Genomic DNA, 57,671 nt, shown 5'->3' with positions numbered 1-57,671 from the left:
GGCCGGATTTTCATTGGCAGGGTGATCTGCTGGCACTGGGCATCGGCAACGGGCGGCAGGCGGGTGGCGGCCATGTGCTGTGCCCCGAGGCGCGGGTCGACGATGGTCTGCTCGACATCAGTATTTTGCCGGCACCGCAGGAGCTGGTCGGGACGCTGAAGAATCTGCTGAGCGAGGGCTTCGGCCTCGACAACATGTTCGTGCGGGCGCGGTTGCCGTGGGTCGAGATCAAGGTCGCCGAAGGGCTGAGTATCAATCTCGATGGCGAGCCACTGGAGGGCGACAGTCTGCGTTTCGTGGCGAAACCTGCAGCGTTGCAGGTGCATCTGCCGAAAGACTCGCCGTTATTGGGCACCCAAGCGTCAATCAGTCATCCAGGCTGATGATCTGTTCACGCACGGCGAACAGCACCAGACCCGCCACGTCGTAAATCTGCAGGCGCTTCATGATCTGCGCGCGGTGGGTTTCAACGGTCTTCACGCTCAAGCCCAGGCCGTTGGCGATTTCCCGCGTTGATTTGCCGCGCACGATGAGCCGCAGGATTTCCAGCTGGCGCGCCGTCAGGTTGTGCGAATCGGCGATGTCCGGCTGGCTTTTCTGGTTACGGGTCAAGGCCTGATTGATCACCGTATGAGCAATGGCCGGGCTGAGGTAGCGCTCGTTGTTGCGCAGGGCCTCCAGCGCATGCTCGAGCTCGGTTGCGGTGGTGTCCTTGAGCAGGTAGCCATGGGCACCGGATTCCAGCGCCTGCATGATCAGCGCCGGATCGGTGTGCATCGACAGGATCAGAACCTTGCTCTGCGGGCGCACGCGCTTGAGGCGTTGCAGCGCTTCGAGACCGCCGGTTTCTCTCATCGAGATATCCAGCAATACGATGTCCGGGCTCAGCTGCTCGACCATCTCGAGCAATTGCGAGCCATCACTGGCCTCGCCGATTACTGCGTAACCGGGAATATCCAGTACCAGAGCGCGCACGCCGGCTCTGATCAGCGAGTGGTCATCCACCAGAAGTAAGTTACAAGTCAACGCATAACCTTATTCGTACTGGCCCTTTCGAGCGCACGCGGCGCCCAGGGGAAAAGTGCTTCGATTCTTGTGCCTTTGCCCGGCTCGCTGGTAACGCTCAATGTACCGCCCAACTGTTCGATGCGCTCGGCCATTCCGGCCATGCCGCGCTGGCCTTCCCTGGCCGGGTCGGCCGCCGGGGCGAAACCCAGACCGTCATCGCTGATCAGCAGAGTCAGACCTTGCGGCAGACGCTGCACTCGAATCAACAGGTTTTTTGCCTGTGCGTGGCGCAGGATGTTGGTCACCGCTTCCTGAGCGATGCGAAACGCCGCGACGGCCATTTCTTCGGGGATGCCGTTGAGCCGTTGTTGGCAGTCGAGACTCCAGTTGACTGGCGTGTTGGCCAGCGTCTTGAGCAAATGCGCACGCAGGCTGGCTTCAAGGCCCAGGCTGGTCAACTGACGCGGATTGAGAATGGCCGAGACGTCACGCACCTTGGTCAGTGTTTCATCCAGTGTGTCGCAGAGTACCTTGCATTGTTCCTGCAGATCTTCCGGCAGACGGCGCTTGAGCCAGTCACTTTGCAGCTTGGCGGCGGTCAGCAACTGGCCGATATCGTCGTGCAATTCACGGCTGAGTCTATGACGCTCGTTTTCCTGGACTTGCAGCAGACGGTCAGCCAGCTCCTGCGGCTGGAACTTGATCGACTTGCGCGACAAGCGATATTGCACCCAGACGCAGGCGGTGGCGGCGAGGTCCAGTGCCAGCAATCCCAAGGGAATGCGCGCGGAGACAACATAGGCCAGCAGACTGCCGAGAGTCGCCAGAACACACAGCACAAGTGTGAAGCGCCGAGCGTTTTCCCGGGAGGGTGGCCATGTAATGAGTGACTTGAGACTGGCGTACATAACGGATGGAGCCAATGGATGTTCGCTGCGGGTAGACCGACCGGTGACTGGCGGATCTCTGTGTGGAAATACTGTCAATTATGTTAGTGATTCCAACTGCATTCATTAAGCAATCATTTGACTCGCAATAACATTGCTGATGAAACGCTGGAGTCAGTGTGCCGCTAAACGGCAGGCAATTAACCGGCGGCATAATACCACTTAACATACCGTTGGTCGCGGTTGCTATATATGCCTGTTCGGTCAGGAAATAGCGGATGGTGGACGCAAGTTCCATATTGGAAAAAGTTGGAATTGTTGTATTTTGGACGACTTCGATTTGCCTGGAAGTGTCGCTGGGAGCACACAGGGAAAACCCTGATGGCGGTACCTGAAAATCAACCGTCGGTCGGGCTGATTATTTGTCCCGGATTGTCGCTCGCAGGTACGGACTATTCAATTACGACAGTATCGCGGCTTGCGTCATCAAGCCTGGCGCGCCACCAGGGTCGAAGAGAGCAAACGTTTGCTCGGCATCTTTGCCTCGAATGTGTCCTGACCCATTTGCGCCGCGAAAGCTTCGAGCAGGGCTGCCTGCTCACTGCCATCGAGGCTCAGTTGCCCGGTTTTATGATCGACCAGCTCAAGCTGCCAGGCCATCAGGGTGAAACAGTCTCGCAGGGCATCAAGAGCCTGTTCGTGCAGATCGACCCGATCCTGAGTCAGATTCAGCAGGCTGTAGATGTGCAGGGAAAATTCCGAGATTGCTTCCAGAGCCAGCGCTTCGGCGCGGCCAGCCAACTTCAGCAGACTGCCGAGCATGCAGTCGATGGCATCCTTGTCATTGCTGATCAGTTGCAGGTGGCTCAGGCATTCTTCGGATTTGGCGAGAAGCGTTTCCGCCTCGACCAGAAATTCGGGGAAGCGTTGCGCCCAGTCTTTACGGTCGATTGGCATGTTCATCTCCACCACGTCGTGTTGGTTGACGGATGGCCGTGTGTGGCGACGATGGTGAATCGTCGGCAGATCGCGCCCGGCGGTGCAGGTGCACGGACCGAGGGGTTCCAGAGGGTGGGTTGCCACTGAATTGCGATCGCACACAATAGCCTGACTCCGTTCATGCAATGAGAATGGCGTCACAGTAATGGCTATTGGAAAGGGCGAATATCAGGTTGGGCCTGATTGATCCTAGGGGAATCCCTTAGGCGCGGGAACCTAACGTGCAAACCGAGGTCGCTCCGCAATGAATCTAGCAGATGAAATCACGAATGCCAGTAAAGCATGATGTCAGTCTGACATCAATGGCCGTTTGTGGCATTTTTTGCGGCGCGGTTTACAGCAATCAAGATTAGCTGAATGCAGCCGATAAACCCCCATAGTGAATTCATCAGAACAAGCCCAGGAGTCATTGATGGCCGGCATTCTCGACACGGTAGACCAACGCACGCAACTGGTGGGTGAGAATCGCCTGGAAATCCTCATGTTTCGCCTGGCCGGACGCCAATTGTTCGCGATCAACGTGTTCAAGGTTCAGGAAGTGCTGCAACTGCCGAAGCTGACCCTGATGCCGCAGCGTCATCCCTTTGTCTGCGGCGTGGTCAATCTGCGCGGCCAGACATTGCCGGTGATCGACCTGTCCCAGGCGATCGGCATGCGTCCACTGGTGCCGGGCCCGAACAGCACGATCATCGTCACCGAATACAACCGTTCGGTGCAGGCCTTCCTCGTCGGCGGTGTCGACCGCATCGTCAACATGAACTGGGAAGCCATTCTGCCGCCGCCGACCAGTGCTGGCCGTCAGCATTATCTGACCGCGATCAGCAAGGTCGACGATCAACTGGTCGAGATCATCGACGTCGAAAAAGTCCTCGCTGAAATCGTCCCGTACAACGCCAAGGTCTCGCGCGAGAAACTCGACGATCCGGTACTGGAGCGCGCCCGTGGTCGCGAAGTGTTGCTGGTGGACGATTCCAACGTGGCGCTTTCGCAATTGCGCGATACCCTCGGCCAGCTCGGGGTGAAAATGCACATCGCCAGCGACGGTCTGAAAGCCTTGAACATGCTCAAGGCCTGGGCTGATACCGGCGTGCACATTACCGACAAACTGCTGATGATCTTCACCGACGCCGAAATGCCGGAAATGGACGGCTATCGCCTGACCACCGAAATCCGTAATGACCCGCGTCTGCGTGGCTTGTACGTCGTGCTGCACACCTCGCTGTCTGGCAGTTTCAACGACTCGATGGTGAAAAAGGTCGGCTGCGACAACTTCCTCTCCAAATTCCAGCCGGACAAACTGGTCGACGTGGTGCGCCAGCGTCTGATGCTCGACGCTGTGCCAGCCTGATCACACACCCATCTTGCTTCCTGTGGGAGCGAGCCTGCTCGCGAAAGCGCAGGGTCGGACACATTGATGGTGAATGTGCCGGCCTCTTCGCGAGCAGGCTCGCTCCCACAGAAGTGTATTCACATTAATGACGGCTTTGATTCGGCATTGAAGCTCGTATAGGGTGGCGTTTTTCCATCAGGGAGCTGGCCATGCTGCGTCTGAGCGCGCTTTATCGTTACCCGTTGAAATCCGGCAAGGGCGAAATCCTGCAAAGCATCGAGCTGGACAAGCTGGGCCTGGCGGGCGATCGACGCTGGATGCTGGTGGACGAGGCCAGCGGACGCTTTCTGACCCAGCGTGCCGAAGCGAAAATGAGTCAGTTGTCGGCATTGTGGAATGCCAGCGGCGGTCTGACCCTGAGCGCTCCAGACCAGGGCTCCATCGAAGTCCCATTGCCTGCGCCCGACGCCGAGCTGCGCGGGGTGACGATCTGGCGTGACACCCTGCGTGTGCCGGACGCCGGTGACCAAGCCGCGCGATTTGTCAGCGACTTCCTCGGCAAACCGACGCGTCTGGTGCACATGCCACCGGAGCGGGCGCGCACCACGCAGTCGGGATTCGGCAAGGACGACGATCAAGTGGCGTTCGCCGACGGTTATCCGCTGCTGCTGATCGGCGAAGCCTCGCGGCTGGCTCTTGCGGAAACAGTCGGACGACCGCTGGAGATGCTGCGTTTCCGCCCGAACCTGGTCATCGAAGGCAGCGCGCCTTACGCCGAGGACAACTGGAAGCGTATTCGCATCGGCGATATCGAATTGCGCGTGGTCAAGCCGTGCGCGCGCTGCATCATGACCACCGTCGACCCGCAAACCGGTGAGCGCAGCGCCGATCGCGAACCGTTCGCGACGCTGCAGAAACACCGCAGCACTGCCGACGGCGCGATGTTCGGGCAGAATCTGGTCAATGACGGCAACGGCCGCCTGGAAGTCGGCATGCCGGTGGAAATTCTCGAATAGGTTGTCGCTGCAACGAAAAATGCCCGGGTCTTTTGGACGCGGGCATTTTTTTGCGCTGTGAAACCGGCGGGATCAGCCGCGGTATTCGCACAGGTAAGCGGTATCGACGGCGACTTTCAGCTGGAACTTGCTGTTGGCCGGAACGTTGAACTGACTGCCGGCGGCGAAGGTTTCCCAGTCGCTGCTGTCTGGCAGTTTTACGCTCAGCGCGCCGGAAACCACGTGCATGATTTCCCGCTGGCTGGTGCCGAATTCGTATTCGCCCGGGGCCATGACGCCAATGGTCGCCGGACCTTCAGCGGTGCCAAAGGCGATCGACTTGACGGTGCCGTCGAAGTACTCGTTGACTTTAAACATGGGCGGATTCCTCGAAAAGGGCTTAAAAGGGGGCGGCCAGTATGCACAAGGCTTTTCGCGGCGTCACGCGCCTAAAGCGGCAGAACCAATGGCAACAACCGAGCGGTGTTGCGTGCATCTTCGAGCGCTCGATGTTGCTGTCCGGAAAACTGCATGCCCGCCAGTTGCAGCGCGCCGTTGAGCCCCAGCGGTCGCTCCAGGCGCCGAGCCTTGGCGAAGCGTTGTTTGAGGTTCATGTGCGGCACTTTGCTCAGGCCACTGTCGATGTTCAGGCGCTGCCATTCCTGCAGCAATTGCTGGCGGTCGTAACCGCCCCAACTGGCCCAGCCTTCTAGGCGAGCCTGATGTTGCGCCAGCCAGCGCTCGAAGGCCGGCCAGACTTCGCTCAGCGGTTGCGCCGAATCGATATTGGCCTGGGTGATGTGCGTCAGCTCTCGACAGAACGGCGTCAGCAATGGACGGCGGGTCGGTTTGACGAAGCGCTGGAAGTGATCCTGCTCGCGCCCGGCACGGTCGACCAGCGTCGCACCGATCTCGATAATTTCCATTTCCGTGACCGGCCAGCCACCCTCGTCTGTGGTGGCTTCCAGATCTATGACCAGCCAATGGGGCATCGCAGGGTTCCTGATTTCCGCGTTCTGATTTATCAGAGCGTAGTCAAACCCCGCGCTTGTGCCCGGGCGACTGCTCGACCTGCAACAGAACCTGACGATTTTTTACCTGATCGCCGACCTTCACTTGCACCCGCTTGAGCACGCCATCGATGCCCGCTTTCAGCGGATGCTCCATTTTCATTGCCTCCAGCACAACCAGCAACTGACCTTTGCTGACCGTACTGCCTTCACTGACCAGCACGTCGACTATGGCGCCGTCCATCGGTGCTTTCAGGGTGCCGGAGGCGACGCTGGTCTGACTGCCGATCAGCGCATGAGTTCGATCCTCCAGGCGCAGACTGCCTGGGTGGGTGAACAACCACAGCTGCCCATCGTGCAGGCGATAGGCATGGCTCTGGCGCAGTCCGTCGATTTCCAGGCTCACCAATTGCGCAGTGTGCTCAATGATTTTAACGGTCAATGTGCGTTCACCTGTCTGCACCACAACGTTGCCCGATTTATGCGCGAGCACCGACAGCGTCCAGTCCCGCTCCTCACTGCCGAGGCGATAGTGCAGAGGCACACTGGCGTTGTTGCGCCAACCGTTCAGCGGCGGGCGATGGGGCAGGGCGCTGGCCTGATAGAACAACACCACGGCAATCGCCAGTTGCTCCGTCGTCGGCACATGAATGTTGAGGCTGGCGTGGCTGGAAAAGTGCTGCTGGATGAAAGCGGTGCTGAAGTCGCCACTGATGAACTGCGGATGTTGCAGCAGGCCTTCGAGCAAACGTTGATTGCTCTGCACCCCGAGCAGCACGGTGTCCTGCACCGCACGCAACAGCTTGCGCCGCGCCTCTTCCCGAGTGGCGCCGTGGGCGATCAGTTTGCCCAGCATCGGATCGTAGAACGGGCTGACCGACTGACCTTCAAGCAGACCGTGATCGATGCGCGCGCCGTGCCCCAGCGCTGGCTGCCATGCGGCAATCCGGCCGGTTTGCGGGAGAAAGTCCGCGGCGGGATCTTCAGCGTAGAGGCGCACTTCCATGGCGTGACCGTCGAGATGGATCTGTTCCTGCGTCAGCGGTAGCGGCTGGCCTTCGGCAACCAGTAACTGCCAGGCGACCAGATCCAGCCCGGTGATCAATTCCGTCACCGGGTGTTCGACCTGCAGGCGCGTGTTCATCTCCAGAAAGTAGAACTGTCCGCGCGCGTCGAGCAGGAACTCCACGGTGCCGGCGCCGACGTAATCCACCGCACGCCCGGCCTTGAGCGCCGCCTCGCCCATGGCCTGGCGCAGCTCGGCGGTCATTACCGGGCACGGCGCTTCTTCGATGACTTTCTGATGGCGGCGCTGGATCGAGCAATCGCGTTCGCCGAGGTAGACCAGATTGCCATGCTGGTCGCCGAACAGTTGCACTTCCACATGGCGCGGTTCGATCAGCGCCTGTTCAAGGATCAACTCGTCACTGCCGAAACCGTTCAGCGCTTCGGAGCGGGCGGTGCGCAGTTGTGCCGGCAGGTCGCTGGCGTCGTGGACCAGGCGCATGCCGCGTCCACCACCACCGGCGCTGGCCTTGATCATCAGCGGATAACCGATGCGCTCAGCCTCGGCCAGCAGGGTCGCGTCGTCCTGCGCTGCACCCTGGTAGCCGGCGATGCATGGAACCCCGGCATCAAGCATGGCGATCTTCGACAGGCGTTTGCTGCCCATCAGTTCGATCGCGTCGGCGCTGGGGCCGATGAAGATCAGCCCGGCTTCGGCGCAGGCGCGGGCGAAATCCGCGTTTTCCGAGAGGAAGCCGTAGCCTGGGTGAATCGCATCGGCGCCGCTGCGTCGGGCGGCTTCGACGATCGCCGGAATGTTGAGGTAGGACTGCTGCACCGGCGCCGGGCCGATATGCACCGCCTGATCCGCCATTTGCACGTGCAGCGCATCGGCGTCGGCGTCGCTGAACACCGCGACGGTGCGATAGCCCAGCGCCTGGGCCGTGCGCTGGATGCGGCAGGCGATTTCACCGCGGTTGGCGATCAGGATTTTGTGAATGGCTGGCATGGTGGGGTTCCTGAAATGATGGCGGTGAATGTGATGGCCTCATCGCGAGCAGGCTCGCTCCCACATTTGCAATGCATTTCGACCCGGGATTTGTGGATGGCGGGCATGGTGGGGTTTCCTGAGGTTTTTGCGGTGGGTTGGATGGCCTCATCGCGAGCAGGCTCGCTCCCACGTTTGCAATGCAATTTCGACCTGTGGGAGCGAGCCTGCTCGCGAAGCTTTTAGTTGACCCACCGCGGTTTGCGCTTTTGCACAAAAGCCATAGTCCCCTCGATCCCTTCGTCTCCAGTCACCGCCGCGCTGAACCACTGCGCCGCGTCGTCCAGCAATTCATTCGACGGCTGCCCGGCACTCGCCAACAGCAATTTCTTGGTCATCGCATTCGCTTGCGGGGCGCAGCGCAGCACCTGTTGCAACACTTCATCCAGCCGTTCGGCCAGTGCTTGCGCATCCTGTTCAACGAAGTGCACCAGGCCCAACCGCTGCGCCTCGGCGCCATCGAAACGCGCCGCCGTCAGGGCGAGTCGGCGGGTTTCGGTCAGGCCGATCCGTTGCACCACAAACGGCGCGATTTGCGCCGGGATCAGGCCGAGGCTGGTTTCCGGCAACCCGAACTGCGCCTTGTGATCGGCCAAAGCGATATCGCTGACACAGGCCAGACCGAATCCACCGCCGAGCACCGCGCCTTGCAACACGCAAATCAGCACTTGCGGCGTGTGCTGGGATTCCTCCAGCAACGCACCGAACGCCCGGTTCAACTCACGGTAAGCCTCCGCGCCTTGAGCCCGGGCGTTGGCCATGTCCTTGATGTCGCCACCGGCGCAGAAATGCCCGCCGGCACCGCTGAGCACCAAGGCCCGCACCGCACGGTCATCGCCTATCGCCGCGAGCACCGCGCGCAGTTCGGCGACCATTTGCAGGCTCATCGCGTTGCGGCTGTCCGCGCGGTTAAGGGTGATGTGCAGCACGCCGCCATGCAGTTCCAGCAACAGTGTCTGGCAATCGGGCAGGCTGCTCATTTCTTCTTCCCCGGCAGGATGCCCATCAATTTGCAGATGATGCCCAGCATGATTTCGTCAGCGCCGCCGCCAATCGACACCAGGCGCACATCGCGATAGGCGCGGGCCACCGGGTTGTCCCACATGAAGCCCATACCGCCCCAGTATTGCAGGCAGCTGTCACTGACTTCACGGCCGAGACGGCCGGCCTTGAGCTTGGCCATCGACGCCAGTCGCGTGACATCCTGACCTTTGATGTACTGCTCGGTGGCCTGATAGACCAGCGCGCGCAGGCATTCGATTTCGGTCTGCAGTTCGGCGAGGCGGAAGTGGATGACCTGGTTGTCGATCAGCGCGTTGCCGAAGGTCTTGCGCTCCTTGCAGTACTCGATGGTGCTGTCGATGCAATATTCCAGGCCCTTGATCATGTTCGCCGCGCCGAACAGGCGTTCTTCCTGGAACTGCAGCATCTGCATCATGAACCCCGCGCCTTCATGGCCGATGCGGTTGCGCTGCGGCACGCGCACGTTATCGAAGAACACCTGGGCGGTTTCCGAGCTGCGCATGCCGAGTTTGTCCAGGTGCGAGCTGAGGCTGATGCCCGGCGTGTTCATCGGCACCATGATCAGCGACTTGTTGATGTGCGGCTTGTCGTCCGAGGTGTTGGCCAGCAGGCAGATGAAATCGGCGCTCGGCGAGTTGGTGATCCACATTTTGCTGCCGTTGATCACGTAGTCATCGCCGTCCTTGCGCGCCGTGGTCTTCAGCCCGGCGACATCGGAGCCGGCGCCGACTTCGGAAACGCCGATGCAACCCACTTGTTCGCCACTGATGGCCGGGCGGAGGAATTCTTCGCGCAGTTCATCGGAACCGAAGCGCGCCAGCGCCGGGGTGCACATGTCGGTCTGCACGCCGATCGACATCGGAATCCCGCCGCAATGAATGGTGCCGAACTCTTCGGCGGCGACAATCGAGTAGCTGTAATCGAGGCCCATGCCGCCGAATTTTTCCGGCTTGGAAATGCCCAACAAGCCCAGCTCGCCAGCCTTGCGGAAAATATCGTGGATGGGAAAGCGCCCGGCCTTCTCCCATTCTTCGACGTGCGGATTGATCTCGTGCGCGACGAACTGGCGGACGGTGCGGCGCAGGGCTTCGTGTTCCGGGGTGAAGATCATTGTTGTTGTTCTCCGTAGGATCCGTAGCGGTCAGAAGCGGCTGACGCCGAAGCTGTTGGGTTGCAGCGTACGCCTGTCGGCTTCGTGGCAGATATCCAGCAAGTAGCCGAGCAGGGTGCGGGTGTCGCGCGGGTCGATCAGGCCGTCGTCCCACAGGTTGGCGCTGCCGTACAGGGCGGTGGATTGGCTGTCGAGTTTCTGCGCGGTCATCTGTTCGAGCATGTCGAGCATTTTCGGATCGGGCTCGATGCCGTCCTTGAGCTGTTTGGCCTCGGTGACGATGCGTAAAACCTTGCCGGCCTGCGCACCGCCCATGACTGCGGTGCGACTGTTGGGCCAGGCGAAGATGAAGCGCGGATCGAGACCGCGCCCGCACATCGCGTAGTTGCCGGCACCGTAGGAACCGCCGACGACGATGGTCAGTTTCGCCACCCGCGCGTTGGCCACCGCTTGAACCAGTTTCGAGCCGTGTTTGATCACCCCTTGCTGTTCCGATTCGGTGCCGACCATGAAACCCGTGGTGTTGTGAAAAAACAGCAGCGGCGTCTGGCTCTGATCGCACAACTGGATGAACTGCGCCGCCTTGCTCGCGCCTTGCGGGGTGATCGGGCCGTTGTTGCCGATGAAGCCGCAGGCGCGGCCCTGGATTTTCAGTTGGCCGCAGATGGTTTGTTGATCGAACTCGCCCTTGAACTCGAGAAAGTCCGACTCATCGGCGATCCGCGCGATGATTTCGCGCACGTCGTAGGGCTTTTTCGCATCGTCCGGGATCAACCCGAGCAGCTCATCGATAGGGTAGAGCGGTTCCTTGTATTGCGGCTCCGGCAGCCACGGCAACTGCTCGTTCCATGGCAGCATGCGCATGATCTCGCGGACCTGGCGTATGCCGTCGGCGTCGTTTTCAGCCAGATATTCAGCGGTGCCGGCGACCTGCGCGTGCATTTCGGCGCCACCGAGTTCTTCATCGGTGGCGACTTCGCCGGTGGCGGCTTTGAGCAGCGGCGGGCCGGCGAGGAACAGCTTGGCCTTGCCGCGCACCACCACCACGTAATCCGACAACCCCGGTTGATAGGCACCGCCCGCCGTGGCCGAGCCGTGCACCACGGTGATCTGCGGCAAACCCATTGCCGACATGCGCGCCTGATTGGCGAAGCTGCGCGCGCCTTCGACAAAAATCTCCGCCGCGTAGTTGAGATTGGCACCGCCGCTTTCGGCGAGGGTGATCATCGGCAGTTTGTTTTCCCGGGCGATCTGTTGCAGGCGCAGGGATTTTTTCAGGCCGCTCGGCGAGATCGTGCCGCCCTTGATCGCGCTGTTGTTGGCGACCACCATCGCACGGATGCCGCAGACGTAACCGATGCCGGCAATCAGCCCGCCACCGGCCGAACTGCCGTCCTTGTCGTCGTGCAACTTGTAGCCGGCGAGGCTGGCCAGTTCGAGGAACGGCGCGCCGGGGTCGAGCAACAGGTTCAGGCGCTCGCGGGGCAACAGTTGCCCGCGTTTGCTGAATTTGTCCTGGGCTTCGGCGGCTTTGTTCAGCAGGTTCTGTTCCAGTTGCTGGACATGTTCGATGGCCGCGAGCATGGCCGCGCGGTTGCGCGCGAACGCTTCGCTGTGCGGATCGAGTTGCGACTGAATCTGCGCCATGGCTTATTCCTTGTCCTTGAGCACGTCAGGTAGATAGGCGCGGTGGAAACCATTGAACGATTCGCTGTGGCTGACCTTGTGCAGCGGCCAGGCGCGACTGCCGAGGCTGGCGGCGCCATCGATTTTCACCGTGGTGCCGCTGATGAATGCCGCCGCCGGGCTGAGCAGAAACACGATCGCCGCACTGACTTCCGACTCGGTGCCGATGCGCTTGAGCGGCACATGTTCGCGCAAGGTCGGGATCACTGCTTTGAAGGCGCCTTCGTAAGTGTCCATGCCGCTGGAGGCAATCCAGCCCGGTGCCACGGCGTTGACCCGCACCCCGGCATAGCCCCACTCGAACGCGGCAGTCTTGGTGAAGTTGTCCATGCCCGAACGCGCGGCGCCCGAGTGGCCCATGCCGGGCATGCCGCCCCACATGTCGGCGAGCATGTTGACGATGCTGCCGCCGTGCTTGCTCATCGACTGGTTGAACACCTCGCGGGCCATCAGAAAACCGCCGACCAGATTGGTCCGCAACACGGTTTCAAAACCCTTCTGATTGATCGACGCCAGCGGCGACGGGTATTGGCCGCCGGCATTGTTGACCAGACCGTGGATCGGCCCGTGTTCGGCAATCAGCTCCTTGACCAGTTGCTTGACCGCTTCTTCATCGCGGATATCGCAAGCCTTCCAGTACGCGCGGCCGCCGTCCTCGGCGATTTCGGCGGCGACCTTTTCGAGTTTTTCCGGCTTGCGCCCGACCAGCAGCACATTGGCGCCGAGCGCCGCCAGTTCATGGGCGGTGCAGCGACCGATGCCGCTGCCGCCACCGGTGACAATCAGGTTCTGGCCGCTGAACAGATCAGCGCGAAAAATCGACGCGTAAGCCATGCACACCATCCTCTAGTCGAGCTGTTCGGCGATGCTCTGCGGCACCGGAATCTGGATTTCCAATAGTTGCTGGGCGAAGGCTTTGCCCTGCGGGTCGATGCGCAGACTGGCGACACCGCCACCGCCGAGGGCGTTTTCCAAGAGAAAGTTGAGGCTGTGGGTGCCGGGCAGATACCAGCGTTCGACGCGGCCAAGCAGCGGATCGAGGACGTGGCGCATCCAGTCGACCACCACCGAAGTTGTCAGCGCTTCGGCGATCCACGGCAGGTAATCGGGATGGCGCGGCATCACGCCGATGTTGCTGTGATTGCCCTTGTCGCCGGAGCGCGCCACCGCCAGTTTCACCAGCGGCACACTGGCATCGGCGCGGCCCTGGGGTTTGGGCGGTTGCTCGGCGATCGGCAGATCTGCACTGTCGAAAGTCACCCGATCGGGGAGGGCACACGGATGGCGCTTGCCAGCCATGTCGACTTGCAGGGTGCAGGCGCTTTTATCGATGAGGAACGAAAACAGGCGGATGACTGGATACACGGTCGGCCGACCGCCGACGATGCCGGTCAAGCCCGGCGCCATGCCGGTCGCGGCCTGGGCGATCTCTTTGGAAAACAGCACCAGCGCGCGTTTGTCGGGATGGCGCACGGCGATTTTGATCACCACTTCACGGCTGTCGCGGCGCTGACCGTGGGGGCCGTAAGTGGCCTCGCTGCCAAGCAGTTCGACATGGGTTTCGCTGTATGGCGCCCAGCCGCGCAGGCTGAACATCTCGGCGGTCTTGTCGATGATCGCCTGACTGACGCGCCGCGCCTTGTCCACCGCGTCGATGCCGGCCATCAGGCAACTGGCGGTGCAGCGAAAACCGTCCGGACAAGTGGCGCTGACCTTGTATTTGTCGGTGGGCGGCAGACCTTTGGCACCGTGCACCTGCACGACGTTTTTGCCTTGTTGCTGAAGTTTGACCTGAGTGAAATCGCAGATCACGTCGGGTAGCAGATAAGCCTGCGGATCGCCGATTTCGTAGAGCATCTGCTCGCCCACGGTCAGCGGCGTGACCAGTCCGCCGGAGCCTTCGGGTTTGCTGACGAGGAACTGGCCGTCGGCGCTGACCTCGACGATCGGAAAACCGATGTGCTCGTAATCCGGTACCTCGCGCCAATCGGTGAAATTACCGCCGGTGCACTGCGCGCCGCACTCGATGATGTGTCCGGCCAGCGCGGCCTGGGCGAGTTTGTCGTAGTCATGCCACGACCAGCCGAATTCGTGGACCAGCGCCGCGCTGACCACGGCGCTGTCGACCACCCGGCCGGTGATAACGATGTCGGCACCCAGACGCAAGGCTTCGACAATCCCCGGTGCGCCGAGGTAGGCGTTGGTCGACACGCACACGCGTGGAAGCGGGGCGCCGCTGAACATTTCGCTGATGTCGGCGGGGGTTTCGAGGTGTCCTTGCAGGTCATCACCGAGCAACACGGCAATCTTCAACTTGACCCCGGCCTGGTCGCACGCCGCTTGCAGGGCCGCCGCGCAGGCCTGCGGATTGACGCCGCCGGCATTGCTGATCACGCGGATGTTCTGTTCGGCCAGTTGCGTCAGCAGTGGCGCAAGTACGTCGATGAAATCGCCGGCGAACCCGGCCTGCGGGTCTTTAAGACGCGCAGCGGCCATCAGCGACATGGTGATCTCGGCCAGATAATCGAACACCAGATAATCCAGATTTCCGCCCGTCACCAGTTGGGCGGCAGCGGTGCAAGTGTCGCCCCAGAAAGCACTGGCGCAGCCGATACGCACGGTGGTTGGCATTTTTATCTCCGACTCAGGAACCTGCGACAGAACTGTCCGGAGGCTACCAAGCAAGCGCTTGGTTTGTAAACAGGCGAAACATTCTTCTGCCCAAGCGCTTGCTTGGTGCCCGCGCGCGGCTTAAATTGCGCGCAACCCTGCGGTTACAGGGGGCAACACACTGATCGACTGTAGGAGAGAACGGGTGGACGAGCAAAAAGCCCTGCGGGTCATGCGCGAACTGGTCGACCAAGGCCAGTTGACCGACCCGGACAGCGCCCGCGGCAAATTGCTGCAAGTGGCGGCTCACCTGTTTCGCAACAAAGGCTACGAGCGCACCACGGTGCGCGATCTGGCCAGCGCCGTGGGCATTCAGTCGGGCAGCATTTTTCATCACTTCAAAAGCAAGGATGAAATTCTCCGCGCGGTGATGGAGGAAACCATCCGCTACAACACCGCGCTCATGCGCGCAGCCCTGACCGAGGCCAGCGATGTGCGCGAGAAAGTCCTGGCGCTGATTCGTTGCGAGTTGCAATCAATCATGGGCGGCAGCGGCGAAGCGATGGCGGTGCTGGTATACGAATGGCGCTCATTGTCCGAAGACGGCCAGGCTAAAGTCCTCGCTTTGCGTGACGTTTATGAAGACATCTGGCTGCAGGTTCTGGGCGAGGCCAAGGACGCCGGCTATATTCGCGGCGACGTTTTTATTACCCGACGTTTCCTCACCGGCGCACTGTCCTGGACCACCACCTGGTTCCGTGCCGGCGGCAGTTTGAGCCTCGATCAACTCGCCGATGAAGCGCTGATTCTGGTCCTCGAAGCGCGTTGAACGGTTGTCGGACCGGCCGGGAAACTGGCTAAGTCGGCGAAACCGCCTAGCTTGAATGCATTGATCGCTATTTTTTTCGGGGAGTGGGGTGTTTTGAAGTCTTTGCCAATTCGGACAGCCGCCGGGCTGATGCTCGCTGCGCTGGCTGCGTTCTGGGTATTGCCCGTTCAGTCAGCGCAATTGGTCCGGGTCGGCGCCGCGCATTTCCCGCCCTACACGATTCGCCCGGAAAACGGCGCCGATACCGGCCTGTTGCCGCAATTGATCGAGGCGTTGAATCGCTCGCAGAGCGACTATCAATTCGTCCTGGTGCCGACCTCGATCCCGCGCCGCTTCGGTGATTTCAAGCAGGGCCGCATCGACATGGCGATCTTCGAAAACCCCGAGTGGGGCTGGAAAGACATCCCCCACGATGACGTCGACATGGGCCTGGAAGACGCCGAGATTTTCGTCGCACAACGCGAAGACGGCCGCCAGCAAAGCTATTTCTCCAGCCTGTCGGGCAAGCGTCTGGCGTTGTTCAGCGGCTATCACTATGAATTTGCCAACTTCAACGCCGACCCGAAATACCTCGCAAAAAACTACTACGCCACGCTGACCTATTCCCACGACAGCAACTTGCTGATGGTCCTGCGCGGGCGCGCCGACATCGCCCTGGTGACCCGTTCCTATCTGTTCGATTACCTGCTGCGCAACGAAAAGGTTCGCGATGCCTTGCTGCCCTCGCAGCGTACCGATCAGATCTATCACCACTACGCGATTCTGCGCACAAGTGCTCCGATCACTGGCGAAGCCTTCGGCAAGCTTCTGCAAGGGCTGCGCGACAACGGGGAATTGCTGAGGATCTTCGATCCGTACCGGATTGCGGTGGTGCCAGTGCCTCATCACTGAAGCGCTGTTTGCCTCGCGCGCTTAAATTTCCCCTCCCGGCTCACGTCACTTCGTTGAACTGTCGACGATTACGTGAGCCCGACCCATGTCCAATCTGAATGACCTGACTGCCCTGGCGTTGCCCTCGGGCAGTCAATTGATCGCTGATGCCACCGGGAGCCGCTTGAGCCTGAGCCTGGACGGTCAGCCGTTGATTCGGCTGCGCCTGGACCGCCAGGGCAAAGGCCCGATCCAGCTCGATGAACGTTTTGCCCTGCCGCCCGGGCAGGCCTTGTGGGCGGCCTGCTATTGGTTGTTCGCCCGTGACCCGGCGTGTCAGCAGCTAACCTGGCAACTCGATCAAACGCCGACCGAGGCGTTGCGTAGCGGTTTGCTGATCAACAGCGAAGTTGCCGGCGAATACCGCTGCGAGCGCACGCTGTTCTGGCAACTGCCGCAACCGTGGCTCGGCGCTTCACTGAGCAGCAGCTATCCGCAGCAAATGGTCATCAGCCAAGGCAAGCGCCATCCGCTGCGACCGGTGAAGCCGCGCGGTGAAGTCTATCGGCGTTTCGATGCGCGGCTCGGCGCGTGGATTTCCTTGCGGACGCTGGAAATCGAAGAAGATCTGTCGCGCTTCAATCGCTGGCAGAACAGTCCGCGCGTGGCGAGCTTCTGGCAGGAGGAGGGCAGCCTTGAGCAGCATCGCGAATACCTGAGCAAGCTCGATGCCGATCCGCACACGCTGACGCTGATCGGCTGTTTTGACGATCAGCCATTCGCTTATTTTGAAGCCTATTGGGCCAAGGAAGATCGCATCGCGCCGTTCTACGATGCCGGCGATTACGACCGTGGCATTCACATGCTGGTCGGCGAGGAAAGTCATCGCGGCCCGCACAAAGTGGCGAGCTGGTTATCGGCGCTGGTGCATTACCTGTTTCTCGATGACCCACGCACCCAGCGCGTGGTCGCCGAGCCGCGTGCCGATAACGCGAAGATGATCGGTCACATGCACAACCAGTGTTTCCACTGCGAAAAGGAATTCGATTTCCCGCACAAGCGCGCGGCGCTGATGATTCTGGGGCGGGAGCGGTTTTTTGATCGGTGCCAATTGGCCTGATGCGTTCGGCCTCGGACCTTCGTTGAGTCTGAGGCCGCTTTCGCGAGCAGGCTCGCTCCCACACTGGATTTGTGTCGTGAATCAAACCCTGTGGGAGCGAGCCTGCTCGCGAATGGCTTGACGCAGAATCCGGATCCTAACGCCGCCCCGCGATCACCACATCCCGCCGACTGCCCGAGACCTTGCGGCAGTGCACCAGCGCATCACGAATCATGAAGTTGACCAGGGTTGGCGATACGCCGAGTTCCTTGGCGATGTCCTTTTGCGGCACGCCGTGCAGACGGTACATCTCGAAGGCATAGCGGGTGCGGCTGGGCAGCTCGGTCAGCGCATCGGCGATGTGTTCCAGGGTCGAAAAGTTGATATGCGAGGTTTCCGGCGAAGCGCCCTGAATCACCACGTTCAAGCCTTCCTCTTCCGGGCCTGAGTATTTCTGTTCGAGCGCTTGCTTGCGGTAATGATCGATAGCGAGGTTGCGCACGATCTGGAACAGATAGCTCAGCTGAGCCTTGATCGACGACGTGATCGGCGGCGCCGATTGCAGTCGGAAAAACGCATCCTGAACCACGTCTTCGGCACGAGACCTGCAACCGGTAATGCGCGCTGCAATCTTGACCAGAATCAGTCGATTGTCGACGAATGCCTGAAGTAGCGGTGAATCGCACCTGCTTGTGGATACTTGTTCCGTCATGGAAATCACCTTGCTGCCAATAGGTTAGTGGGAGGGCCTCGGGGGACGGCGCCGTCCTACACATCGAGCGACAAATTATGTTGAATGATAATGATTGTCAAATGAGAAAGAGAAGTAGTGCTGTAAGTCGATGTGTTTTGCGAACTGCGACACGCCGCCGCACCCTGGCCCCGTTGAACGTCGAGCCTGCCGACTAATTATTTCCAGACGTCATCCGTTCTCATTGGTGAATGGTTCCGGGTGTTGATCCCCGGCCACAGCGCATTCCGATGCCTCGCGCGGTCGGCACAGACCGCGCCCCGCACGCCTCTCGATAGGCGTGACGCAGCCACCCGATTCCACTTGCAAGCCGAATTCAGGCAGGAAACCTCATGACCGACGCGTTCGAACTTCCCAGCACCCTGGTCCATGCCCTCAAGCGTCGTGCGGCCCTGACGCCGGACCGACTGGCCTTGCGTTTTCTCGCCGAAAACGCCGAGCAGGCTGTGGTGCTCAGCTATCGCGAACTGGATCAACGCGCGCGCACCATCGCTGCTGCGTTGCAGACCGAGGCCGGTTTCGGTGAGCGTGCGGTGTTGCTGTTTCCCAGCGGCGCGGATTACGTCGCGGCGTTTTTCGGCTGCCTGTATGCCGGTGTGATTGCGGTGCCGGCCTATCCGCCGGAATCCGCGCGTCGTCATCATCAGGAGCGTTTGCTGTCGATCATCGCCGACGCCGAGCCCAGGCTGTTGCTGACCAGCGCCGACCTGCGCGATGCCTTGCAGCAAATCGAGGGCGCGCCGCCGCTGTTGTGTGTCGATACCCTCGACAGCGCACTGGCCGAACGCTGGGTTGAACCGAGCCTGCCGCCCGAGCACATCGCCTTCCTGCAATACACTTCCGGTTCCACCGCGCTGCCCAAGGGCGTGCAGGTCAGCCACGGCAATCTGGTCGCCAACGAACTGCTGATCCGCCACGGCTTCGGCATCGACGTCAACCCGGACGACGTCATCGTCAGCTGGTTGCCGCTGTACCACGACATGGGTCTGATCGGCGGTCTGTTGCAGCCGATTTTCAGCGGCGTGCCGTGCATTCTGATGTCGCCGGCATACTTCCTTGGCCGACCATTGCGCTGGCTGGAAGCGATCGCCGAATACGGCGGCACCATCAGCGGTGGGCCGGATTTCGCCTATCGCTTGTGCAGCGAGCGGGTCAGCGAATCGGCGCTGGAACGCCTCGATCTGAGCCGTTGGCGCGTGGCCTATTCCGGCTCCGAGCCGATCCGCCTCGATACCCTCGAACGCTTTGCCGAGAAATTCGCTACCTGCGGTTTCAGTGAACAGAGTTTCATGGCTTCGTACGGTTTGGCCGAAGCGACCCTGTTTGTCGCCGGCACACCGCGCGGCACCGGCATCCCGGCGCTGCGCGTGGACGATCAGGCGCTCGCGCAAAACCGCGCCGAGCCGGGCGCCGGCAGCGCGGTCATGAGCTGTGGCATCAGCCAGCCGGAACACGCGGTGCTTATCGTCGAACCGAATACGCTCAAGGAACTGGCGGACAACGCGGTCGGTGAAGTCTGGGCCGCCGGCCCGAGCATTGCCCACGGTTACTGGCGCAACCCCGAAGCCAGCGCCAAGACCTTCGTTCAGCACGCCGGGCGTACCTGGCTGCGCACCGGCGATCTGGGTTTTGTGCGTGACGGCGAATTGTTCGTCACCGGGCGTCTGAAAGACATGCTCATCGTCCGCGGCCACAACCTCTATCCGCAGGACATCGAGCAGACCGTCGAACGCGAAGTCGAAGTGGTGCGCAAGGGCCGTGTGGCGGCGTTCGCCGTTAATCACGATGGCGAAGAGGGCATCGGCATCGCTGCGGAAATCAGCCGCAGCGTACAGAAAATCCTTCCGCCAGAAGCGCTGATCAAAGCCATTCGCCAAGCAGTGGCCGAGGCGTATCAAGAGGCGCCAAGTGTGGTGGTGCTGCTCAATCCGGGCGCGTTGCCGAAAACCTCGAGCGGCAAACTGCAGCGTTCGGCGTGCCGTAATCGTCTGGCCGACGGCAGTCTCGACAGTTACGCGCTGTTCCCGTCGACCACCGTCGAGAGCCCAACCGCGACCAGCATTACCTCGGATCTCGAAACCTTGATCGGGCAGATCTGGGCCGAGCTACTCAACGTCAAACAGGTCAACGCCGACGATCACTTCTTCCTGCTCGGCGGCAACTCGATTGCCGCCACGCAAGTGGTCGCGCGGGTGCGCGAAGCGCTCGGTGTCGAGCTGAGCCTGCGCCTGCTGTTCGAAGCACCAACCCTGTGCGCCTTCGCCGCCGCGGTGGCGCAGCAGCAACAGGACGGCGGCAGCGCCCAGGATGCGATCACCACGCTGTCGCCCAGCGAGCCGATGCCACAGTCGCTGGCGCAAAACCGTCTGTGGATCACCTGGCAACTCGATCCACAGAGCAGCGCCTACAACATTCCCGGTGGCCTGCGCCTGCGGGGCGAACTCGACGAAGACGCCTTGCGCAAAAGCTTTCAGCAACTGGTCGAACGCCACGAATCCCTGCGTACACGTTTCTTCGAGCGTGACGGCGTGGCATTGCAGCAAGTGCTCGCCGCTACCGAGTTCAACCTGCAACTGATCGACATCAGCGACCTGCCAGCGGCCGAGCGTGAAGCCCGCGCCGAGCAGATTCGCGAAGACCAGGCGCGCACTCGGTTCGATCTGGAAAAAGGCCCGTTGCTGTCCGTGACACTGGTGCGTCTCGACGATGAAGAACATCAACTGCTGCTGACCCTGCACCACATCATCGCCGACGGCTGGTCGCTGAATATTCTCCTCGACGAGTTCTCGCGCCTCTACGCCGCCGCAACCCAAGGCACGACGGCGACACTGGCAGCACTGCCCACGCAATACGCCGACTACGGTAACTGGCAGCGGCAATGGCTGGCGCAAGGCGAGGGCGAGCGGCAACTGGCGTACTGGATAGCGCAGTTGGGCGATGAACACCCGACACTGGAACTGGCCACCGATCACCCGCGCTCGGCCAGACAGAATCACAGCGCCGCGCGCCACAGCGTGCGCCTGAGTGCCCAGCTCAGCGAGGCGATCCGCCAGACCGCGCAGGCCCACCAGGCCACGCCGTTCATGCTCCTGCTCGCCGCATTGCAAAGTTTGCTGCACCGCTACAGTGGTCAGCGCGACATTCGCATCGGCGTACCCAATGCCAACCGCCCGCGCCTGGAAACCCAGGGCCTGATCGGCTTCTTCATCAACACCCAGGTACTGCGTGCGCAAGTCGATTCGCGCCTGACATTTGCCGAGTTGCTGAGCCAGACGCGCCAGGCCGCACTCGGCGCCCAGGCCAATCAGGACCTGCCCTTCGAACAATTGCTCGAAGCCTTCCCCCAGGCCCGGGAACAGGGTCTGTTCCAGGTCATGTTCAACCATCAGCAGCGCGACCTCGGTGCACTCAAGCGCTTGCCCGGGCTGCTCGCCGAAGAGCTGCCGTGGCACAGCCGCGAAGCCAAGTTCGATCTGCAACTGCACAGCGAAGAAGATCGCAACGGACGCCTGAGCTTGTCGTTCGACTACGCCAGCGAACTGTTCGACGCCGTGACCATCGAGCGCCTGGCCGCGCATTTCCACAATCTGCTCAGCGAAGTTTGCCAACGGCCAGAGCAGGCCATCGGCGATCTGCGCTTGTTGACCGTCAGCGAGCAACAACAGCACAACGACTGGAGCGTCGCACCGTGCACCGCGGCGCAACAGTGGCTGCCGGAACTGCTCGAGCAACAATTGCGACACACCCCGCAGCGCACCGCACTGGTATGGGACGGCGGTAGCCTGGATTTCGCCGAGCTGCACGCGCAAGCCAATCGGCTCGCCCACTACCTGCGCGACAAAGGCGTTGGCCCGGACGTGTGCGTGGCCATCGCCGCCGAGCGTTCGCCGCAATTGCTGATCGGCCTGCTGGCGATCATCAAGGCTGGCGGCGCTTATGTACCGCTGGATGCGGATTATCCGGCCGAACGCCTCGCCTACATGCTCAGCGACAGCGGCGTCGAATTGCTCCTGACCCAGACCGAACTGCTTGAGCGTTTGCCGGCCAGTGACGGCGTCAGCGTGATTGCCATGGACGCGCTGCACCTGGACAAATGGCCGAGCCACGCACCGGGCCTGCACTTGCACGGCGACAACCTCGCCTACGTGATTTACACCTCGGGTTCAACCGGGCAACCGAAAGGCGTCGGCAACACCCACGCCGCGCTGGCCGAGCGCCTGCAATGGATGCAGGACACCTACGCCCTCGACGAATCCGACGTGCTGATGCAAAAAGCGCCGATCAGTTTCGACGTCTCGGTGTGGGAATGCTTCTGGCCGCTGATCACCGGCGCGCGCCTGCTGATTGCCGGCCCCGGCGAACACCGCGATCCGCATCGCATCGCGCAACTGGTTCAAGAACATGGCGTGACTACGCTGCACTTCGTCCCGCCGCTGCTCGCGCTGTTCATCGACGAGTCGCTGAGTGCCGAATGCACCAGCTTGCGCCGGGTGTTTTCCGGCGGTGAAGCCTTGCCCGCCGAGCTGCGCAACCGCGTGCTGGCGCAATTGCCGGCGGTGCAATTGCACAACCGTTATGGCCCGACTGAAACCGCGATCAACGTCACCCATTGGCACTGCACAACTGCCGATGGCGAGCGCTCGCCGATCGGCCGGCCGCTGGGCAACGTGATTTGCCGCATTCTCGATGCCGATCTCAATTCTGTGCCGACTGGTGTGCCAGGTGAGCTGTGCATCAGCGGCAGCGGTCTGGCCCGTGGCTATCTCGGCCGTCCGGCGTTGACCGCTGAACGCTTCGTCGTCGATCCACTGGGCGAGCAGGGCGCCCGCTTGTACCGCACTGGCGACCGTGCGCGCTGGGCGTCCGACGGCGTGATCGAATACCTCGGCCGTCTCGATCAGCAGGTCAAGCTGCGTGGCTTCCGTGTCGAACCGGAAGAAATCCAGGCGCGGCTGCTCGCTCAAAATGGCGTCGCCCAAGCCGTGGTGCTGGTGCGCGAAACCGCTGCCGGTGGGCAACTGATCGGCTACTTCACGGCGACCGATACGCATGAAAATGCCGATGAGCAAATTACTCGTCTGAAAGCTGCCCTCGCTGCGGAGCTGCCGGAATACATGGTCCCGGCGCAACTGCTGCGCCTCGACGCGATGCCGCTGAGCCCCAGCGGCAAACTCGACCGCCGCGCCTTGCCCGAGCCGCAATGGCAAGTGCGTGAACACGTCGAACCGGTCAGCGAACTGGAGCAGCAAATCGCCGCGATCTGGCGTGAAGTGCTCGGCCTTGAGCAGGTTGGTCTGCGCGATGATTTCTTCGCTCTCGGCGGACACTCGCTGCTGGCCACACAAATCATTTCCCGCACACGTCAGGCCTGTGACGTCGAACTGCCGCTGCGCACGCTGTTCGAGCACAGCGAACTGGGCGATTACGCCGAACAGATCAGCCAGATCCAGGCCAACGGCCACACCAACCAACAACTGCCGATCGGCAAAGTCGACCGCAGCCAGCCGGTGCCGCTGTCCTATTCACAACAGCGCATGTGGTTCCTCTGGCAGATGGAACCGGACAGCCCGGCGTACAACGTCGGCGGCATGGCGCGCCTGCGCGGCGTACTGCATGTCGAGCATTTCGAGGCCGCGTTGCAGGCGCTGATCCTGCGCCACGAAACTTTGCGCACGACGTTCCCCAGTGTCGACGGTGTCGCCCGCCAGCAAGTGCATGCCGAGACCGGCGTGCGTATGGGCTGGAAAGATTTCTCCAGCCTGCCGACGGCTGTGCGTGAACAGCAAGTCCAGCAACTGGCCGATGCAGAAGCGCACCAGCCCTTCGATCTGGAAACCGGCCCGCTGCTGCGCGCCTGTCTGGTCAAGACTGCCGAGCACGAGCATTACTTTGTCCTGACCCTGCACCACATTGTCACCGAAGGCTGGGCGATGGATATCTTCGCCCGTGAACTCAGCGCGCTGTACGAAGCGTTCGTCGATGAACGCGAATCACCGCTTGAACCGCTGCCGGTGCAGTACCTCGACTACAGCGTCTGGCAGCGCCAGTGGCTGGAATCCGGCGAGCGTCAGCGTCAGCTTGATTACTGGACCGCACAACTGGGCCGCGAGCATCCGCTGCTTGAGCTGCCGGGCGACCGTCCGCGTCCACCGGTGCAAAGCCACCAGGGCGAACTGTTCCGTTTCGATCTCAGCGACGACCTCGCGGCGCGGGTGCGGGCGTTCAATGCGCAAAACGGTCTGACCTTGTTCATGACCATGACCGCCGCACTTGCCACATTGCTCTACCGCTACAGCGGCCAGACCGATCTGCGCATCGGCGCGCCGGTGGCCAACCGCATCCGCCCGGAAAGCGAAGGGCTGATCGGGGCGTTCCTCAACACCCAGGTGCTGCGTTGTCAGCTCGACGGGCAGATGTCGGTCGGCGAATTGTTCGAGCAAGTGCGCCACACGGTGATCGAAGGCCAGTCCCATCAGGATCTGCCGTTTGATCATTTGGTCGAAGCCTTGCAGCCGCCACGCAGCGCCGCTTACAACCCGTTGTTCCAGGTGATGTGCAACGTTCAGCGCTGGGAATTCCAGCAGAGCCGCACGCTCGCCGGCATGACCGTCGAGTACCTCGCCAACGATGCGCGAGCGACCAAGTTCGACCTCAATCTGGAAGTCACCGACCTCGACCATCGCCTCGGTTGCTGCCTGACCTACAGCACCGATCTGTTCGACGAACCAACCATCGCGCGCATGGCCAGGCATTGGCGCAACCTGCTTGAAGCGTTGATCGCTGATCCGCAGCAACGCCTCAGCGAACTGCCTTTGCTCGACGACACCGAGCAACAACACCTGCTCGACAGCCTCGGCATCGAGCCGGGCGACCATCGTCTCGACCAGTGCATTCATCATCTGTTTGCCGAACAGGCACTGGCGCGCCAAGACGCGCCAGCACTGACGTTCGCCGGGCAGACCTTGAGCTACGCCGAGCTCGACGCCGGGGCCAATCGTCTGGCCTGGGCGCTGCGTGAGCGCGGGGTCGGTCCGCAAGTGCGGGTCGGTCTGGCGCTGGAGCGTTCGCTGGAAATGGTCATCGGCCTGCTGGCGATTCTCAAGGCGGGCGGCGCCTATGTGCCGCTGGATCCGGAGTACCCGCTCGACCGTCTGCACTACATGATCGAAGACAGCCGCATCGGTCTGCTGCTCAGCGATCGGGCGATGTTCGCAGCCCTCGGCGAATTGCCGCCAAGCGTGGCGCGCTGGTGCCTGGAAGATGACAGCCCGGCATTGGCCGACTACCCGGCCAGCGAATTGCCGTTTATCAGCCTGCCGCAGCATCAGGCCTACCTGATTTACACTTCGGGCTCGACCGGCAAGCCGAAAGGCGTGGTGGTCTCCCACGGCGAAATCGCCATGCACTGCCAGGCCGTGATCGAGCGCTTCGGCATGCGCCCGGACGACTGTGAACTGCATTTCTATTCGATCAACTTCGATGCCGCCACCGAACGTCTGCTGGTGCCGCTGCTCAGCGGTGCGCAGATGGTGTTGCGGGCGCAAGGGCAGTGGGATGCGGAAGAAATCTGCGGCTTGATTCGCGCGCATCGGATCAACGTCCTTGGCTTCACGCCAAGCTACGGCAGCCAGTTGGCGCAGTTCCTCGCCACGCAGGACGAAGTCCTGCCGGTGCGGATGATCATCACCGGCGGTGAAGCGCTGACTGGCGAGCATTTGCAGCGCATCCGCGCGGCGTTCCAACCGGCACAGTTCTTCAACGCCTACGGCCCGACCGAAACCGTGGTCATGCCGCTGGCCAGTCTGGCGCCGCAGGCGCTGGAAGAGGGCGCCGGCAGTGTGCCGATCGGCAGCGTGATCGGCGCGCGGGTCGCGTACATTCTCGACGCTGATCTGGCGTTGGTGCCGCAAGGTGCGACCGGTGAACTGTTCGTCGGCGGCGCCGGTCTGGCCCAGGCCTATCACGATCGTCCGGGCATCACCGCCGAGCGTTTTGTCGCTGACCCGTTTGCCGCTGATGGCGGACGCATGTACCGCACCGGCGACCTGGTGCGCCAGCGTGCCGATGGTCTGGTCGAGTATCTGGGCCGGATCGACCATCAGGTGAAGATCCGTGGTTTCCGTATCGAGTTGGGCGAAATCGAAACGCGCCTGCTCGATCACCCTTCGATCCGCGATGCGGTGGTGCTGGCGCTGGATGCACCGAGTGGCAAGCAACTGGTGGGCTACCTGGTGACCGACGTAGCCGAGCAAAATCAGGCGCAACAAGCTGAACTGCGCGAGGCACTGAAGGCTCACCTCAAGGCGCAATTGCCGGACTACATGGTGCCGACCCACCTGATGCTGCTGGCGAGCATGCCGCTGACCGCCAACGGCAAACTCGACCGCCGCGCCTTGCCCGCACCGGATCCGCAGCTCAATCGTCAGGACTACGTCGCGCCGAGCAACGCGCTGGAGCAGACCCTGGCGCAGATCTGGTGCGACGTGCTCAACGTCAGGCAAGTCGGCCTCAACGATAACTTCTTCGAACTCGGCGGTGATTCGATTCTGTCGATTCAGGTGGTCAGCCGCGCACGTCAGCAGGGCATCCACTTCAGCCCGCGTGATCTGTTCCAGCATCAGACCGTGCAGACGCTCGCCGCAGTCGCCAGTCGCACGCAGCAAGTGACTGCCGAGCAAGGTCTGGTCGACGGCGAGTCGCGTCTGACACCGATTCAGCACTGGTTCTTCGATACAGATATCCCCGAGCGTCAGCACTGGAATCAGGCGCTGTTGCTGGAACCGACTGTGCCGCTCGAGCCGCAACGTTTACGCCAGGCTTTGCTGGCGGTGATTGAGCAGCACGATGCACTGCGTCTGCGTTTCGGCGAAACCGATGGCGTATGGCGAGCAACGCATCAAGCGCTGACGGATGAAGATGTGCTTTGGCAATTCAGCGTCGATTCGCTGGAACAGTGCGAAGCCCTATTCGCCGATGCGCAACGCAGTCTGCATCTGCACAACGGCCCGTTGCTGCGCGCAGTGCTGGTCGATGTCGCTGATGATCAGCAACGCCTGTTTATCGCCACCCACCACTTGGTGGTCGACGGTGTTTCCTGGCGCGTGTTGCTTGACGATCTGCAAACGGCGTATCGCCAACTCGACGCTGCGCAGCCGCTGAAACTGCCGGCGAAAACCAGCGCCTTCAAGGACTGGGCCGCGCGCTTGCAGGCCTACGCCGGCAGCGAATCGCTACGTGAAGAATTGAGCTGGTGGCAAGCGCAACTGGCCGGGCCGAGCGCTGACCTGCCCTGTGAAAACCCCCAGGGCGGAGGGCAGAATCGCCATGCGCAAACCGTCAGCGTACGCCTCGATGCCGAGCGCACCCGGCAGCTGCTGCAACAGGCGCCAAGCGCTTATCGCACTCAGGTCAACGACCTGCTGCTGACCGCACTGGCCCGAGTGCTATGCCGCTGGAGCGGCCAGCCGTCGGCCCTGATTCAACTGGAAGGCCACGGTCGCGAAACCCTGTTCGACGAGATTGATCTGACCCGCACGGTCGGCTGGTTCACCAGCGCCTACCCGCTGCGCCTGACTCCGCACACCATCGAAGAGGCCGCCGGCCAGGGCGCTTCGATCAAGGCGATCAAGGAACAACTGCGCGCCGTGCCGCACAAAGGTCTCGGTTATGGCGTGCTGCGTTATCTCGCCGATGACGCTTGCCGGCAGAGCATGGCGGCGCTGCCGAGCGCGCCGATCACCTTCAATTACCTCGGCCAGTTCGACCAGAGTTTTGCCAGCGATGCGCTGTTCCGTCCGCTCGATGAGCCGGTCGGTGCCGCCCACGATCCGCAGGCGCCGTTGCCGAACGAGCTGAGCGTCGACAGTCAGGTGTATGGCGGCGAATTGCTCCTGCGCTGGACCTTCAGCGCCGAGCGTTATGACGCGCAGACCATCCACGATCTGGCCGATGCTTACGTCGGTGAGCTGCAGAGCCTGATCGAACATTGCCTGCAGGAAGGGGCCGGCGGTCTGACGCCGTCTGACTTCCCGCTGGCAAAACTGACCCAGACGCAACTCGACGCCTTGCCGGTGCCGGCCGCACACATCGAAGATGTCTATCCGCTGACGCCGATGCAGGAGGGCATGCTCCTGCACACCCTGCTCGAACCGGGCACAGGTCTGTATTACATGCAGGATCGTTATCGCATCAACAGCGAACTCGACCCGGAGCGTTTCGCCCAAGCCTGGCAAGCGGTGGTCGCCCGTCACGAAGCGTTGCGCGCCTCGTTCTGCTGGAACGTCGGCGAAGACATGCTGCAAGTGATTCACACCCCGGGTCGCACGCCGATCGAGTATCTGGACTGGAGCGCCGTCGCCGAACCGGAGCAGGAGCCGAGGCTGCAAGCGCTGCTGAAAAGCGAGCGCGAGGCCGGCTTCGATCTGCTCAATCAGGCGCCGTTCCACCTGCGCCTGATCAAGGTCGGCGCGGCGCGCTACTGGTTCATGATGAGCAACCACCACATTCTCATTGATGCCTGGTGCCGTTCGCTGCTGATGAACGACTTCTTCGAGATCTACACCGCCCTCGGTGAAGGTCGTGAAGCGCAGTTGAGCGTGCCGCCGCGTTATCGCGATTACATCGGCTGGCTGCAACGGCAGAGCCTGGCCGAGGCGCGGCAGTGGTGGCGGCAGAATCTGCAAGGCTTCGAGCGCACCACGCCGATCCCGAGCGACCGGCCGTTCCTGCGCGAACACGCCGGTGAAAGCGGCGGCATGATCGTCGGCGACCGCTACACCCGACTGAATGTCGAGGACGGCGCGCGGCTGCGCGAACTGGCGCAGGCCCATCAATTGACCGTCAATACCTTTGCCCAGGCGGCGTGGGCTCTGGTCCTGCGACGCCTGAGCGGCGATCGCGACGTGCTCTTCGGCGTGACTGTGGCCGGGCGCCCGGTGGATATGCCGGAGATGCAGCGCACTGTCGGTCTGTTCATCAACAGCATTGCCCTGCGGGTGAAGATGCCCGAGGACGGTCAGCGCAGCAGCGTGCGCCAGTGGCTAAGCGCTTTGCTCGACAGCAATATGCAGCTGCGTGAGTACGAATACCTGCCGCTGGTGAACATCCAGGAACAGAGCGAATTGCCCAAAGGCCAGCCGCTGTTCGACAGCCTCTTTGTCTTCGAAAACGCCCCGGTGGAAGTCTCGGTGCTGGACCGGGCACAGAGCCTGAATGCGACCTCGGACTCGGGCCGGACCCACACCAACTTCCCGCTCACCGCGGTGTGCTACCCCGGCGATGACCTTGGTTTGCACCTGTCGTATGACCAGCGTTACTTCGACGAGACGACGGTCGAGCGCATGCTCGCTGAGTTCAAGCGCCTGCTGCTGGCGCTGGTCGACGGCTTCCATGGCGACATGGCCGACTTGCCATTGCTGGGCGATGAAGAACGCGATTTCCTCCTGCACGGTTGCAACCAGAGTGGCCACGACTATCCGCTGGAGCAAAGCTACGTGGCGCTGTTCGAAGCGCAGGTCGCGGCGCATCCGCAGCGCATCGCCGCCAGTTGCCTCGATCAGCAATTGAGCTATGCCGAACTGAACCACAACGCCAACCGCCTCGGCCATGCGCTGGTCGCTGCCGGGGTGCGCATGGATCAACCGGTGGCGCTGCTCGCCGAGCGTAATCTCGACCTGCTCGGCATGATCATCGGCAGCTTCAAGGCCGGTGCCGGTTACCTGCCGCTGGACCCGGGCCTGCCGAGCCAGCGTCTGAGCCGCATCATCGAGCTCAGCCGCACGCCGTTGCTGGTGTGCAGCGCAGCCTGCCGTGAGCAGGCGCAGACCTTGCTCGAAGAGTTTGGCTGTTCGAATCGTCCGCGCCTGCTGGTGTGGGAAGAAATACAAGCCTCGGTGTTGGCGACTGAGAATCCCGGTATTCACAGCGGCCCGGACAATCTTGCCTATGTGATCTACACCTCGGGTTCGACCGGCCTGCCAAAAGGCGTGATGGTCGAGCAGCGCGGCATGCTCAACAACCAGTTGAGCAAGCGCCCGTACCTCGACTTGAGCGAGACCGATGTGATTGCGCAGACCGCCTCGCAAAGCTTCGACATTTCCGTCTGGCAATTCCTCGCCGCGCCATTGTTCGGCGCGCGGGTCGATATCGTGCCGAACGCGATTGCTCACGATCCGCAAGGTCTGCTGGCGCATGTGCAGGCGCAGGGCATCACCGTGCTGGAGAGTGTGCCGTCGCTGATTCAGGGGATGCTCGCCTCCGAGCGCCTGAGTCTCGATGGATTGCGCTGGATGCTGCCGACCGGTGAAGCGATGCCGCCGGAACTGGCGCATCAATGGCTGCTGCGTTACCCGGAGATCGGCCTGGTAAACGCCTATGGCCCGGCGGAATGTTCCGACGACGTGGCGTTCTTCCGCGTCGACATGGCGTCTACTCGCGGCAGTTATCTGCCGATCGGCACCCCGACCGACAACAACGTGCTCTACCTGCTCGATGGCGCGCTGGATCTGGTGCCGCTGGGCGCCGTAGGTGAATTGTGCGTGGCCGGCACCGGTGTCGGGCGCGGTTACGTCAGCGATCCGCTGCGCACCGCGCCAGTGTTTGTGCCGAACCCGTTCGGTGCACCGGGCGAGCGCCTGTACCGCACCGGGGATCTGGCGCGGCGACGCACTGACGGCGTGCTGGAATACGTCGGCCGCGTCGATCATCAAGTGAAGATTCGCGGTTACCGCATCGAGCTCGGTGAAATCGAAGCGCGTCTGCACGAACAGCCGGAAGTGCGCGACGCAGCGGTTGGCGTGCAGGAGGGCGTCAACGGCAAGCATCTGGTGGGTTATCTGGTTGCGGCCGATGCAGCGCTCAATCCGGGCGAACGCCTGGAACGGATCAAGCAGCGCCTGCGCGCCGAACTGCCGGAATACATGGTGCCGCTGCACTGGTTGTGGCTGGAGCAGATGCCCCTGAATGCCAACGGCAAACTCGACCGCAAAGCCTTGCCGGCGCTGGAGATCGGTCAGTTGCAGAGCGCGGATTATCTGGCGCCGCGCAATGAACTGGAGCAGACCTTGGCTGATATCTGGGCTGAGGTGCTCAAGGTCGATAAGGTCGGCGTGCGCGACAACTTCTTCGAACTCGGCGGGCATTCCTTGCTGGCGACGCAAATTGCATCACGGGTGCAGAAAGCCTTGCAACGCAACGTGCCGCTGCGCGCGATGTTCGAGTGCAGCACGGTAGAGGAACTGGCCGAGTACATCGATGGCTTGGCGGCCAGTGATATTACCGAGGAGAAGGTTGATCGGTTGAATGATCTGATGGCGGAGTTGGAGGGGCTTTAGTTCTCCGGTACCTGGACCGGCCTCTTCGCGAGCAGGCTCGCTCCCACAATGGATCTGTAGTGTTCACAAATCCCCTGTGGGAGCGAGCCTGCTCGCGAATGGCTTCTGTACATTTCCACCCTTGACGATCAACAACCGGCAGCTCAGTCTGCCGGTTCTGTTTTTTCTCGCGGAGGTGGTCGATGCCCTTTTTCACGGTTGACGGACAAGCGCTGCACTACATTGATCAAGGCACCGGCCCGGCCGTGTTGCTCGCTGGCAGTTATCTCTGGGACCAAGCGATGTGGGCGCCACAGATCGCCGCGCTGACCCCACACTATCGCGTCATTGCTCTGGATCTGTGGGGGCATGGCGAGTCCGGCAGGTTACCTGAAGGCACCACATCACTGGATGACATCGCCCGTCAGGCGCAAGCCTTGCTCGATCACCTCGATATCGACCGCGTCACTCTGGTCGGGCTGTCGGTCGGCGGCATGTGGGGCACGCGCCTGGCGCTGTCCGCTCCGCAACGTCTCAACGGTCTGGTGCTCATGGACACTTACGTCGGCGTCGAGCCGGAACCGACCCGGCAATATTACTTCTCGCTGTTCAAGCAGATCGAAGACAGCGGCACCATTTCCGAACAACTGCTCGACATCGTTGTGCCAATCTTCTTCCGCCCGGGCATCGACCCGCAGTCGCCGCTGTATCAGGACTTCCGCGCAAAACTGCAGGGCTACTCGCCCGAGCGCTTGCGCGAAAGCATCGTGCCGATGGGCCGTATCACTTTCGGTCGCGACGACCTGTTGCCACGTTTGGGCGAGCTGAACGCGGCGACCACGCTGGTGCTGTGCGGCGATCAGGACAAACCGCGACCACCTTCGGAAGCCCGGGAAATGGCCGAGCTGATTGGTTGCCCGTGTGTGCTGGTGCCGGAGGCGGGGCATATTTCCAATCTGGAGAATCCCGGGTTTGTGACTGAGGCGCTGCTGGCGTTTCTGGCCGAGCGCAACCGCTAGATCGAGTGAGCTTCATTCGCGAGCAGGCTCGCTCCCACAGTTAACCGCATTCCTTCAGCATGAATGCAATTCCTGTGGGAGCGAGCCTGCTCGCGAAGGGGGCCGGTCCAGACAACGGAAAAACTACTTGGGCCCGAGAATCTTCACCAGTTTGTCCGGCGAAGGCGCGCCTTGCTGTTGTTGCAGTTCGCCTTTGTCGTCCAGGTAGAAAATCGCCGGGGTGGCCTGCAGTTCGAGGTCTTCCATCAACTGCATGTTGGCCGCGAGTTTGCTTTGCACGGCGACCGGAATGTCTTTCAAGGCCTTGAGCGCGCTGCCCTTGCCGGCTTTTTCGTGATCTTCCAGGGCCTTGACCGGGTCTTTCGCCGCCAGCAGCGCGGCGGATTTGCCCGGGCTGTCTTCGCGGATGATGCCGACCATGATGTGGCGCAACTGGACCTTGCCGGCCTTGACCCATGGCCGCGCCTGTTCCCAGAACATGTTGCAGTACGGGCAGTTCGGATCGCTGAACAGGTACACCGTGCGCGGTGCGTCCTTGTTGCCGTCCTGAATCCAGTTGCTCGCCTCGAACTTGGCCCAGACTTCCTTGGACATCGGCGCGTAAACCAGTTTTTGCAGCGGTTCGCTGCTCAGGTCCTTGCCATCGGCGTCGTACAGATTGCCCACTACCACGTGTTTGCCGTCCGGGGTCAGGTACAGCGCCATGCCGCGGTTCTGGTACTGCGCGGCGTACCCGCGCAGGCCATCGGGGGCGTCGAACTGGCCGACGATCTTCGCGCCCTTGGCTTCGATCTTTTTGATCGCCGCGGGCAATTCTTCAGCAGCCTGCACCGACGGCAAGTGCAGCAGGGCAGTGCCCAGGGTCAGCGTCAGCAGGTGGCGGAGGCGGGGCATGGCAGTTTCCTTGCAGAGTTGGCCGGGGCAACGGCCTGATTCGGGCTTGAAGGTGAGGTGTCGAAGGTTTCCAGGGCGCGGGCGAGACTGGCATTCGACAGTTCACCGAGGTGACTGGTCAGCAAGCGACCGTCCGGGCTATAGAACAGCGTAGTCGGTAACGCCATGGACCCCACGGCCTGACCGAGACGGCCGTTGCGGTCGAACAGCACGTTGTTCAGGCTCAGGCCCTGGGTTTCCAGGAACGTCGCCACGCTTTGCATGCTTTCGGCCTGATTGACGAACAGAAACGTCAGATCGGGACGCTGTTGTTGGGCATTTTCCAGCACCGGCATTTCCCTCCGGCACGGTGGGCACCAGGTCGCCCACAGGTTGATCACCAGCGGGCCGCCCTGATAGTCGCTGAGCTTGATGGTTTCGCCAGCGGCGTTGCGCAGGGAAATATCCGGCAGGCGCGTACCTTGTTCATAAATGTTCAGCGACAGGGTGGCGAGCAGCCAGAACATCACCCCACTGACTACGCCGCAGCCCAGCGGACGGCGCAATCCGGGACGACGCCAGCCACGATACAACGCCGCCAGCAGCAGAGCGATCACCCCGGGCCAGGCGAGAAAACCACCGTCGCGCAAATCGATGATCTGCCACAGGTCATTGCGATAGTGCGACCAGTACAGCGCGACAAACGCAATGCGCGCCGCGAGCATGCCCAGCAAGAACAGACTGAACAGTGCCGACTCGGGGTTATCGCCGCCGCGCTTGGCCACCCGCCAGCCGACAAACGTCGCCAGTGCCAGAGCACTGATCAGCAGCAGGTGGTTGAGCGCGATGGCAAAAGTGCCGAGGGTGAACGTCAGCATCAGTTGGCGTCCCGGGTGACGGACCAGCGTTGCATGAACGTGTCGGCATCGACCTCGCCGGTGATGCGCTGGCTGCGGCGTTCTTCACCGTCAGCGCCGATCCAGATGAATGTCGGCGGCCCCGGCACTTTGTAGCGACTGAGCAGCTCACGGCTCGCGGCGTTGTCGGCGGTCACATCCAGGCGCAGCAGGCGCACATCGCTCAGGGCCTGCATGACCTTGGCCTCGCCAAATACTTTCTTCTCCATGACTTTGCACGACACACACCAGTCGGCGTAGTAATCGAGCAAAACCCACTGGCCCTGAGCCTTGGCCGCGTCGAACTCACGTTGCAGAGCGGCTGGTTCCTTGATGGTGGTGAAGGCGTCATGACCGCTTGGTGCCGTGCTGGTGACACGGCCGGCGCTGTAGATCTGCAATGGCTGATACGGATCATCGCTGCCGCCCGCCGCACCGATCACCATCAGACTGCCCCACAAACCGAGCAACAGGGACAGGGCGCCAAACATCTGCGCGACGCGGCCAAAACCTTCGGACTGTTTCCAGGCGCTGTAAGCGGCAATCAGCAGCAGCGCGCCACACAGACCCAGCCACAATGACGGGACCAGCACCGGACGCAACATCAGCAATGCGGTTGCGAGAAAGAGGAAGCCGAATATGCCCTTGAGCAGATTCATCCACGCCCCGGGTTTGGGCAGGAATCGATTGCCCACGGTGACCAGCAGCAACAGCGGCACACCGATGCCGATGCCCAGCGCAAACAGAATCAGACCGCCGTGCAAGGCGTTACCGCTTTGCGCGATGTACAGCAGTGCACCGGCCAGTGGCGCGGTCATGCACGGCCCGACCAGCAGACCGGACAATGCGCCCAGCACGCCGGCGCCGATCAGGCTGCCGCCGCTGCGGCTGCGTGAAGCATGTTCGAGGCGATCACGCAGGGCCACCGGCAGTTGCAACTCGAAGAAGCCGAACATCGGCAGCGCCAGCACCACGAAAACTGCCGCAAACGTGCCAAGCAGCCAGGGATTCTGCAACCACGCTTGCAGGTTCGCGCCGAGCAGCGCAGCAATCACGCCCATCGCCGCATAGACCAGTGCCATACAGATCACATAACTGCTGGCCAAGGCAAAACCGCGCCGTGGTGTGGCACCACTGCCGACAATCATACCGGCCAGAATCGGCAGCATAGGCAGTGAGCACGGGGTAAACGCTAATAGCAGGCCAAGTCCGAAGAACACCAGCAGACTCCAGCCCAGCGCCCGTTGTTGCAGACTGCTGGCCAGGGCCTGGTCCGGCGCTTCACCGCCAGTTGTCGCTACGGCTTTGCCGCCCAGATCGATCACGCGGGTTTGCGGGGGATAACACAGGCCGGCATCGGCGCAGCCCTGATAACTGACCTTGATCTGACCGCTGGCTGTCGCCGGGATTTTCACTTCCAGGCCTTGGCGATACACCGGCTGCTCGCCGAAGAACTCATCGCTGTGGGATTCGCCTTCAGGCAACACTGGCTGCTGGTCGGCAGCCAGCCCGTCGAATTTCAAGCGTTTCTGATACAGGTAGTAGCCGTCGGTGATCTGCCAGAAGAGCTGGGTTTCGCCCGACTCCAGCCGTTCGGAGGTAAGCACGAATGCCTTGTCGACTGGCAAGAAGTCGGGTTTTGTCTCGAACGGATTGTTTCCGGCCTGGGCGAGGCCGGAAATCAGTAAAGCAAACAGAAGAAAAAAATGACGCATGGAGGAGCCTTGTCCCTGTGCAAGTGGGGTGCAGGATGGGCGGCGGCGATTAACCGATAATTAACCCTATCCTACTAGGCTCGCCGGGATTGACCAATCAGCCACGCAGCAGACCGGGCCAATTGTCGTCGTTGATTGTTCTTGGTCCGGCAACCAGTCGGTCGGACTGAATGTTGTAGGTCAAATACTGATTATTGGTGAGGAAGATGTACCAGTAGCTGTCCGCGAATGTCCGGTCATTCTGTGCAGCTGTGATAATTCGGTCTTTATAGGGTATCAGCGCGCCCAACTGGTATTCCCCGAAGGGTTTGCGAGTGACGGTCTTGGCTTTGTAGTTGAATGATACATAGTGACCGTCATCGAGGATGAACCTGAACAGGAAGGGGTGACCGGTCAGTTGAAACCATGTGCCGGCAATGATCTTGTCAAAGTAAGGCAGGATCGGCTTCCAGATCGAGTCGGCAACTTTTTGAAAGGCGGCAACGCTGTCTGTGTCTTGATCGTATTTGCACACCATCGGGGTTGTTTCGTTATAGAAAAACAACCAGGCAATATCTTCGTCACTCCCGGCGTTCCAACCGAAAGCGGTGGTGGTCAAGCCAAAACGCAGGTGTTTGGTAAACGGGTCGAAAGTGCTCCAGCTGCCCGCGGTGGAAACAGGGTAGTTAGCTGGAACACTGTTGCTGCCAAGTTCAAACCGCGAATAAGTGTCGGTATCCTTGAAGAAGAAATAAATACGATCAGGGCCGGAGCGCCAGTCCACAGCAACAAAATTTTTTAGTTCTTTCATGTTTGTTAAGTCCATTCAACAAGTGGTCGGAAGTTGCCCGCTTAAACTAGATGAAGATACTGATTCGGCAAAGGCGCCAATTGTTTCTGAATGGTATTGTGCAGGCAAAGATATTCATTGTTCACTTCTGGACATCGCCGTTGGTGATGTCGCTTCGGTGTGCCTGCGCCCGGCTTTGCGATATCGTCGCGCAGCGCCATAATTGCCCCTTAATCCTTGCTTGCTTCACTCGCGTTTTTATTTCCGGAGCCCCTATGCACGTATTGGTTTGCGAAGACGATGAGCTGATTGCCAGCGGCATCGTTGCCGGCCTCACGGCTCAGGGCCTGACCGTCGAGCACGTCAACACCGCGTCGAAGGCACGGGCGATGCTCAAGGTTGCCGAATTCGACGTGATGGTGCTCGATCTCGGCTTGCCCGACGAAGATGGCCTCAAGTTGCTTCAGCAGCTGCGCCAGAGCGGCCTGGAGATTCCGGTGCTGATTCTCACCGCTCGCGATTCTGTGACTGATCGGGTCGACGGTTTGCAGGCCGGCGCCGACGACTACCTGCTCAAGCCTTTCGACCTGCGCGAACTGTTCGCGCGCCTGCAGACCCTGTTGCGCCGAGTGGCCGGGCGCAGCGTCAATCTGATCGAACATGGCGCGCTCACCTACGACCCGAGCAGCCGGGAAACCCGCCTGGCCGGGCAACCGGTGGACTTGTCGCGCCGCGAGCAGTCACTGTTGCAGGCGTTGCTGCACAACCGCGGCCGCGTTTTGTCCACCGAACAATTGAAGGACAGCGTCTACGGCTTCAACGATGAGCTGGAAAGCAATGCGCTGAACGTGCATATCCATCATCTGCGCAGCAAGCTTGGCAAAGGCATCGTCGAAACCGTGCGCGGTCTGGGCTATCGCCTCGGGCCTGCCGATGGCGGGGAGCAGGGCAAGTGATGAGTCTGCGCCTGCGCCTGAGTCTGACGCTCGGCGCCGCGTTCGCGCTGATCTGGGCGTTGGCGGCGGCGTGGATGCTCAGCGATCTGCGCAATCAGATGATGTTTTCCCTCGACCAGCGCCTGGTCGCTTCGGCGCGCATGGTCGCCGGCCTGCTTGAGCAATTGCCGACGCTGCCGAGCAAGGGCGAGGGTACCCACTTCAGCGCCGAACAACTGAATATTCCCGGTGGCATGGCCTGTCAGGTCAGTTCATTGCGCGGCGAGATTCTCGCGCGAAGCCATAACAACCCCGAGCAAGCGCTGGAAGCCGAGAAGATGGGCTTCCACGATCAGATGATCGACGGCGCACCGTGGCGCAGTTTCACCCTGGCTCGTGGCGATGTGCGCATTACTACGGCTGATCGGCAGATCGAGCGTGAAGCCTTGAACATGTCGATTCTGCTCGCCGCTTCGGTACCGGTCGGCGTGGCCTTGATTGGTTGTCTGTGCCTGTTGTGGCTCGGCATCGGTCAGGGTCTGGCGCCGCTCAATCGTCTGCGCGAGGCGCTGATGCGACGCAATGCCGATTCACTTGAGCCATTGCAGCTGCAGGCGTTTCCCAGCGAACTGAAACCGCTGCTGGAAACCCAGAATCAGTTGTTCCAGCGCATCGGCAAGACCATCGAGCGTGAACGTCGCCTCACTGGTGACGCTGCGCATGAACTGCGCAGTCCGCTGACGGCGATCAAGACCCATCTGCAAGTGGCGCGCATGACCGATGGCAGTGCCCGCGATCAATCGCTGGCCCGGGCCGAGGAGGGTGCCGATCGCCTGCACCGCACCCTTGAACAATTGCTGTTGCTGGCCCGGGTCGAGGGCAGCCTGTCGTTCGATGACGGCTCGCAATGCAGCGCCGAGCAAGTGGCCAGGCTGGCAATTCAGGACGCCACCGGCGGCGAACGGCTGCGGATCAAACTGCACGTGCCGGACGAGCTGTCCGCCGCGCCGTTGCAAATGCCTGCGGTGCTGGCGATTGCTGCGCTGCGCAACCTGCTCGACAATGCCCTGCGCCATACGCCTGACGATTGCGCGGTCGAGGTCAATCTGGAAAACATCGGCAATCGCGTGCGTTTTGTCGTGCGTGACCATGGCCCGGGTATTGCGCCGGATGATGTGCAGCATCTGACCCAACGCTTCTGGCGCAACGGGCAGAGCACCGGTTGCGGGCTGGGTCTGGCGATTGTCCAGGCGATTGTTCAGCGCTGTGATTGTGCCCTGCATTTCGACAGTCGCCCGGATGGCTTGCGGGTCGAACTGACCATGCCGTTGCAAGCCGCGCCATAACCCTGTGTAGGAGCTGCCGAAGGCTGCGATCTTTTGATCTTGACCTTGATCTTGAAACAAAATCAAAAGATCGTCCGATCGCGGCCCGAGCTTTCGGCAGCTCCTTGGATTTTCTATTCAGGCACATCAAATGTAACTTCTCGGCGTTCGCTATCCGCCAGGGTTGGGACTAAGGTCAACCCAGCTTTGACTCAATGGATTGAGGGAACTGCGCCATGGAAGCACCCGTCTGCATACGTTCGGCCCGATTGGCCGACGCTGGCATCATCAGCCGCATTATCGAGCGTTCCATCCGCATCGGTTGCGCGCTCGACCACCGCAACGATCCGCCACGGGTCGGCACCTGGATCGCTCAGCAATCCGCTGACTTCATCAGCGCCCGGCTCGCTGATCCCCACTTCCATTTATGCCTGGCTTTACTGGCGGACAAACCCGTCGGTGTCGGCATGGCCCAGGCCAGCGGCGAGATTTCCCTGTGTTACGTGCAGCCGGAATCCTTCCGCCGTGGCGTCGGCCGGGCGCTGATGCAGAATCTCGAGGGCTGGTTGCGGATTCGCGGTGCGCGGAATGTCCACCTGAACAGCACTCGCACCGCCGAGGCGTTCTATCGGCATCTGGGTTATCAGCAAGCAGCGCCACCGGGCATCTTCAAAGGCTTGCAAACCGTGCGGCTGCACAAACCTTTGTCCTCACCGGCCTGACAACTCGATCAAGGGTGTAAATCCACACCGCTCTGAAGCGTTTCCAGAACAGGAAAACCTGCAAGTGCGCCCCGCGACCGGAACGCGCACCTGTCGGTGTGCTGTTTTGGTCACTATCCATAGCGAATTGAGGGGTCGAGAGATGTCAGTCGCCACCAGCCTTATCGAAGAGTCGTCGGCCCGGGTCGCCTCGGCGCCAGCGGAGATGTTGTACGAATTCCACGAATCACCGTTACTGGCGCGCCAGAGCCGGCAGGAATCCAATGCGCGCAGTTATCCGCGGCGCATTCCGCTGGCGCTCAAGCGTGCCAGAGGCTTGTATGTCGAGGATGTCGAGGGGCGTACATTCATCGACTGCCTTGCCGGGGCCGGCACGTTGGCGCTGGGGCATAACCACCCGGTAGTGATCGAGGCGATCCAGCAGGTTCTCGCCGATGAGTTGCCGCTGCACACCCTCGACCTGACCACGCCGGTCAAAGATCAATTCGTCCAGGACCTTTTCGGCTTGCTGCCGGCGGAACTGGCGGCGCAGGCGAAAATCCAGTTCTGCGGCCCGACCGGCACCGACGCTGTGGAAGCAGCGCTGAAACTGGTGCGCACGGCCACTGGCCGCAGCACGGTGCTGTCCTTTTCCGGCGGTTATCACGGCATGAGTCAGGGCGCGTTGAGCCTGATGGGCAGCCTGGGGCCGAAAAAGCCTCTCGGCGCCTTGCTCAGCAACGGCGTGCAGTTCATGCCGTTTCCCTACGATTACCGTTGCCCGTTCGGCCTCGGTGGCGCGGCGGGCGTCAAAGCCAATCTGAGTTATCTGGAAAACCTGCTCAACGATCCCGAGGCGGGCGTGCAGCTGCCGGCAGCGGTGATTGTCGAGGCGGTGCAGGGTGAGGGCGGGGTGATTCCGGCTGATATCGACTGGTTGCGTGGGTTGCGCCGGATCACCGAGCAGGCCGGTGTCGCGCTGATCGTCGATGAGATTCAGAGCGGTTTCGCCCGTACCGGCAAGATGTTTGCCTTTGAACACGCAGGCATCGTCCCGGACGTAGTGGTGTTGTCCAAGGCCATCGGCGGCAGCCTGCCGCTGGCGGTAGTGATTTACCGTGATTGGCTGGACACCTGGCAACCGGGCGCCCATGCCGGCACCTTCCGTGGCAATCAGATGGCCATGGCCGCCGGTTCCGCGGTGATGCGCTATCTGCTCGAGCACAAGGTTTGCGAGCACGCCGCCGCCATGGGCGATCGGCTCAGCGAACATCTGCACATCCTGCAGCGCGATTTCCCGCAACTGGGCGACATTCGCGGTCGTGGCCTGATGCTCGGCGTCGAACTGGTCGATCCGAACGGCGCACCTGATGCGCTCGGTCACCCACCGGCATTTGCCCGTCTGGCGCCACTGGTTCAGCGTGAATGCCTCAAGCGCGGTCTGATTCTGGAGCTGGGCGGCCGCCATGGCGCGGTGGTGCGCTTCCTGCCGCCGCTGGTGATCAGCGCAGCGGAAATCGACCGGGTTGCCGAGATCTTCGGTCGCGCGATGGCCGCTGCCTCCGCCGCGCTGTAAATTTTTCCGCGCGGCGAACGTTCTTTCTACATACCCCCGGCTGCATCCATTGTGCAGCCGACCTTACAACGATGGAGAACCAGCATGACGTCAGTATTCGACCGCGAGGACATCCTCTTTCAGGTCGTGGTCAACCACGAAGAGCAGTACTCGATCTGGCCTGATTACAAAGCCGTGCCAGAAGGCTGGCGCACCGTAGGCAAGAGCGGCCTGAAGAAGGAATGCCTGGCCTACATCGAAGAAGTCTGGACCGACATGCGCCCGTTGAGCCTGCGCCAGAAGATGGATGCACAAGTCGCGGCGCAATAAGCGACCGGGCAGAAAAAACCCGCTGGACCAGTGATGGACAGCGGGTTTTTTCATGTCTGGAGAGTGATGTTGTCGGTGCGGGCTTCTTCGCGAGCAGGCTCGCTCCCACAGCGAACGCATTGCCAATGTGGGAGCGAGCCTGCTCGCGAAGAACGATAACGCGGTCTTGCCTGAAACTACGCTCCGCGTAACCCCTTGAGCAACAAATCCACATTCCCTTCAAGCTCCGCCAGCGGATCCGCCGCATCGGTACTCAACACCACCAGTCGGCTGCCAGACTCGGCAATCGCCGCTTTCACCGGTTCTGCTGGCTGGCGATGGTGCAGCACCACCGCAACGTCATTGTCCTTGAGTGTTGCCGTCAGCTTTTTCAGTGCTTCAAGCGTCCACTCGGCATCAGGACGCGCATCCTGTCCGGCCAGTTCAAGGTTGAGGCTGCCAATCAGATAGCCGAAGTGATCGCTCAGGCTCATCACACTCAGATTATCCGTCTCGGCGAGACGCGCTTCGGTGTCCGCGCTGAGTTTCAGCAGACGCTGTTTCAACGCCGCCAGATTGGCTTCGATCGCAGGCTTGGCGCTCGGTGCCAGGCGCACCAGGTCCGCCGCCATCACATCCGCCATGCGCCCCATGTTGTTGCTCGCCAGCCATGGCTGACTGTTCAGGCCATCAACCTGCACGCCCGGCTGCACAGCGATGCCGGGCAGGGCGCCGTCGACCGGGCGGGCAGCGTCGACTTCGACGATACGGATGTTGCTGCGCCGAGCGATCGGGTACAGCGGGTCATCGGCCCATAGCGAACGCAGACCAATCACCGCGTCCGCTTCAGTGGCCAGTTTGCTCAGCGCCGGAGCGCCGCGACCAGTGAAATACGCGGTCTGGCGGCTGCCTGGAAGGTTGACCGGCGCCGCGCGTTCGAGTTTGACGTCGGTGCCCTTGAGCAATGCTTCGCCGAGGCCGAAAGTGATTGGCAGCGAGGCCAGCACACGCAAGGGTTTCGCACTTTCAGCAGCCATCAACGGCGTGCAGACCACACCACACAGGGCCATGGCCAGAGTCAGGTTTCGCAATGAAAAAGCCATTTATCCAAGGTTCCCTTTCAGGCTGGGGACGACACCGCGCGCGATGGCGGCGAGGGCGAAAGCGATGCCGGCGACCAGAATGATCGCGGCGCCGGATGGAATCGGCAGGTCGAAGACGATCGGCGCAAGAATCCCGCACAGCGTGCTGACGGTGGCGATCAGTACCGAACACCAGAAAAATCCTTTGAGCGACTGGCTGAGCAAGCGCGCCGCCGCCGCCGGAATCACCAGCAAGGCACCGACCAGAATCGCGCCGATCACCTTCACCGCTGCGACGGTGATCAGTGTCACCAGAATCACGAACAGGTAATCCAGGGTCTTGACCGCTACGCCACGCACCGCCGCCAGTTGCGGATTGAAACTGGCGAGCATGATGCGGTTGTACAGGGGCAGGGCGAGAGCCATGACCAGCGAGCCGACGATCGCCAGCACTGCCAGATCATTACCGTTGACGGTCAATACCGAACCGAACAGCACGTTTTCCAGAATGTGCACATTGATCTTGCCGGCGAGAATCAGCAGCAGGCTCGCGCCCAGTGCCAATGACACCGAGAGAAATACGCCAATCAGCGTATCCGGTGCCAGTCCCGTGCGGTTGCGCAGGTAATTGAGCAGGATGCCGAACAGCAGGCAATAACCGAACAGGCTGCCGTACGGGCCGGTGTAGGGTTCGCCGAGCAGAATGCCGATGGCCACACCGGTCAGCGCCGCATGGCCGACCGCTTCGGAAAAGAATGCGAAGCGCTTGACCACCACCAGCGTGCCGAGCCCGCCCAGTACCGGGCCGATCAGCAGACCGGCGAGCAAGGCGTTGACCACAAATCCGTAGGCCAGCGCCTCCGGCAGATAACCCGAAGATGCCCAGCCCTGGACCATCAAACGAAAGGCTTCGTAACTCATCAGACCGCGCTCCGTGGATGGGTCGAAAACAGCGTCAGCAGACGTTCCGGAGTCAGCGCCTGTTGCGGGGTGGCATCGAACAGCACGCGGCGGTTGAGGCCGGTCACCCGATCGGCGAGTCGCCCGACCGCTTCCAGATCATGTTCGATCCACAACACGGTGATGCCGGCTGCGCGCCAGTCAGTCAGCAGACGTTCGAACACCTGAATCCCGGCCTCATCGAGGGCCGACATCGGCTCGTCGAGTACCAGCAATTGCGGCGCCGGAATCAAACCCTGCGCGAGCAGCACCCGCTGACGTTCACCGCCAGACAGCGCGCCCATGCGCCGCTTGCGTTTGTCCTGCATGCCGACCCGTTCCAGCGCCTCGCCGATGGCGCCGGCGTAGTGTTTGCTCAAACCGAGGAAGGCCGGGCGACGCTGGCACATGGCGGCCATGAAATCGTCGACGGTCATCGGCAAGCCGCGATCGAACTCCAGCGCTTGCGGGACGTAACCAATGGTGCCGGGCTCGGCGGGCCAGTGCAGGCTGAGCTGGCCCTGATGCGGCATCTGCCCGAGCAGCGTCTTGATCAGCGAGCTCTTGCCACCGCCGTTCGGGCCGACCAGCGCATGCACGCTGCCGGGCTGCACCTGAAAGCTGACCTTGTCGAGAATCGTCGTACGCCCCAGCGTCAGGCTGACCTCCGCAAACTCCAGCGCCGGCCCATTTTTTCCCTGTGGGAGCGAGCCTGCTCGCGAATGCGGTGTGTCATTCAACGAAGATGTTGCCTGATCCGGCGCCTTCGCGAGCAGGCTCGCTCCCACCGGGTTATTGGTGTTGTCAGGGAGCAGGGTTTCTTTCGACGTCATGCCCCCGACTCCTGAATCGCCCGAACCACGGTGTTGAGGTTGCCGGTCATTTCCTTTTCGTACTTGTCGGCGGTGTATTCGCCGTAGGAAATGTGCGACAGCGGGTATAGCTTCACCCCGGATTCACGCTGGATGGTGTCGACGTAGCTGGACGGGAAATCCATCTCGGAGAAGATCACTTTCACGTCGAGCTCACGCAACTGGTCGATGGTCTTTTTCAGCTGACTCGGGCTTGGCTCGATGCCGTGAGCGGGCTCGACCACGGCCGTTACTTCCAGACCGAATTCGCGCAGCAGATAGTCGTAAGCCGCGTGCACCGTGGCCACGCGCAGTTCGGCGTTCGGTGCCTGGGTCAGTTTGGCCAAGGCGTCGGCGCGCATCTGGCGCAGGCGTTTGCCGTAGGCGCGGGCGTTCTGGGTGTAGGTCTTGGCGTTGTCCGGGTCGAGCTTGCCCAGCTCGCGGGCGATGTTGTTGACCTGGGCGATCGAGGCACTGATCGACAGGAACGTGTGCGGGTTGACCACTTTGCCGGCGCCGCGCGCAGCGACACCGGTGGCCGCCAGCAACGGTACGTTCTCGTTGGCTTCGATGGTTTTGACGTTGGGCGTTTCGCTGGCCGCGATCATCCGATCGGCGAAATCGTCATGGCCGACGCCGTTGAGCACGACCACGTCCAGCCCGCTGATGCGCTTGATGTCCTCGGCCCGAGGCTCGTAGGCGTGCGGGTTGAAACCAGCGGGAATCAGCGGCACCACTTCGGCCTTGTCGCCGACGATATTGGCGACATAGCTGTAATACGGATGCAGGGTGATGCCGATGCGCAGGCGTTTGCCTGACTCGGCGCTGGCCAGCGGGCTCAGCAGGCAGGCGCACAGGCCAAGCAGAAACAGGCGTAACAATGGACGGCGAGGAGATGAAATGGACATGGGCAAGCAGTCTTCTCTCGGATAAAGGCGAGGAATCAATGGCGATGTTCGCGGGTAACCCCGGCATCGAATTGCGCGACGATCTGTTTCCAGCCAGCAGCGGAAAGCGCGGCGTCGGACAAATCCTCCGCAGGCGTCAGATTGGCGCCACGGTTGAGCCAGATGTCGGGCGCCGCGTTGGCTTCAGTGCCGACCCGCATCAGAAACGAGCCGGCGACATCAGGCGTTGCGCTGCGACCGAAATAGGCGCGCTCGGCGAGCAACTGCCACGCATGACCGCCACGGCTTACCGAACTGGCATCCTGGGCGAACGGCGCAAAGCCTTCTTCGGCCAGCATCTGCGGCGTCGGCACGGCTTGTTGCTCTTCGCGCAGCAGGCGGATTTCGTCGAGGGTCACTCGCAGGTCGGCATAGATACCTTGCTCAGCGGCGCTGAGGTCGCGGCGGGCGTCGTACTGGTTGCTGGCGACCGGCTCCGGTTCATGGGAAACCCCGCGCCATGCCACCACCGAACCGGCAACCGCGAGGATCAGCAGGCACAACAGCAGCACATTTAGGGTTTCATGACCGGCGCCGGCCGGGCGTACCACTTGGGTTGTCGGGCTACTCATGGGGCTTCGATATCCGCCTGGTCGATTTCCACTACATGGCCGGGGCCGGCGTCGAACAGGACATAAAACTCACTGCCGGGTTTCTTGAACGTCAGGGTCGAGTCATCACCCAGTTTGCCCGGCACCAGAATGGTCTCGTCGTAGCCGATCACATCAAGGGTCACGCCCGGCGCGCCGCTGCCGTCGGAAAAACCGCCGGTGCATTTGATCTGTTCGGCATCGATGGCTTTGCATTCACACATCGGGTTGTGCGCCAGGGCGCTGGCACTGAAACCGGCGCTCAGCAGCAGCGCGGCGCTGGCGAGCAAACGGGTATGAAGGGGTGAGCGAGTCATGGTTTGGCTCCTTGTTTGTTCAGCCACGCAACCGTGGCAGGGGAGGCTTGGCTCAGGGGAATCGCGGCCTGGTGCATGCTGCCGTCCCAGCCTTCCATGGTGATCCACAGCTCGGCGTCAGGTTTGGTCTTTGCCGGGATCGGCATCTGCGTGCCCATGCGATACGGGGTGCCGAAGAAGATCGTGCCGGCGGCGCGCAGGCTGCGCGGTTTGCCGATGCGCAAGTAAGTGGCCTTGACCTGCTCGACGCAGGTATCACAGACGGCAGCAGTGAAATCCTTCATATAGCCAGCCGGCCCGCTCAGGTGCGGCGCCTCTTCGCGCAGCTCGGCCAGGCGCAGGCTCCACGGGCCGACCTGAACGGTGCCTATTTCCCGTTGACCCAGGCCGCTGTCGCCGCGAAACAGCGAGGCGTCGGCGAAGTATTTCGGCATGAAGCCCAGCGGGATCAGCAACAGCAGAACATTGATGTGGAAGCGCCACTTGTGCCAGAAACGCGACAGGCGAGACGGCGGTGTGACCGAGATGGCTTTGTTCACAGGCTGGCCTCCGAAGGTTCACGGCTCAACGCTGGTTGTGCCTTGACGCGGTTTTTCTTGTCCTCGCGTTTCAGCGCATTGGCCGTGGCCAGCGCGGTGCGCTTGGTCCAGATCAGCAGGCCGCTGAGGATCATCATGCTCAGCAACAGACCGAAGAAGAACCAGATCAATTTGATCCAGATACCGCCGAAGTCGCCGGTGTGCAGCGGGCGCATGGATTCGGTGACGAATTCCAGCGAGGACCGATCGGACAGCAAGCGTGAGGAGGCCATCTCGCCGTTGTACGGGTTGAGTGTCGCGGTCTGGTACATCAGCGGATACCAGCCACGGCCGCTGACGCTCATATGCGAATAGGCATTGCCCGGCAGGTTGACGTAGCTGGCTTCCAGTCCCGGAATCTTCTGTTGGGCGATTTCGATGGCGCGGTCCAGGCTGATCTGCGGTGGCGGGGTGCCGGTGGCGGAGACCGGTACGCTTTCGCGGGACATCGCCGGAATGATCGGCTCGCTGGAAATGGAAATCTGGTTATCGAACAGGAATGCCTTGATCAGGAACCAGATACCGGTGATGGAGATCACCGCGATGAACCAGATCGACCAGATGCCGCACAGGCGATGGAAATCGCCCCAGAAGATCCGCGCGCCATGGCGTACGCGTAGGGTCGGGCGCAGAAAACCTTTCCAGAAGCGCTTGTAGACCACCAGCCCGGTAATCAGCGAAACCAGCATCGGCACGCCGAGCAATGACACCAGATACCAGCCCCAGCTGTAGCCATTGGTGAACGGCACCAGCCACCAGCCGTGCAGGGCGCGGGTGAAGGCCTTGAAATCGAAGGCCGGTGCGGTGCCCTGAATGACGCCGGTGTAGGGATTGACGTAGACCGTCAACGAGCGCCCGTCGGGGTAGCTGACTTCGACGTCGAGGGCGAAGTGCGACTCGTCCGGGCGGTTGATGCTCTGCACCAAAGTTTGCGGCTCGGCTTGTTTGATCGCCGCCAGAATCTGGTCGTAGCTCAGTCGCGGCGCATCGTCCGACGGCTGGCTGGCGCGCATTTGCGGGTTGGCCAGCCAGACGATTTCCTGGCTGACCACTGCCAGCGTACCGGTGACACAGACGATGAGCACAAAGAACCAGATCGGCAACGCCAGCCAGCTATGCACCAGGAACCACAGTTTGGAACGGGATTTCTTCGACATGATTGCGCGTCTTGATTGCGGTGGAAGGGGCCGGGCTACGGGCTTCGCAGCACGGAACTCCCCGGGAGGCCGTTCGTGGCTTTTGCCTACGCGAACGGCCTGCATTCCTATAAGACGTATGAGCGAAGAAAATCCCGAAAGCGGATATGAAAGCAAATGTTTCGCAATTACATCGGCAATGGGTTTTTGCCGGTCGTCCCAGGCGACAAGTCCTTAGTTTTGGCTGAACATCTCCCTAGCCCGCTGGCGAATCTGCTCTTCGCTCAGATCTTCCTTGTGCGTGGCGAGAAACCATAGATGGCCGAACGGATCCCTCAGCGTCCCGCTGCGGTCACCGTAAAACTGGTCTTTGACCTCGGAGACGCTTTGCGCGCCGGCATCCAGTGCTTGCTGAAAGGACTGGTCGACATCGGTGACATACAGATGCAAACCAATCGACACCGCCTGCTGCGGATTGCTCAGCGGTCCTTGATCGCAAGGCGTGCCGAGCATGATCGCGCTGTCGCCGATGCGCAGCTCGGCATGGCCGATATTGCCGTCGGGCATGGTCAGACGCATGACTTCGCTGGCATTGAAGGCTTTCTTGTAGAACTCGATGGCCTCGGCGGCGCGTTGGATGCCGAGATACGGGGTAATGCTGTGATACCCCTCAGGAATGGGTTTGACGCTCATGACGTTCTCCCTGTTTTTGTTTTCAACAGATGGGGTTACTCCGGATTTGTCCGGAGCAATCACTATAGAACCGTCCTCGCCGCGCAGATCTTCCGCCGACGAGCAGCGCGCATCACTCTTCGCCAAAGTGCGGGCCTGGGCCTCGCTCACCGAGCACGTCACCCTTGTTGCGCAATGGACACGCCTCCATCGACAGACAGCCGCAGCCGATGCACCCGGTGAGCTGATCGCGCATCAGCGTCAGTTGCCTGATCCGTTCGTCGAGCTCGCGCTGCCATTGCTCAGAGAGCATTTTCCAGTCCGCCGCTGAAGGCGCACGATCCTGCGGCAGGATTTTCAGCGCTTCGCCGATCTCCGCCAGCGGTATCCCCAGCCGTTGCGCGACTTTGATCAACGCCACCCGGCGCAGCACGGCACGCGGGTAGCGGCGCTGGTTGCCGGCGTTGCGCTCACTCTTGATCAAACCTTTGGCTTCATAAAAGTGCAGCGCCGTGACCGCGACGCCACTGCGCGCGGCAACTTCGCCGACGGTAAGAGGCTTGTGCACCTGGTCTTTGCTGATCATGCGGAAAATGCTCTTGACCTTGACTTAACTAGAGGTTTTACCCTGCAGCTCTTCGGGTCGCAAGGCTCGCTTCAAGATGAGTGGGGGCTTTCCATGAGCAATCGCAGCTTTACCCAATTGATCGAATTCGAAATCGAACCGCGTCAGCAAGCCGCGCTGGTCTCGGCTTTGGCGACGCAGACCGAGCGTCTCGCCCAGCGTTACGACGGCTTTCTCAGCGCCAGCGTGCAGGCCAGCGACGACGGCCGCCGCGTGTTGAGCTTTGTGCAATGGCAAAGTCGCGAGGCGGGGGAAGCGGCATTTCACAGTTTCGAAAACGGTGAGCAGGATTTCTGGCAACTGATCCGCACTCATCGGGCGAAAACCGTGACCTTCAATTCGTTCCAGGTGCACAGCAGCATAGCCCGCAGCCACGACGATGCGCTGCATTGCCGTCTGCCGGGTCAGCCAGTATTAGCGCAAACCTGATAGCCACTATTGAGAGCGTTGATTTCTGCGCGAGCGTGCCCGGGCGTAGCCTTTCCCCATCGACCCCACATTGCTCGCCAGGACGCTCCCATGAATCGTTTACTGACTGTTTCGCTGATGCTCGCTGTCTCCGTACTCGCCGGCTGTGCCAGCCATGTTTCGCCAGAGCTGCGCCCTTACACCGCTGAAGAATCCCGCGAGCTGGCACTGGAAGCGCTGAACCGCAGCGGCCTGTCGTTCGACGAATACCACGCGAAAAAAGCCCAATTGCTCGGTCAGCCGCAAAAGACTTTCGGTTTCGACCAGCAGGGTGAAATGAGCGCGGAACGTGCCATACAGCTGCACGGTCGTCCAAGCTGAAAGCAAACTGTACTGCTTGAAGTTTTCCCTAACTGTCCGTGGGTTTGCCGGGCGGCGTGGGATAGGGTCAACACCTGAATGACCCTGGATGGACTGCCTCAATGAACCTCTCGCTTGATCTGCTGTTGGGCTTTGCCCTGTTTGCCCTTGTCACCTCGATCACACCGGGGCCGAACAACACCATGTTGTTGGCATCCGGAGTGAATTTCGGTTTCAACCGTACCATTCCGCACATGCTCGGCATCAGCTGCGGCTTCTTCCTGTTGGTGGTAGCGGTGGGCTTCGGCCTTGGCGCGGTGTTTCAGGCCTATCCGATTCTGTATAGCGTGCTGCGTTATGTCGGCGCCGCATATTTGTTGTATCTGGCTTGGAAGATCGCCCACTCCGGCCCGGTTGGCGACGGTGCTGACGGCGAGGCGAAACCGATCAGCTATCTGGGCGCCGCGGCGTTCCAGTGGGTCAATCCCAAAGCGTGGATCATGGCCATCGGCGCCATCAGCACGTACACGCCGATGCAGGGGTATTTCTACAACGTCGTGGTCATCGCGGCGGTGTTCGCCATCATCAACCTGCCGAGTGTCGGCCTGTGGGCGGCATGCGGCACGCTGTTGCGCAATGTGCTCAAGGATCCGCGCTGGTTGCGCGTGTTCAATTGGGGCATGGCGGGGTTGCTGGTGATTTCGTTGTATCCGTTACTTCTCGAAAGCTTTCACTGACGCATTGCTTCAATCGCCGGCCCGATGCCTGTTAAGCTCGGTTTCAGGAGCGTTCCTACGCACTTTTAAATGAAGCCCTACTTCTTTAACGGCATCCGATCAGGTATTGATGACGCTCTCGAACCCATGCGCAGCTCACGAGGCTGTGCATCGTCGTTTGCAGTCACGAGCCTCCTGATCCCGGAACACGCTCTGCGAGTCCTTTATGAACACACGTCCGCTGTATTTCGATTACGCCGCCACCACCCCGGTGGACGAGCGGGTCATCCAGGTGATGATCGAATGTCTGGGTTTTCACGGTAACTTCGGTAACCCGGCGTCCAGCTCCCACGCTTTCGGCCAGCAGGCCCGGCAGACGGTCGAGCAGGCACGTCGGCAAGTCGCCGATCTGGTCGGCGCGCAGTCTGAGCAGATCGTCTGGACCTCCGGGGCTACCGAGTCGAACAACCTCGCCCTCAAAGGCGTCGCCCAGGCCCGTGGCGTTTCTGGCGGCCACATGATTACCAGCCAGATCGAACACAAGGCCATTCTCGACACCGCCCGGCAATTGCAGGATTCGGGTATTGCCGTGACTTATCTGGTGCCAGACGCCGAAGGCTTGATCACGCCGCAAGCAGTCAGCGAAGCCATGCGTGACGACACGTTTCTGGTGTCGCTGATGCTGGTGAATAACGAGCTGGGCACGGTCAACGATGTCGAGGCGATTGGCGAGGTGGTGCGTAGTCGGCAGGCGCTGTTTCATGTCGATGCCGCGCAGGGCGCCGGCAAAGTCGCAATCGATCTGAGCCGCTGGCCGGTGGATCTGATGTCGTTTTCCGCACACAAACTCTACGGCCCCAAGGGCATCGGCGCCTTGTATGTCGGTTCGCGCGCGCAGCAAGGCTTGCAGGCGCAGATTCACGGCGGTGGTCACGAAGGTGGTTTGCGCTCCGGGACTCTGGCGACTCATCAGATTGCCGGTATGGGCGCAGCATTCGCTCTGGCGGCAGCGGCATTTGATGAAGAGAAGAAAACGATTGTCGCTTTGCGTGAGCGTTTGACCGAGCAGCTTCTGAGTCTGCCGGGCGTGCGCCTCAATGGCAGTGCCTCGCAACGTATTCCGCACACCCTGAGCCTGACCTTCAGCGAGGGCGAGTTCAACAGCGCTGCGTTGAGCCATTCGATCGCGTTTTCCGCGACTTCGGCGTGTAATTCCGCAAGCAATGCGCCGTCCCACGTGCTGCTCGCGCTGGGGCATGATGCGCGGCTGGCGGGGCGCACCATTCGCTTGAGCCTCGGGCGGTATACCACCGTCGAGGATGTCGACAAGGCCGTCGAACTGATCAGAACCGCCTGCGCCAGTGCCCCGGCATTCTGGGCGACAGGGCTTTAAACAGCCGACGCTTTCCATGGTCGAGAAGGCTACGAACAATAACGATGACGCGATTAGCAGGAGACATGATGAGTTCCCACACCTTGACCGAAGGATCGGTGCCCCAGCGCCTGGCGCATACCCGTGAACTGATGCGCCGCGAAGGCATCCATGCGCTGCTCGTGCCGTCCGCCGACCCGCATCTGTCGGAATATTTGCCGGGTTACTGGCAGGGCCGGCAATGGCTGTCGGGTTTCCACGGTTCGGTCGGTACGCTGATTGTCACTGCTGATTTCGCCGGTGTCTGGGCCGACAGTCGTTACTGGGAACAGGCGACCAAGGAACTCAACGGCAGCGGCATTGAACTGGTCAAGCTGCAACCGGGACAGCCGAGCCCGCTGGACTGGCTGGCCGAGCAAACCCCAGAGGGCGGCGTGGTGGCGGTCGATGGTGCGGTGATGGCAGTGGCGTCGGCGCGCACACTGAGCAGCAAGCTTGAAGCACGCGGCGCTCGTCTGCGCACCGATATCGACCTGTTGCAGGAAGTCTGGCGCGATCGCCCGAGCCTGCCGAACGCGCCGATCTATCAGCATCTGCCGCCGCAAGCGACTGTCAGCCGCGGTGAGAAACTCGCGAAGCTGCGCGAGTCCTTGCAAGAGCGTGGTGCCGATTGGCATTTCATCGCCACCCTTGACGACATTGCCTGGCTGTTCAACCTGCGTGGCGGTGATGTGTCGTTCAATCCGGTTTTTGTTTCGTTTGCTTTGATCAATCAACAGCAGGCCACGCTGTTTGTGGCGCTGAGCAAGGTCGATGCCGATTTGCGCGCTGTGCTCGAACAGGATGGCGTAACGCTGCGTGACTACAGCGAAGTGGCCGATGCATTACGTGCTGTGCCAACGGGCGCGAGCCTGCTGGTCGATCCGGCACGAGTGACCACTGGCTTGCTGGATAACCTCGACAGCGGCGTGAAACTGGTCGAGGGCCTGAACCCCACTACGTTGGCCAAATCGCAGAAAAGCGAGGCCGACGCTCAGCACATCCGCAAAGCGATGGAACAGGATGGCGCGGCGTTGTGCGAATTTTTCGCCTGGCTGGAATCGGCGTGGGGGCGAGAGCGCATCACCGAACTGACCATCGACGAGAAACTTACCGCCGCCCGTGAGCGTCGCCCCGATTATGTTTCGCTGAGTTTCAACACCATTGCCGCGTTCAACGCCAACGGCGCGATGCCGCACTATCACGCCACCGAAGAAGAGCATGCGGTGATCGCGGGTGATGGTCTGCTGCTCATCGATTCCGGCGGCCAGTACCTCGGCGGCACTACAGACATCACCCGCATGGTCCCGGTGGGAACGCCTACTCAAGAGCAAAAGCAGGATTGCACGCGCGTGCTCAAAGGCGTGATTGCTCTATCGCGGGCGCGGTTCCCGAAAGGCATCTTGTCGCCGCTGCTCGACGCCATCGCTCGTGCGCCGATCTGGGCCGACAACGTCGACTACGGTCATGGCACCGGTCACGGCGTGGGCTATTTCCTCAACGTTCATGAAGGCCCGCAGGTGATTGCCTATCAGGCCGCGCCGGCGCCGCAAACGGCGATGCAGCCGGGGATGATTACCTCGATCGAACCCGGCACTTATCGCCCGGGCCGTTGGGGCGTGCGCATCGAGAACCTGGCGATGAACCGCGAGGCCGGCAGCAGCGAATTTGGCGAGTTCCTCGAGTTCGAAACCCTGACGTTGTGCCCGATCGACACCCGTTGCCTGATTGCCGACCTGCTGACTCAAGAAGAAAAGCACTGGCTAAATGCCTATCACAATGAAGTGCGCGAGCGTCTGAGCCCATTGCTGGAGGGTGCGGCGCTGAGCTGGCTGAACGAGCGCACTGTGGCCATTTGATCGATTTGCCCAAGGCACCGCTCGCGGTGCCTTGGGGTTTGGCTTCAATCCTGGCGCAATGCCTCTTCTACGAAGTCGAGTCGATCCTGACCAAAGAACAACTGGTCGCCAATGAACATGCTGGGAGCACCGAAAACGCCGCGCTTGATAGCTGTCTCGGTGTTTGCCTTGAGTTTGGCTTTGACTGATTCATCGTTGGTCAGGGCCAATACTTCTTCGGGATCGAAGCCGTTTTCAGTCAGCACGGCAGCGATGGTTTGCGGATCGTTAAGGTTATGGCCGTCCACCCAAAGCGCTTTGAACAGGCAATCGACGAAATCCGCGAAACGCTGCGGCTGATGCAACTGCACGCCAGTAACGGCACGCATCAACAGCAGCGTATTGATCGGAAAGTGTGGGTTGAACCTGAGCGGGACGCCATAGCGTTTGGCGAAGCGATCAAGGTCCTGGTACATGTAGCGACCCTTGGCCGGAATCACCGCCGGCGAAGCGTTGCCGGTAGCTTTGAACACGCCACCCAACAGCATCGGGATGTAGATCAGTTCGCTCTGGGTATCGGCGCAGATTCTCGCTAGCTGGGTGTGCGCCAGATAGGTGGTGGGGCTGCCGAGGTCGAAATAGAATTCCACGGTTTTCGTCATGATCAAGTCGCGCTCTTATTGTTGTGATGAGGGGGAGGGCTTACCAGCGCTCGTTCCATGGGCGCAGGTCCAGCTCGAAGGTCCATGCATCCCGTGGCTGACTGTGCAGATACCAATAGTTTTCGGCGATGTGCTCTGGATCGAGAATGCCGTCCTGATCCTTGGTCGCGTATTTTTCGGGAAAGCTGTTGCGGATGAAGTCGGTGTCGATCGCACCGTCCACTACGACATGGGCGACATGGATGTTCATCGGTCCCAGTTCCCTGGCCATGCTTTGCGCCAGTGCGCGGATACCGTGTTTGGCGCCAGCGAAAGCGGCGAATCCGGAAGCGCCGCGCAGTCCGGCGGTGGCACCGGTGAACAGAATCGTGCCGCGCTGCCGAGTTACCATGCGCTTGGCGACTTCACGAGCATTCAGAAAGCCGGAGAAGCAGGCCATCTCCCAGATCTTGAAATATTTGCGCGCGGTTTCTTCGAGAATGCTGCACGGCACGTTGGCGCCGATGTTGAAGACAAAGGCTTCGATCGGGCCTACGCGGGTCTCGATGTCTTCGATCAGCGCGATGACGTCTTCTTCCTTGCGCGCATCGCAAGCAAACCCATGAGCCTCACCGCCCTCAGCGATGATCGCGTCAACCAGGGGCTGCAATTTGTCGGCGCTGCGCCGGGTCACGCAGGCAACCAACCCTTCACGGGCAAAGCGCTTGGCAATCGCCCCGCCAGTGGCATCGCCGGCCCCGACAACCAGCACGACCTTCTTGTTATTCATGGGTGAATCCCTTTAGGTTAACGATCGTTTAGTTAACGAACGTTATGCTAGGATTCGGCCAGCGTCAAGGCGAACCATTTCAGGAGAGGACATGCGTTATTCGGCAGGCCACAAATCGGAAACCCGCGAACGATTGCTCCAAAGCAGCGCGCTGTCGGCCAAGAAATCGGGTTTTTCCACAGTGGGCGTGGATGGCCTGATGAAAGCCATCGGTTTGAGTGGCGCAGCGTTCTACAGTCACTTTTCCTCGAAGGATGCGCTGTTTGCTGCCATCGTCGAGCGAGAGCTGAGTGAGAGTCTTGAGCGTCTTGGTGGGCAGGGCGGAACGGATCGGCAGCGGCTGGAACGTTGTCTGAAACAGTACCTGAGCATGGCCCACGTCGAGCAACCCGAGGCCGGTTGCGCGCTGCCGACATTGGGCGCAGAGATCGCCCGTGCCGATGTGCAGGTGCGTGAGCAGGCTGAGGAATGGATCTGCCGTCTCCAGCAAGGTTGGGCGCAGATACTGGAAAGCGAAAGCCTGGCCTGGTCAGTGCTTTCGCAATGCGTGGGCGCGCTGGTGGTCGCGCGGATGCTGGCAACACCGGACGTGCAGCGCGCGGTTTTGCGCTCCAGCCATGAGGAGATCACCCGTCAGCTCGCTTCCCGGCCAGCCAAGTAGTTATTTGCAGATGACGATCATGCTGCGGCTGGTATAGCCGGCCGGGTTCAAGCCGAACGGATAATCGCCTGGTTCCTCTACCGCATCCCCGGATTTGGCGATCACCTTGTAACCCTTGGGCGCGCAGGAGTTGGCGGCGCTGGTGTAGCACTTGTCCCAAGAGGATGAAAGTCCGGAACAGTTGATATGCAGCCCCTTCTTGCCGCGCTTGACCTGGGTTTCCGAGGTCGCTGCGCAACTCGCGATCGCCAGTAGGGCGATCAGTAGCAAAATTCGTTTCATTACCATCCTTAATAGCGGCCGCGAGTCTGCTGCTCGGGTCTGCCTGTATTCGCTCGCGTTTGCAGCGTTGTGCCGTCCTTTGCGAAAAAATCCATGCCTGGCGATGGGTTACGAAGCTAAACATGGCCTAAATGAGCGCCAATTACCAGACCCACTTTTATTACGCTTCAGTCGGCCGCGACAGCAGGCTTTGCTCCGCTGCCCATAGTCATGGTTGCGCCCACGGAAGCCAGAATAATGCACAGGATGGCCAGCCATTGTGACAATGAAAGGTATTCCTGGAGAAAAAGCAGGCCAGATAGCGCGCCGAATGCCGGTTCGATACTCATGAGAGTGCCGAAGGTGCGTGCGGGCATTCGAGTGAGGGCTACCATTTCCAGGGTATAGGGCAGGGCGGTGGACAGAATGGCGACTCCGATAGCGACCGGAATCAATGACGGTGTGAGCAGCGCAGCGCCTGCATGAACAATGCCGATCGGCGCCACGAACAGCGCGGCGATCATTACGCCCAAGGCTGCCGTGGTCACACCGTTGTCGGCACCGGCCTTCTGTCCGAACAGAATGTACAGCGCCCAGCACACTCCGGCGCCCAACGCATAACCCGCTCCGACGAGGTCAATGCCGGCAGTGGTTGCCCCAGTAGGTATCAATAGAAGCAGGCCGGCTGCAGCTAGCGCGATCCAGAGAAAATCGATGGCTCGGCGAGAGGCATATATAGCTACAGCCAGCGGGCCGGTGAATTCCAGCGCAACGGCTATGCCCAGCGGTACCGTCCGCAAGGACATATAGAAGAGGAAGTTCATTCCGCCCAGTGCCATTCCGTAAACGATCACGGTGCGCAGAGACCTGGCGGTCAGCTTTGCACGCCATGGGCGCAGCAATAGCAGCATGATCACGCTGGCAAAGATCAGGCGAAGCGTGGTTGTGCCTTGTGCCCCGATAACAGGGAACATGCTTTTCGCCAGGGAGGCGCCTGACTGGATGGATGCCATTGCTATCATGAGCAGGCCTACCGGAAACAATAGGGAGGCAAGGGAGCGAGGTTGGTCATTCATTACAGGGCGGCATCCAGGCAAAGACAGAGTATTGTTATGGCAATGGGCAATATACTGCGCATTGAACGGGGTCACGTCTATATATAGAAGACGTTTTCGTCGAT

At 61.2% G+C, this 57,671-nt stretch carries 49 protein-coding genes (1 of these 49 running past the window's edge); 19 read left to right on the top strand and 30 right to left on the bottom strand.

Going from position 1 to position 57,671, the window contains the following annotated elements; all coding sequences use genetic code 11:
• Positions 1–383: the 3' end of a lipid kinase YegS gene (gene yegS, locus GXB78_RS09990; protein WP_329515268.1), read on the top strand. It extends 535 nt beyond the left edge of the window; 383 of the gene's 918 nt are visible here — the last part of the coding sequence; its start codon lies beyond the left edge, outside the window; the stop codon is at positions 381–383.
• Here yegS and GXB78_RS09985 read toward each other — a convergent pair.
• The 3 genes from GXB78_RS09985 to GXB78_RS09975 all read right to left on the bottom strand — a co-directional run bounded on the left by GXB78_RS09985 (position 367) and on the right by GXB78_RS09975 (position 2,852).
• The gene (locus GXB78_RS09985) at positions 367–1,026 is read right to left on the bottom strand and encodes a response regulator (RefSeq protein ID WP_041478445.1); all 660 of its coding nucleotides are present in this window, start codon (positions 1,024–1,026) and stop codon (positions 367–369) included. The genes yegS and GXB78_RS09985 overlap by 17 nt on opposite strands.
• Complete coding sequence (locus tag GXB78_RS09980; protein WP_329515493.1) at positions 1,023–1,916, bottom strand: sensor histidine kinase; 894 nt, start codon at positions 1,914–1,916, stop codon at positions 1,023–1,025. Before GXB78_RS09980 ends, GXB78_RS09985 begins: the two co-directional genes overlap by 4 nt.
• Before the next feature lie 465 nt (positions 1,917–2,381).
• Positions 2,382–2,852, bottom strand: coding sequence for a hypothetical protein (locus GXB78_RS09975; RefSeq protein WP_329515492.1), 471 nt, complete (start codon positions 2,850–2,852; stop codon positions 2,382–2,384).
• A gap of 454 nt (positions 2,853–3,306) precedes the next feature.
• Between GXB78_RS09975 and GXB78_RS09970 the strand changes: the two genes are divergently transcribed.
• Together GXB78_RS09970 and GXB78_RS09965 are read left to right on the top strand one after the other, a co-directional pair.
• Positions 3,307–4,242 carry a chemotaxis protein CheV gene (locus GXB78_RS09970; RefSeq protein ID WP_329515267.1) on the top strand — a complete coding sequence of 312 codons (936 nt, stop codon included), beginning with the start codon at positions 3,307–3,309 and terminating at the stop codon, positions 4,240–4,242.
• A gap of 191 nt (positions 4,243–4,433) precedes the next feature.
• On the top strand, positions 4,434–5,240 hold the full coding sequence (locus GXB78_RS09965) for an MOSC domain-containing protein (protein WP_329515266.1): 807 nt from the start codon (positions 4,434–4,436) through the stop codon (positions 5,238–5,240).
• Positions 5,241–5,312: 72 nt separating this feature from the next.
• Here GXB78_RS09965 and ppnP read toward each other — a convergent pair whose 3' ends face one another.
• The 8 genes from ppnP to GXB78_RS09925 form a co-directional block, all read right to left on the bottom strand.
• Positions 5,313–5,597: a pyrimidine/purine nucleoside phosphorylase gene (ppnP, locus tag GXB78_RS09960; protein ID WP_039759849.1), complete on the bottom strand. Its 285-nt coding sequence runs from the start codon at positions 5,595–5,597 to the stop codon at positions 5,313–5,315.
• Between the two features lie 71 nt (positions 5,598–5,668).
• Complete coding sequence (locus tag GXB78_RS09955) at positions 5,669–6,211, bottom strand: exonuclease domain-containing protein (protein ID WP_064361558.1); 543 nt, start codon at positions 6,209–6,211, stop codon at positions 5,669–5,671.
• Between the two features lie 43 nt (positions 6,212–6,254).
• Positions 6,255–8,243, bottom strand: coding sequence for an acetyl/propionyl/methylcrotonyl-CoA carboxylase subunit alpha (locus GXB78_RS09950; protein ID WP_329515265.1), 1,989 nt, complete (start codon positions 8,241–8,243; stop codon positions 6,255–6,257).
• Between the two features lie 221 nt (positions 8,244–8,464).
• Positions 8,465–9,262 (bottom strand): enoyl-CoA hydratase/isomerase family protein, encoded by a 798-nt coding sequence (locus GXB78_RS09945; RefSeq protein ID WP_329515264.1) that lies wholly within the window; start codon positions 9,260–9,262, stop codon positions 8,465–8,467.
• Complete coding sequence (gene atuD, locus GXB78_RS09940) at positions 9,259–10,416, bottom strand: citronellyl-CoA dehydrogenase (RefSeq protein ID WP_329515263.1); 1,158 nt, start codon at positions 10,414–10,416, stop codon at positions 9,259–9,261. Before atuD ends, GXB78_RS09945 begins: the two co-directional genes overlap by 4 nt.
• 30 nt (positions 10,417–10,446) lie before the next feature.
• A complete protein-coding gene (locus GXB78_RS09935; RefSeq protein ID WP_329515262.1) occupies positions 10,447–12,063 on the bottom strand; it encodes an acyl-CoA carboxylase subunit beta in 1,617 nt (538 codons plus the stop codon).
• A gap of 3 nt (positions 12,064–12,066) precedes the next feature.
• The gene (locus GXB78_RS09930) at positions 12,067–12,936 is read right to left on the bottom strand and encodes an SDR family oxidoreductase (RefSeq protein WP_329515261.1); all 870 of its coding nucleotides are present in this window, start codon (positions 12,934–12,936) and stop codon (positions 12,067–12,069) included.
• A 12-nt stretch (positions 12,937–12,948) separates the two neighbouring features.
• Entirely contained in the window at positions 12,949–14,733 is a 1,785-nt protein-coding gene (locus GXB78_RS09925) for an acyclic terpene utilization AtuA family protein (RefSeq protein ID WP_329515260.1), read from the bottom strand.
• 184 nt (positions 14,734–14,917) lie between these two features.
• Here GXB78_RS09925 and GXB78_RS09920 point away from each other — a divergent pair, with 184 nt between their 5' ends.
• From GXB78_RS09920 to GXB78_RS09910, 3 genes are all read left to right on the top strand, one after another.
• Positions 14,918–15,541: a TetR/AcrR family transcriptional regulator gene (locus GXB78_RS09920; RefSeq protein ID WP_329515259.1), complete on the top strand. Its 624-nt coding sequence runs from the start codon at positions 14,918–14,920 to the stop codon at positions 15,539–15,541.
• Positions 15,542–15,634: 93 nt separating this feature from the next.
• Positions 15,635–16,432 carry a substrate-binding periplasmic protein gene (locus tag GXB78_RS09915; RefSeq protein ID WP_329515258.1) on the top strand — a complete coding sequence of 266 codons (798 nt, stop codon included), beginning with the start codon at positions 15,635–15,637 and terminating at the stop codon, positions 16,430–16,432.
• Positions 16,433–16,517: 85 nt separating this feature from the next.
• Positions 16,518–17,531 carry a GNAT family N-acetyltransferase gene (locus tag GXB78_RS09910; RefSeq protein ID WP_329515257.1) on the top strand — a complete coding sequence of 338 codons (1,014 nt, stop codon included), beginning with the start codon at positions 16,518–16,520 and terminating at the stop codon, positions 17,529–17,531.
• A gap of 136 nt (positions 17,532–17,667) precedes the next feature.
• Here the strand turns inward: GXB78_RS09910 and GXB78_RS09905 are convergent, their stop codons facing one another.
• Positions 17,668–18,222: an RNA polymerase factor sigma-70 gene (locus tag GXB78_RS09905; protein ID WP_122597088.1), complete on the bottom strand. Its 555-nt coding sequence runs from the start codon at positions 18,220–18,222 to the stop codon at positions 17,668–17,670.
• A 371-nt stretch (positions 18,223–18,593) separates the two neighbouring features.
• Here GXB78_RS09905 and GXB78_RS09900 point away from each other — a divergent pair, with 371 nt between their 5' ends.
• Positions 18,594–31,592: a non-ribosomal peptide synthetase gene (locus GXB78_RS09900; RefSeq protein ID WP_329515256.1), complete on the top strand. Its 12,999-nt coding sequence runs from the start codon at positions 18,594–18,596 to the stop codon at positions 31,590–31,592.
• A 182-nt stretch (positions 31,593–31,774) separates the two neighbouring features.
• A complete protein-coding gene (locus tag GXB78_RS09895; protein ID WP_329515255.1) occupies positions 31,775–32,590 on the top strand; it encodes an alpha/beta fold hydrolase in 816 nt (271 codons plus the stop codon).
• Positions 32,591–32,713: 123 nt separating this feature from the next.
• Here GXB78_RS09895 and dsbG read toward each other — a convergent pair whose 3' ends face one another.
• From dsbG to GXB78_RS09875, 4 genes are all read right to left on the bottom strand, one after another.
• Positions 32,714–33,484 (bottom strand): thiol:disulfide interchange protein DsbG, encoded by a 771-nt coding sequence (dsbG, locus tag GXB78_RS09890; protein WP_329515254.1) that lies wholly within the window; start codon positions 33,482–33,484, stop codon positions 32,714–32,716.
• Positions 33,460–34,341 carry a TlpA disulfide reductase family protein gene (locus GXB78_RS09885; RefSeq protein WP_329515253.1) on the bottom strand — a complete coding sequence of 294 codons (882 nt, stop codon included), beginning with the start codon at positions 34,339–34,341 and terminating at the stop codon, positions 33,460–33,462. Before GXB78_RS09885 ends, dsbG begins: the two co-directional genes overlap by 25 nt.
• Complete coding sequence (dsbD, locus tag GXB78_RS09880; protein WP_329515252.1) at positions 34,341–36,074, bottom strand: protein-disulfide reductase DsbD; 1,734 nt, start codon at positions 36,072–36,074, stop codon at positions 34,341–34,343. The genes GXB78_RS09885 and dsbD overlap by 1 nt, the downstream gene beginning before the upstream one ends.
• A gap of 97 nt (positions 36,075–36,171) precedes the next feature.
• Entirely contained in the window at positions 36,172–36,864 is a 693-nt protein-coding gene (locus GXB78_RS09875) for a hypothetical protein (protein ID WP_329515251.1), read from the bottom strand.
• A gap of 254 nt (positions 36,865–37,118) precedes the next feature.
• Here GXB78_RS09875 and GXB78_RS09870 point away from each other — a divergent pair, with 254 nt between their 5' ends.
• From GXB78_RS09870 to GXB78_RS09850, 5 genes are all read left to right on the top strand, one after another.
• The gene (locus GXB78_RS09870) at positions 37,119–37,799 is read left to right on the top strand and encodes a response regulator (RefSeq protein WP_042607836.1); all 681 of its coding nucleotides are present in this window, start codon (positions 37,119–37,121) and stop codon (positions 37,797–37,799) included.
• Entirely contained in the window at positions 37,799–39,124 is a 1,326-nt protein-coding gene (locus tag GXB78_RS09865; RefSeq protein WP_329515250.1) for an ATP-binding protein, read from the top strand. The genes GXB78_RS09870 and GXB78_RS09865 overlap by 1 nt, the downstream gene beginning before the upstream one ends.
• A gap of 215 nt (positions 39,125–39,339) precedes the next feature.
• Positions 39,340–39,825 carry a GNAT family N-acetyltransferase gene (locus GXB78_RS09860; protein WP_329515249.1) on the top strand — a complete coding sequence of 162 codons (486 nt, stop codon included), beginning with the start codon at positions 39,340–39,342 and terminating at the stop codon, positions 39,823–39,825.
• Between the two features lie 142 nt (positions 39,826–39,967).
• Positions 39,968–41,380, top strand: coding sequence for an aspartate aminotransferase family protein (locus tag GXB78_RS09855; RefSeq protein WP_329515248.1), 1,413 nt, complete (start codon positions 39,968–39,970; stop codon positions 41,378–41,380).
• Between the two features lie 84 nt (positions 41,381–41,464).
• Positions 41,465–41,689: an MbtH family protein gene (locus tag GXB78_RS09850; protein WP_041478467.1), complete on the top strand. Its 225-nt coding sequence runs from the start codon at positions 41,465–41,467 to the stop codon at positions 41,687–41,689.
• A gap of 176 nt (positions 41,690–41,865) precedes the next feature.
• Here the strand turns inward: GXB78_RS09850 and GXB78_RS09845 are convergent, their stop codons facing one another.
• The 10 genes from GXB78_RS09845 to soxR all read right to left on the bottom strand — a co-directional run bounded on the left by GXB78_RS09845 (position 41,866) and on the right by soxR (position 49,366).
• The gene (locus GXB78_RS09845; protein WP_329515247.1) at positions 41,866–42,771 is read right to left on the bottom strand and encodes a metal ABC transporter substrate-binding protein; all 906 of its coding nucleotides are present in this window, start codon (positions 42,769–42,771) and stop codon (positions 41,866–41,868) included.
• Entirely contained in the window at positions 42,772–43,671 is a 900-nt protein-coding gene (locus GXB78_RS09840) for a metal ABC transporter permease (protein WP_007917717.1), read from the bottom strand.
• Positions 43,671–44,522, bottom strand: a complete 852-nt coding sequence (locus GXB78_RS09835) for a metal ABC transporter ATP-binding protein (protein ID WP_329515246.1) — start codon at positions 44,520–44,522, stop codon at positions 43,671–43,673. Before GXB78_RS09835 ends, GXB78_RS09840 begins: the two co-directional genes overlap by 1 nt.
• On the bottom strand, positions 44,519–45,448 hold the full coding sequence (locus GXB78_RS09830) for a metal ABC transporter substrate-binding protein (RefSeq protein WP_329515245.1): 930 nt from the start codon (positions 45,446–45,448) through the stop codon (positions 44,519–44,521). The genes GXB78_RS09835 and GXB78_RS09830 overlap by 4 nt, the downstream gene beginning before the upstream one ends.
• Positions 45,449–45,483: 35 nt before the next feature.
• Entirely contained in the window at positions 45,484–46,059 is a 576-nt protein-coding gene (locus GXB78_RS09825; protein ID WP_329515244.1) for a DUF6162 family protein, read from the bottom strand.
• Positions 46,056–46,394: a hypothetical protein gene (locus tag GXB78_RS09820; protein WP_101155631.1), complete on the bottom strand. Its 339-nt coding sequence runs from the start codon at positions 46,392–46,394 to the stop codon at positions 46,056–46,058. The genes GXB78_RS09825 and GXB78_RS09820 overlap by 4 nt, the downstream gene beginning before the upstream one ends.
• On the bottom strand, positions 46,391–46,933 hold the full coding sequence (locus tag GXB78_RS09815) for a hypothetical protein (RefSeq protein ID WP_064361579.1): 543 nt from the start codon (positions 46,931–46,933) through the stop codon (positions 46,391–46,393). The genes GXB78_RS09820 and GXB78_RS09815 overlap by 4 nt, the downstream gene beginning before the upstream one ends.
• On the bottom strand, positions 46,930–48,129 hold the full coding sequence (locus tag GXB78_RS09810) for a PepSY-associated TM helix domain-containing protein (protein ID WP_329515243.1): 1,200 nt from the start codon (positions 48,127–48,129) through the stop codon (positions 46,930–46,932). The genes GXB78_RS09815 and GXB78_RS09810 overlap by 4 nt, the downstream gene beginning before the upstream one ends.
• 213 nt (positions 48,130–48,342) lie before the next feature.
• Positions 48,343–48,801, bottom strand: a complete 459-nt coding sequence (locus GXB78_RS09805) for a VOC family protein (protein WP_329515242.1) — start codon at positions 48,799–48,801, stop codon at positions 48,343–48,345.
• A 112-nt stretch (positions 48,802–48,913) separates the two neighbouring features.
• Positions 48,914–49,366, bottom strand: coding sequence for a redox-sensitive transcriptional activator SoxR (soxR, locus tag GXB78_RS09800; protein WP_329515241.1), 453 nt, complete (start codon positions 49,364–49,366; stop codon positions 48,914–48,916).
• A gap of 93 nt (positions 49,367–49,459) precedes the next feature.
• Between soxR and GXB78_RS09795 the strand changes: the two genes are divergently transcribed.
• From GXB78_RS09795 to GXB78_RS09775, 5 genes are all read left to right on the top strand, one after another.
• Complete coding sequence (locus GXB78_RS09795; protein WP_329515240.1) at positions 49,460–49,834, top strand: antibiotic biosynthesis monooxygenase; 375 nt, start codon at positions 49,460–49,462, stop codon at positions 49,832–49,834.
• Between the two features lie 90 nt (positions 49,835–49,924).
• Positions 49,925–50,194, top strand: coding sequence for a hypothetical protein (locus GXB78_RS09790; protein WP_056788593.1), 270 nt, complete (start codon positions 49,925–49,927; stop codon positions 50,192–50,194).
• Positions 50,195–50,295: 101 nt separating this feature from the next.
• Positions 50,296–50,910 (top strand): LysE family translocator, encoded by a 615-nt coding sequence (locus GXB78_RS09785; RefSeq protein WP_329515239.1) that lies wholly within the window; start codon positions 50,296–50,298, stop codon positions 50,908–50,910.
• Between the two features lie 205 nt (positions 50,911–51,115).
• The gene (locus GXB78_RS09780; RefSeq protein WP_329515238.1) at positions 51,116–52,282 is read left to right on the top strand and encodes an aminotransferase class V-fold PLP-dependent enzyme; all 1,167 of its coding nucleotides are present in this window, start codon (positions 51,116–51,118) and stop codon (positions 52,280–52,282) included.
• Between the two features lie 68 nt (positions 52,283–52,350).
• The gene (locus tag GXB78_RS09775; RefSeq protein WP_329515237.1) at positions 52,351–54,159 is read left to right on the top strand and encodes an aminopeptidase P family protein; all 1,809 of its coding nucleotides are present in this window, start codon (positions 52,351–52,353) and stop codon (positions 54,157–54,159) included.
• Positions 54,160–54,203: 44 nt separating this feature from the next.
• Here the strand turns inward: GXB78_RS09775 and GXB78_RS09770 are convergent, their stop codons facing one another.
• The gene (locus GXB78_RS09770) at positions 54,204–54,800 is read right to left on the bottom strand and encodes a 2-hydroxychromene-2-carboxylate isomerase (protein ID WP_329515491.1); all 597 of its coding nucleotides are present in this window, start codon (positions 54,798–54,800) and stop codon (positions 54,204–54,206) included.
• A gap of 40 nt (positions 54,801–54,840) precedes the next feature.
• Complete coding sequence (locus GXB78_RS09765) at positions 54,841–55,569, bottom strand: SDR family oxidoreductase (RefSeq protein ID WP_329515236.1); 729 nt, start codon at positions 55,567–55,569, stop codon at positions 54,841–54,843.
• Positions 55,570–55,660: 91 nt separating this feature from the next.
• On the opposite strand from GXB78_RS09765, the gene GXB78_RS09760 reads away from it, so the two are divergent.
• The gene (locus tag GXB78_RS09760) at positions 55,661–56,230 is read left to right on the top strand and encodes a TetR/AcrR family transcriptional regulator (RefSeq protein WP_329515235.1); all 570 of its coding nucleotides are present in this window, start codon (positions 55,661–55,663) and stop codon (positions 56,228–56,230) included.
• Here the strand turns inward: GXB78_RS09760 and GXB78_RS09755 are convergent, their stop codons facing one another.
• Entirely contained in the window at positions 56,231–56,512 is a 282-nt protein-coding gene (locus GXB78_RS09755) for a hypothetical protein (protein WP_039759777.1), read from the bottom strand.
• Positions 56,513–56,679: 167 nt separating this feature from the next.
• Positions 56,680–57,567, bottom strand: a complete 888-nt coding sequence (gene rhtA, locus GXB78_RS09750; RefSeq protein WP_329515490.1) for a threonine/homoserine exporter RhtA — start codon at positions 57,565–57,567, stop codon at positions 56,680–56,682.
• Between the last annotated feature and the right edge of the window lie 104 nt (positions 57,568–57,671).

This window comes from Pseudomonas moraviensis subsp. stanleyae (assembly GCF_036283065.1).
In the GTDB taxonomy this organism is placed as follows: domain Bacteria; phylum Pseudomonadota; class Gammaproteobacteria; order Pseudomonadales; family Pseudomonadaceae; genus Aquipseudomonas; species Aquipseudomonas stanleyae.
This window is presented reverse-complemented; position numbering and strand designations above follow the sequence as displayed.

Coding starts and splice junctions, on each gene's coding strand:
- GXB78_RS09910 (WP_329515257.1), top strand. CDS start 16,518: ATGTCCAATCTGAATGACCTGACTGCCCTGGCGTTGCCCTCGGGCAGT.
- GXB78_RS09775 (WP_329515237.1), top strand. CDS start 52,351: ATGAGTTCCCACACCTTGACCGAAGGATCGGTGCCCCAGCGCCTGGCG.
- GXB78_RS09765 (WP_329515236.1), bottom strand. CDS start 55,569: ATGAATAACAAGAAGGTCGTGCTGGTTGTCGGGGCCGGCGATGCCACT.
- GXB78_RS09875 (WP_329515251.1), bottom strand. CDS start 36,864: ATGAAAGAACTAAAAAATTTTGTTGCTGTGGACTGGCGCTCCGGCCCT.
- dsbG (WP_329515254.1), bottom strand. CDS start 33,484: ATGCCCCGCCTCCGCCACCTGCTGACGCTGACCCTGGGCACTGCCCTG.
- GXB78_RS09975 (WP_329515492.1), bottom strand. CDS start 2,852: ATGCCAATCGACCGTAAAGACTGGGCGCAACGCTTCCCCGAATTTCTG.
- GXB78_RS09965 (WP_329515266.1), top strand. CDS start 4,434: ATGCTGCGTCTGAGCGCGCTTTATCGTTACCCGTTGAAATCCGGCAAG.
- GXB78_RS09810 (WP_329515243.1), bottom strand. CDS start 48,129: ATGTCGAAGAAATCCCGTTCCAAACTGTGGTTCCTGGTGCATAGCTGG.
- GXB78_RS09950 (WP_329515265.1), bottom strand. CDS start 8,243: ATGCCAGCCATTCACAAAATCCTGATCGCCAACCGCGGTGAAATCGCC.
- ppnP (WP_039759849.1), bottom strand. CDS start 5,597: ATGTTTAAAGTCAACGAGTACTTCGACGGCACCGTCAAGTCGATCGCC.
- GXB78_RS09760 (WP_329515235.1), top strand. CDS start 55,661: ATGCGTTATTCGGCAGGCCACAAATCGGAAACCCGCGAACGATTGCTC.
- soxR (WP_329515241.1), bottom strand. CDS start 49,366: ATGATCAGCAAAGACCAGGTGCACAAGCCTCTTACCGTCGGCGAAGTT.
- GXB78_RS09870 (WP_042607836.1), top strand. CDS start 37,119: ATGCACGTATTGGTTTGCGAAGACGATGAGCTGATTGCCAGCGGCATC.
- atuD (WP_329515263.1), bottom strand. CDS start 10,416: ATGATCTTCACCCCGGAACACGAAGCCCTGCGCCGCACCGTCCGCCAG.
- GXB78_RS09755 (WP_039759777.1), bottom strand. CDS start 56,512: ATGAAACGAATTTTGCTACTGATCGCCCTACTGGCGATCGCGAGTTGC.
- GXB78_RS09835 (WP_329515246.1), bottom strand. CDS start 44,522: ATGACGTCGAAAGAAACCCTGCTCCCTGACAACACCAATAACCCGGTG.
- GXB78_RS09830 (WP_329515245.1), bottom strand. CDS start 45,448: ATGTCCATTTCATCTCCTCGCCGTCCATTGTTACGCCTGTTTCTGCTT.
- GXB78_RS09790 (WP_056788593.1), top strand. CDS start 49,925: ATGAATCGTTTACTGACTGTTTCGCTGATGCTCGCTGTCTCCGTACTC.
- GXB78_RS09925 (WP_329515260.1), bottom strand. CDS start 14,733: ATGCCAACCACCGTGCGTATCGGCTGCGCCAGTGCTTTCTGGGGCGAC.
- GXB78_RS09865 (WP_329515250.1), top strand. CDS start 37,799: ATGAGTCTGCGCCTGCGCCTGAGTCTGACGCTCGGCGCCGCGTTCGCG.
- GXB78_RS09900 (WP_329515256.1), top strand. CDS start 18,594: ATGACCGACGCGTTCGAACTTCCCAGCACCCTGGTCCATGCCCTCAAG.
- GXB78_RS09795 (WP_329515240.1), top strand. CDS start 49,460: ATGAGCAATCGCAGCTTTACCCAATTGATCGAATTCGAAATCGAACCG.
- GXB78_RS09930 (WP_329515261.1), bottom strand. CDS start 12,936: ATGGCTTACGCGTCGATTTTTCGCGCTGATCTGTTCAGCGGCCAGAAC.
- GXB78_RS09860 (WP_329515249.1), top strand. CDS start 39,340: ATGGAAGCACCCGTCTGCATACGTTCGGCCCGATTGGCCGACGCTGGC.
- GXB78_RS09935 (WP_329515262.1), bottom strand. CDS start 12,063: ATGGCGCAGATTCAGTCGCAACTCGATCCGCACAGCGAAGCGTTCGCG.
- GXB78_RS09980 (WP_329515493.1), bottom strand. CDS start 1,916: ATGTACGCCAGTCTCAAGTCACTCATTACATGGCCACCCTCCCGGGAA.
- rhtA (WP_329515490.1), bottom strand. CDS start 57,567: ATGAATGACCAACCTCGCTCCCTTGCCTCCCTATTGTTTCCGGTAGGC.
- GXB78_RS09825 (WP_329515244.1), bottom strand. CDS start 46,059: ATGAGTAGCCCGACAACCCAAGTGGTACGCCCGGCCGGCGCCGGTCAT.
- GXB78_RS09905 (WP_122597088.1), bottom strand. CDS start 18,222: ATGACGGAACAAGTATCCACAAGCAGGTGCGATTCACCGCTACTTCAG.
- GXB78_RS09805 (WP_329515242.1), bottom strand. CDS start 48,801: ATGAGCGTCAAACCCATTCCTGAGGGGTATCACAGCATTACCCCGTAT.
- GXB78_RS09820 (WP_101155631.1), bottom strand. CDS start 46,394: ATGACTCGCTCACCCCTTCATACCCGTTTGCTCGCCAGCGCCGCGCTG.
- GXB78_RS09970 (WP_329515267.1), top strand. CDS start 3,307: ATGGCCGGCATTCTCGACACGGTAGACCAACGCACGCAACTGGTGGGT.
- GXB78_RS09840 (WP_007917717.1), bottom strand. CDS start 43,671: ATGAGTTACGAAGCCTTTCGTTTGATGGTCCAGGGCTGGGCATCTTCG.
- GXB78_RS09895 (WP_329515255.1), top strand. CDS start 31,775: ATGCCCTTTTTCACGGTTGACGGACAAGCGCTGCACTACATTGATCAA.
- GXB78_RS09855 (WP_329515248.1), top strand. CDS start 39,968: ATGTCAGTCGCCACCAGCCTTATCGAAGAGTCGTCGGCCCGGGTCGCC.
- GXB78_RS09780 (WP_329515238.1), top strand. CDS start 51,116: ATGAACACACGTCCGCTGTATTTCGATTACGCCGCCACCACCCCGGTG.
- GXB78_RS09785 (WP_329515239.1), top strand. CDS start 50,296: ATGAACCTCTCGCTTGATCTGCTGTTGGGCTTTGCCCTGTTTGCCCTT.
- GXB78_RS09955 (WP_064361558.1), bottom strand. CDS start 6,211: ATGCCCCATTGGCTGGTCATAGATCTGGAAGCCACCACAGACGAGGGT.
- dsbD (WP_329515252.1), bottom strand. CDS start 36,074: ATGCGTCATTTTTTTCTTCTGTTTGCTTTACTGATTTCCGGCCTCGCC.
- GXB78_RS09845 (WP_329515247.1), bottom strand. CDS start 42,771: ATGGCTTTTTCATTGCGAAACCTGACTCTGGCCATGGCCCTGTGTGGT.
- GXB78_RS09945 (WP_329515264.1), bottom strand. CDS start 9,262: ATGAGCAGCCTGCCCGATTGCCAGACACTGTTGCTGGAACTGCATGGC.
- GXB78_RS09885 (WP_329515253.1), bottom strand. CDS start 34,341: ATGCTGACGTTCACCCTCGGCACTTTTGCCATCGCGCTCAACCACCTG.
- GXB78_RS09850 (WP_041478467.1), top strand. CDS start 41,465: ATGACGTCAGTATTCGACCGCGAGGACATCCTCTTTCAGGTCGTGGTC.
- GXB78_RS09770 (WP_329515491.1), bottom strand. CDS start 54,800: ATGACGAAAACCGTGGAATTCTATTTCGACCTCGGCAGCCCCACCACC.